Annotated in this window: 41 protein-coding genes, 2 tRNA genes and 4 pseudogenes; 21 read left to right on the plus strand and 26 right to left on the minus strand. The window is 68.5% G+C overall.

The features are described 5' to 3' along the window. Window positions 1-6,651, minus strand: a 6,651-nt coding sequence (locus tag GFD30_RS20385; RefSeq protein ID WP_194202037.1) for a SpvB/TcaC N-terminal domain-containing protein, incomplete at its 3' end; no start/stop codon positions are given. 508 nt (window positions 6,652-7,159) lie between these two features. On the opposite strand from GFD30_RS20385, the gene GFD30_RS20390 reads away from it, so the two are divergent. Then, window positions 7,160-7,501, plus strand: a complete 342-nt coding sequence (locus GFD30_RS20390; protein ID WP_153027026.1) for a VOC family protein — start codon at window positions 7,160-7,162, stop codon at window positions 7,499-7,501. A 355-nt stretch (window positions 7,502-7,856) separates the two neighbouring features. Beyond that, the gene (locus GFD30_RS20395) at window positions 7,857-8,081 is read left to right on the plus strand and encodes a hypothetical protein (RefSeq protein WP_153027027.1); all 225 of its coding nucleotides are present in this window, start codon (window positions 7,857-7,859) and stop codon (window positions 8,079-8,081) included. 43 nt (window positions 8,082-8,124) lie between these two features. Here the strand turns inward: GFD30_RS20395 and GFD30_RS20400 are convergent, their stop codons facing one another. From GFD30_RS20400 to GFD30_RS20430, 7 genes are all read right to left on the minus strand, one after another. After that, a complete protein-coding gene (locus tag GFD30_RS20400; RefSeq protein ID WP_153027028.1) occupies window positions 8,125-8,988 on the minus strand; it encodes an arylamine N-acetyltransferase family protein in 864 nt (287 codons plus the stop codon). A gap of 183 nt (window positions 8,989-9,171) precedes the next feature. Next, on the minus strand, window positions 9,172-9,618 hold the full coding sequence (locus GFD30_RS20405; RefSeq protein WP_153027029.1) for a hypothetical protein: 447 nt from the start codon (window positions 9,616-9,618) through the stop codon (window positions 9,172-9,174). A 34-nt stretch (window positions 9,619-9,652) separates the two neighbouring features. After that, window positions 9,653-10,552 carry a hypothetical protein gene (locus GFD30_RS20410; protein ID WP_153027030.1) on the minus strand — a complete coding sequence of 300 codons (900 nt, stop codon included), beginning with the start codon at window positions 10,550-10,552 and terminating at the stop codon, window positions 9,653-9,655. Between the two features lie 132 nt (window positions 10,553-10,684). Beyond that, the gene (locus tag GFD30_RS20415) at window positions 10,685-13,171 is read right to left on the minus strand and encodes a glycoside hydrolase family 2 protein (RefSeq protein WP_153027031.1); all 2,487 of its coding nucleotides are present in this window, start codon (window positions 13,169-13,171) and stop codon (window positions 10,685-10,687) included. Next, window positions 13,132-13,992 carry a carbohydrate ABC transporter permease gene (locus tag GFD30_RS20420; RefSeq protein WP_153027032.1) on the minus strand — a complete coding sequence of 287 codons (861 nt, stop codon included), beginning with the start codon at window positions 13,990-13,992 and terminating at the stop codon, window positions 13,132-13,134. Before GFD30_RS20420 ends, GFD30_RS20415 begins: the two co-directional genes overlap by 40 nt. After that, entirely contained in the window at window positions 13,989-14,939 is a 951-nt protein-coding gene (locus tag GFD30_RS20425; protein WP_153027033.1) for a carbohydrate ABC transporter permease, read from the minus strand. Before GFD30_RS20425 ends, GFD30_RS20420 begins: the two co-directional genes overlap by 4 nt. Before the next feature lie 18 nt (window positions 14,940-14,957). Next, window positions 14,958-16,274 (minus strand): ABC transporter substrate-binding protein, encoded by a 1,317-nt coding sequence (locus tag GFD30_RS20430; protein WP_153027034.1) that lies wholly within the window; start codon window positions 16,272-16,274, stop codon window positions 14,958-14,960. A 314-nt stretch (window positions 16,275-16,588) separates the two neighbouring features. Between GFD30_RS20430 and GFD30_RS20435 the strand changes: the two genes are divergently transcribed. From GFD30_RS20435 to GFD30_RS20445, 3 genes are all read left to right on the plus strand, one after another. Further along, the gene (locus tag GFD30_RS20435; protein WP_153027035.1) at window positions 16,589-17,785 is read left to right on the plus strand and encodes an ROK family transcriptional regulator; all 1,197 of its coding nucleotides are present in this window, start codon (window positions 16,589-16,591) and stop codon (window positions 17,783-17,785) included. 334 nt (window positions 17,786-18,119) lie between these two features. After that, window positions 18,120-19,535, plus strand: a complete 1,416-nt coding sequence (locus tag GFD30_RS20440; RefSeq protein ID WP_194202038.1) for a cellulase family glycosylhydrolase — start codon at window positions 18,120-18,122, stop codon at window positions 19,533-19,535. Between the two features lie 646 nt (window positions 19,536-20,181). After that, window positions 20,182-20,257: transfer RNA gene (locus GFD30_RS20445), tRNA-Leu, on the plus strand. Between the two features lie 17 nt (window positions 20,258-20,274). On the opposite strand, the gene GFD30_RS20450 is transcribed toward GFD30_RS20445, so the two are convergent. Next, window positions 20,275-21,771 (minus strand): hypothetical protein, encoded by a 1,497-nt coding sequence (locus GFD30_RS20450; protein ID WP_153027036.1) that lies wholly within the window; start codon window positions 21,769-21,771, stop codon window positions 20,275-20,277. A 462-nt stretch (window positions 21,772-22,233) separates the two neighbouring features. Between GFD30_RS20450 and GFD30_RS20455 the strand changes: the two genes are divergently transcribed. Beyond that, window positions 22,234-23,496, plus strand: coding sequence for a hypothetical protein (locus tag GFD30_RS20455; protein ID WP_153027037.1), 1,263 nt, complete (start codon window positions 22,234-22,236; stop codon window positions 23,494-23,496). Window positions 23,497-23,661: 165 nt separating this feature from the next. Here GFD30_RS20455 and GFD30_RS20460 read toward each other — a convergent pair. Beyond that, window positions 23,662-24,174, minus strand: a pseudogene (locus GFD30_RS20460) (winged helix-turn-helix domain-containing protein); the annotation flags it as partial. 560 nt (window positions 24,175-24,734) lie between these two features. On the opposite strand from GFD30_RS20460, the gene GFD30_RS20465 reads away from it, so the two are divergent. Together GFD30_RS20465 and GFD30_RS20470 are read left to right on the plus strand one after the other, a co-directional pair. Continuing rightward, complete coding sequence (locus tag GFD30_RS20465; RefSeq protein ID WP_153027039.1) at window positions 24,735-26,060, plus strand: hypothetical protein; 1,326 nt, start codon at window positions 24,735-24,737, stop codon at window positions 26,058-26,060. A 188-nt stretch (window positions 26,061-26,248) separates the two neighbouring features. Further along, window positions 26,249-26,791, plus strand: a pseudogene (locus GFD30_RS20470) (transposase family protein); the annotation flags it as partial. A gap of 232 nt (window positions 26,792-27,023) precedes the next feature. On the opposite strand, the gene GFD30_RS20475 reads toward GFD30_RS20470, so the two are convergent. The 3 genes from GFD30_RS20475 to sigJ form a co-directional block, all read right to left on the minus strand. Further along, window positions 27,024-27,100: transfer RNA gene (locus tag GFD30_RS20475), tRNA-Leu, on the minus strand. Window positions 27,101-27,332: 232 nt separating this feature from the next. Then, on the minus strand, window positions 27,333-28,793 hold the full coding sequence (locus GFD30_RS20480; RefSeq protein WP_194202039.1) for a DUF3732 domain-containing protein: 1,461 nt from the start codon (window positions 28,791-28,793) through the stop codon (window positions 27,333-27,335). 177 nt (window positions 28,794-28,970) lie between these two features. Further along, window positions 28,971-29,876: an RNA polymerase sigma factor SigJ gene (gene sigJ, locus GFD30_RS20485; protein WP_153027041.1), complete on the minus strand. Its 906-nt coding sequence runs from the start codon at window positions 29,874-29,876 to the stop codon at window positions 28,971-28,973. A 171-nt stretch (window positions 29,877-30,047) separates the two neighbouring features. Here sigJ and GFD30_RS20490 point away from each other — a divergent pair, with 171 nt between their 5' ends. The 3 genes and pseudogenes from GFD30_RS20490 to GFD30_RS20500 all read left to right on the plus strand — a co-directional run bounded on the left by GFD30_RS20490 (window position 30,048) and on the right by GFD30_RS20500 (window position 32,749). Beyond that, a complete protein-coding gene (locus GFD30_RS20490) occupies window positions 30,048-31,193 on the plus strand; it encodes an amidohydrolase family protein (RefSeq protein ID WP_153027042.1) in 1,146 nt (381 codons plus the stop codon). A 27-nt stretch (window positions 31,194-31,220) separates the two neighbouring features. Next, a complete protein-coding gene (locus GFD30_RS20495) occupies window positions 31,221-31,730 on the plus strand; it encodes a cupin domain-containing protein (RefSeq protein WP_153027043.1) in 510 nt (169 codons plus the stop codon). A 234-nt stretch (window positions 31,731-31,964) separates the two neighbouring features. Continuing rightward, window positions 31,965-32,749: pseudogene (locus GFD30_RS20500) on the plus strand (IS5 family transposase). Between the two features lie 9 nt (window positions 32,750-32,758). Here GFD30_RS20500 and GFD30_RS20505 read toward each other — a convergent pair. Both GFD30_RS20505 and GFD30_RS20510 read right to left on the minus strand, forming a co-directional pair. Then, the gene (locus GFD30_RS20505) at window positions 32,759-33,385 is read right to left on the minus strand and encodes a hypothetical protein (protein ID WP_153027044.1); all 627 of its coding nucleotides are present in this window, start codon (window positions 33,383-33,385) and stop codon (window positions 32,759-32,761) included. Window positions 33,386-33,767: 382 nt separating this feature from the next. Further along, the gene (locus GFD30_RS20510) at window positions 33,768-34,484 is read right to left on the minus strand and encodes a hypothetical protein (RefSeq protein ID WP_153027045.1); all 717 of its coding nucleotides are present in this window, start codon (window positions 34,482-34,484) and stop codon (window positions 33,768-33,770) included. Window positions 34,485-34,688: 204 nt separating this feature from the next. On the opposite strand from GFD30_RS20510, the gene GFD30_RS20515 reads away from it, so the two are divergent. Both GFD30_RS20515 and GFD30_RS20520 read left to right on the plus strand, forming a co-directional pair. Continuing rightward, a complete protein-coding gene (locus tag GFD30_RS20515) occupies window positions 34,689-35,882 on the plus strand; it encodes a sensor histidine kinase (protein ID WP_153027046.1) in 1,194 nt (397 codons plus the stop codon). After that, complete coding sequence (locus tag GFD30_RS20520) at window positions 35,879-36,523, plus strand: response regulator (RefSeq protein WP_153027047.1); 645 nt, start codon at window positions 35,879-35,881, stop codon at window positions 36,521-36,523. The genes GFD30_RS20515 and GFD30_RS20520 overlap by 4 nt, the downstream gene beginning before the upstream one ends. A gap of 372 nt (window positions 36,524-36,895) precedes the next feature. Here the strand turns inward: GFD30_RS20520 and GFD30_RS20525 are convergent, their stop codons facing one another. After that, window positions 36,896-37,375: a hypothetical protein gene (locus GFD30_RS20525; RefSeq protein ID WP_153027048.1), complete on the minus strand. Its 480-nt coding sequence runs from the start codon at window positions 37,373-37,375 to the stop codon at window positions 36,896-36,898. Window positions 37,376-37,472: 97 nt separating this feature from the next. Between GFD30_RS20525 and GFD30_RS20530 the strand changes: the two are divergent. Continuing rightward, window positions 37,473-38,262: pseudogene (locus GFD30_RS20530) on the plus strand (IS5 family transposase). 32 nt (window positions 38,263-38,294) lie between these two features. On the opposite strand, the gene GFD30_RS20535 reads toward GFD30_RS20530, so the two are convergent. Together GFD30_RS20535 and GFD30_RS20540 are read right to left on the minus strand one after the other, a co-directional pair. Continuing rightward, the gene (locus GFD30_RS20535) at window positions 38,295-38,807 is read right to left on the minus strand and encodes a hypothetical protein (protein WP_153027049.1); all 513 of its coding nucleotides are present in this window, start codon (window positions 38,805-38,807) and stop codon (window positions 38,295-38,297) included. Window positions 38,808-38,984: 177 nt separating this feature from the next. Beyond that, the gene (locus GFD30_RS20540; RefSeq protein WP_153027050.1) at window positions 38,985-40,007 is read right to left on the minus strand and encodes an NAD(P)/FAD-dependent oxidoreductase; all 1,023 of its coding nucleotides are present in this window, start codon (window positions 40,005-40,007) and stop codon (window positions 38,985-38,987) included. Window positions 40,008-40,134: 127 nt separating this feature from the next. Here GFD30_RS20540 and GFD30_RS28310 point away from each other — a divergent pair, with 127 nt between their 5' ends. Both GFD30_RS28310 and GFD30_RS20550 read left to right on the plus strand, forming a co-directional pair. Further along, window positions 40,135-40,548 (plus strand): transposase, encoded by a 414-nt coding sequence (locus tag GFD30_RS28310; RefSeq protein ID WP_153027051.1) that lies wholly within the window; start codon window positions 40,135-40,137, stop codon window positions 40,546-40,548. 284 nt (window positions 40,549-40,832) lie between these two features. Then, window positions 40,833-41,141, plus strand: coding sequence for an SHOCT domain-containing protein (locus GFD30_RS20550; RefSeq protein ID WP_153027052.1), 309 nt, complete (start codon window positions 40,833-40,835; stop codon window positions 41,139-41,141). 77 nt (window positions 41,142-41,218) lie between these two features. Here the strand turns inward: GFD30_RS20550 and GFD30_RS20555 are convergent, their stop codons facing one another. After that, on the minus strand, window positions 41,219-41,659 hold the full coding sequence (locus tag GFD30_RS20555; protein ID WP_153027053.1) for a universal stress protein: 441 nt from the start codon (window positions 41,657-41,659) through the stop codon (window positions 41,219-41,221). 261 nt (window positions 41,660-41,920) lie between these two features. Here GFD30_RS20555 and GFD30_RS20560 point away from each other — a divergent pair, with 261 nt between their 5' ends. Then, window positions 41,921-42,361 carry a universal stress protein gene (locus tag GFD30_RS20560; protein ID WP_153027054.1) on the plus strand — a complete coding sequence of 147 codons (441 nt, stop codon included), beginning with the start codon at window positions 41,921-41,923 and terminating at the stop codon, window positions 42,359-42,361. 160 nt (window positions 42,362-42,521) lie between these two features. Here GFD30_RS20560 and GFD30_RS26385 read toward each other — a convergent pair whose 3' ends face one another. The 6 genes from GFD30_RS26385 to GFD30_RS20585 form a co-directional block, all read right to left on the minus strand. Beyond that, window positions 42,522-42,686 (minus strand): hypothetical protein, encoded by a 165-nt coding sequence (locus GFD30_RS26385; protein WP_194202040.1) that lies wholly within the window; start codon window positions 42,684-42,686, stop codon window positions 42,522-42,524. A 73-nt stretch (window positions 42,687-42,759) separates the two neighbouring features. Then, complete coding sequence (locus tag GFD30_RS20565; protein WP_153027055.1) at window positions 42,760-45,063, minus strand: heavy metal translocating P-type ATPase; 2,304 nt, start codon at window positions 45,061-45,063, stop codon at window positions 42,760-42,762. A gap of 1 nt (window position 45,064) precedes the next feature. Beyond that, window positions 45,065-46,288 carry a galactose-1-phosphate uridylyltransferase gene (gene galT, locus GFD30_RS20570; RefSeq protein WP_153027056.1) on the minus strand — a complete coding sequence of 408 codons (1,224 nt, stop codon included), beginning with the start codon at window positions 46,286-46,288 and terminating at the stop codon, window positions 45,065-45,067. Further along, a complete protein-coding gene (locus tag GFD30_RS20575; RefSeq protein ID WP_153027057.1) occupies window positions 46,285-47,727 on the minus strand; it encodes a glycosyltransferase in 1,443 nt (480 codons plus the stop codon). Before GFD30_RS20575 ends, galT begins: the two co-directional genes overlap by 4 nt. A 130-nt stretch (window positions 47,728-47,857) precedes the next feature. Next, window positions 47,858-50,455, minus strand: a complete 2,598-nt coding sequence (locus GFD30_RS20580) for a cation-translocating P-type ATPase (RefSeq protein WP_407649122.1) — start codon at window positions 50,453-50,455, stop codon at window positions 47,858-47,860. A 51-nt stretch (window positions 50,456-50,506) separates the two neighbouring features. Then, window positions 50,507-50,875: a VOC family protein gene (locus tag GFD30_RS20585; RefSeq protein WP_153027059.1), complete on the minus strand. Its 369-nt coding sequence runs from the start codon at window positions 50,873-50,875 to the stop codon at window positions 50,507-50,509. A gap of 215 nt (window positions 50,876-51,090) precedes the next feature. Between GFD30_RS20585 and GFD30_RS20590 the strand changes: the two genes are divergently transcribed. The 3 genes from GFD30_RS20590 to GFD30_RS20600 all read left to right on the plus strand — a co-directional run bounded on the left by GFD30_RS20590 (window position 51,091) and on the right by GFD30_RS20600 (window position 53,051). Beyond that, complete coding sequence (locus tag GFD30_RS20590) at window positions 51,091-51,555, plus strand: universal stress protein (RefSeq protein ID WP_153027060.1); 465 nt, start codon at window positions 51,091-51,093, stop codon at window positions 51,553-51,555. 160 nt (window positions 51,556-51,715) lie between these two features. Then, window positions 51,716-52,162: a universal stress protein gene (locus GFD30_RS20595; protein ID WP_322633456.1), complete on the plus strand. Its 447-nt coding sequence runs from the start codon at window positions 51,716-51,718 to the stop codon at window positions 52,160-52,162. A gap of 136 nt (window positions 52,163-52,298) precedes the next feature. Next, entirely contained in the window at window positions 52,299-53,051 is a 753-nt protein-coding gene (locus tag GFD30_RS20600; RefSeq protein ID WP_153027061.1) for an SDR family NAD(P)-dependent oxidoreductase, read from the plus strand. A 47-nt stretch (window positions 53,052-53,098) separates the two neighbouring features. On the opposite strand, the gene GFD30_RS20605 is transcribed toward GFD30_RS20600, so the two are convergent. Next, on the minus strand, window positions 53,099-53,551 hold the full coding sequence (locus GFD30_RS20605; RefSeq protein ID WP_153027062.1) for a universal stress protein: 453 nt from the start codon (window positions 53,549-53,551) through the stop codon (window positions 53,099-53,101). A gap of 360 nt (window positions 53,552-53,911) precedes the next feature. Between GFD30_RS20605 and GFD30_RS20610 the strand changes: the two genes are divergently transcribed. Next, window positions 53,912-54,736, plus strand: a complete 825-nt coding sequence (locus GFD30_RS20610) for a hypothetical protein (RefSeq protein ID WP_153027063.1) — start codon at window positions 53,912-53,914, stop codon at window positions 54,734-54,736. Window positions 54,737-54,953 lie beyond the last annotated feature (217 nt).

Genomic DNA, 54,953 nt, shown 5'->3' on the forward strand with positions numbered 1-54,953 from the left:
CGTGCCGCCTCCGGCGTCCGCGCCGGACCCGGAGCCCGCGCCCGGACCGGTTCCCGCGCCCGTGCCCGTGCCGCCGCCGGCGTCCCCGCCGGCGCCGCCCGAGCCTTCGCCCTCCCCCTCGGCCTCGGCGGGCGCGTGCTCGTTGAAGAACCACCGGCCGTCCACCCATTGGGGCAGGGTCGTCAACCCCATGCCGCGGGAGTTGAAGAAGTCCCTGACACGGGCGCGGAACGCGGGGTCCACCTGCTGGGCGGGCGTGGGGTGCGCGATGTCGCCGTAGCGCCGCACCTCTGCGGGGGTCGGCCCCCGCACCGTCCGGGTCGTGACCCGCTCCTGGGTGCCGTTCGGGTCGACCTTCCCGACCGGGTCGTTGGCGCAGTAGGCGTACTGGTTCGGTCCGGCGGCGGTGCCGATCGGGTCGGCGCTGATCCAGCGGCCGAGCCAGGACGCGTAGGAGCGGGCGCCGTAGTGGTAGAGCCCGGTCTCCTCGTCGCGCTCCTTGCCGTGGAAGCGGAAGCGCTTGAGGCTCAGGTCGGTGCCGGGCCGGGAGGAGCGGTAGGCGGAGGAGCCGTACGGGTGGTACTCCTCGTAGGTGATGACCGCGCCGTCCTCGTCGGTCTCCAGCGCGGCCGAACCGAGGTGGTCGCCGTACTGGTACCGGATCACGGGCACGCCGAGCGGGGCCCCGTCGATGCCGCCGGGGTCGGCGGTGAGCGTGTCGGCCTGTGCGAAGCGGCCCGCGCCGTCACCGATGTGGACGGTGCGCCGTTCCAGGCGCAGGACGCCGTTCATCCACTCGCGGTACACCTCGACGGCGCCGAGGTAGCGGCGCTCGGTGCGCAGGCCCCCTTGGCGCTGCACCACTTTGCGGGCGCGGGCCCCGTCGCCGGTGTAGCAGAACCAGGCGGTCCCGCCGCCGCCCAGATCGGCCGACCGCAGCTGCTCGCTGCGGTTCCAGGACACCGCGGCCAGGTGCGGGGCCGAGGTGAGGTTCCCGTAGGCGTCGTACGTGTACTGGTGGCTGTAGGGCCCGTCGGGGTCGTCGGAGGGGACGCTGGTGGCGGCGAGCCGGTTGCGGCGGTCGGCCGGGTCGGCCTCGTGGGCGTAGCGGTAGCGGCGGGTCCAGCCGCCGCCGTTCGCCATGTGCCGCATGAGGGTGAGGTTCCCGAGGTCGTCGTACTCGTACTGCTCGGTGTAGAGGCGGACGGCGGCGGAGTCGTTGGGGTGCGGCAGCGGCGCGCCGACGAGGTCGCCGGACCCGGTCTGCTGGTCGGGCGCGATCCCCGCGTGTTCGCGCCCCGAGGCCTGCACGAGCTGGCCGATGGCGTCGTGGCGGAAGCGCATGCGGGCGGGCACGAACGCGCCCGCGAAGAAGTGCGACTGCTGCGCGGTGTCGTCGGTCTCGACCAGTCGGCCGGCGGCGTCGTAGACGTAGTGCAGGTCCTGCACCGCGTCCGCCGCGCCTTCGGCGGCCGTGCGGACCCCGGCGACCCTGCGGCTCAACGGGTCGTAGTCGTATCGGGTGGCGAGGCCGTTGCCGTGGCGGGCGATCGAGCGCCGCCCCATCGCGTCGTACTCCTGCCCGAGGAGGAACTGGCGGAACGGGCCGGCGCCGCCGATCCGGGCGCGCAGCGAGGCGAGCTGGTTGCCTTCGTCGTAGGCGGGGTCCATGACGGTGCCGTCGGGGAGCACCGCGGCGGTCATGCGGCCGAGCGCGTCGAACGCGGCGGTCGACTCGGTCTGCTCCGAGACCGGTTCGAGCAGCGGCCCGGCGGTCGCCAGGGCGAGCGCGGGGTCGTCGACGCCGTCCAGGACGGACCAGTCGGGTTCGGTCTCGGGGTCGGCGGTGAAGCGCCGCAGCGTCCTGACCGGGCGGCCGCGGTGGTCGAGCCGGTCGAAGACCGCGACCCCGCTCCCGTCGAACATGAGGTGCGCCTGGCCGATGAGGTTCCGCTCGGCCGCTTCGGGATGCGTCTCGCCGTAGACGATCCGGGTCGTCATGGTCTCGGGTTCGTCCGCGTCGGCCGCGAAGGCGGCGACGGGGCGGTGGACCGCGTCGTACGCGATCCGGTGGGTGCGGCCGTGCTCGTCCCAGGAGCGGACGAGCCGCCCCACGACGTCCGAGAAGGACCAGCGCACACCGCGTTCGGCCGCGTCGGCGCGCATCGGGACGCCGGCGAGGTTGCGGACCGAGGCGCTCACCAGGCGGTCGCGCGTGTCGAACTCGCGGGCGAAGCCGCCGGTGACGTCCGCTTCGCTGCGGCCGGTGCGAAGGTCGCCGCCGCCGTTGTCGGCCACGGTCATCACGGTGCGGCCCAGCACGTCCAGGTAGGCGACGGCGGGCGTGTCCGCGTGCCGGGCGGCGAGCCAGGCGGCCCGCTGCTCGGCGTCGGCCGGTTCCGGCCCGAGCGGGTCGGGGCTGCCGCGCTCGGCGTACCAGGCGCTGTCGAGGACGGTGTCGCCCGCGTCGTAGGACGCCGACCGCCACGGGCCGATCTCGGTGCGGGCGTGCGTGCCGTCGGGGTAGTCGGTGCGGAAGACCCGCCCCAGCGGGTCGTAGCTCGGGACCGCGGTGACCCCGAGTTCGACCAGGGCGGCCTCCGACTCGTAGCCGCTCGTCGTGGAGAAGTACGGCTCGTACTGCTTGACCGGCAGGCCCTTGTTGTTGACGATGGTGCGGCCGTTGCCGACCCATCGCGGGTCGGCGTCCACTTCGGTCGCGGTCTCGGTGTCCGGGTCCCAGGCGAGGGCGGGGCCGGGGGCGACCCGGCCCTTGACCATGACCGCGGCACCGGAGCCGTCGAAGTAGGCGTAGGACTCCTGCCAGGCGGTGTCGGCCGCGCCGTGGCGCTCGCGCCGGCGGGTGCGCGTCCATGCGGGCCTGCGCTCGTTCACCCACGCGAACGGGTCGTACTCCATGGTCGCGGTCGGGTCGGCGAGGCTGTCCATGCCGGGCTCGCCGGGTCTGCCGAGCAGCGCGGCGGCGACGATCGCGCCGCGCGCGTCGAAGGCGACCTCGGCGCGGTTCCCGGCGGCGTCGGTGACCGCGCGGGCCGCGAGCACGCGGTAGTCGTGTTCGAAGTGCGTCTGGAACCCGAGCGGGTCGGTGACGGTGACGACGGCCAGGTCGTAGTCGTCGCGCTCGATGGTGGAGGCGACCCCGAAGGGGTCCGCGCCGCCGGCCGGCAGGTGGAAGTGCTGCGCGGCGTCGGGGGCGTACAGGTCGGTTCCCGAAGGGGCCCACCAGCCGCCGTCGAAGTGCGCGTATCCGGCGGCGGTGAGGTCGGCCGCGGTGACCGTGCCGTCGTAGTGCGCGGCCACGAGGCCGTCGGTGAACGCGAGCGACCGCGAGTGGTGGGCCAGCCCGAGTGCGCCGTGGACGCCGAGCGGCAGCGGCCCGGCGAGGTCGTCGGAGCGGAAGAACATCTGGGAGCGGGCGGTCAGCCGCAGCACCGGGCCGTCCGGGGCCGGGACGGTGCCGTCGTCGTCGACATGCTCGTAGGGCACCCGTTCGGCGGCGGCCACCGCGGCGTCCACCTCCGCGGTGGTGAGGCGGCCCGCGGGGAGCCCGGCGAGCTCGAAGCTGCGGGTCTCCCAGACCTGGCGGAGGCTGCGGGTGTCGGGCGCGTCGATGTCGGCGGTCTGGTCGACCTCTTCGTAGCCGGCGCGGAGGCGGGCCTGCGCGTCCCGGACCGCCTGGGGCAGTGCGGGGTCGGGCTCGGCGCGCGGGTAGGCGACGGTGGCGGTGCGGACGGGCTGCCCGAGGTCGTCGGCCTCCAGCACGAAGCTGTGGGAGACGCGCGGGTCGGCGGGGACGCGGTCGTACCCGTAGGAGACGGCCTCGGTGGGCAGGACCTGGAAGACCGCGTGGCGCCGCCCGCCCTGGCTCTGGCGCAGGGCGACCGCGTAGGCGGCCTCGGTGACCGCGTACGGCACCGCGGACTCGGGGGCGGCGTCGAGGCCGTAGGTCTCGGTCCGGAGCGTGACGCCCTTGAGGGCCCGGCAGGCCTGCCGGTACTCGTCGTCGGTGAGGCCCGGCGGCAGGTCCGGTTCGGGCAGCGGGGGTTCGGGCAGGACCGGGTTCTGCCAGTACTGGCCGCGGCGGGTGTGGAGCATCCGCTCCCCGGCGCCCGCGGCCGCTCCGGTGTGGAACCAGGTGCGGGTGCGCACGGGCGGCTGGCGCAGGTCGGGGTCGGGGTCGATCCCCGCGGGCGGCACCTCATAGGCCTCGCTGTCGATGCTCTCGACGAGGCCGAAGCCGCGGAACTCGCGCTCGACCGGGTCGAAGTGGCCGTCGTGGTAGCTGGTGGTGCTGGTGAACACCGTCTCGCGGACGTGGTCGACGCGGGTCACCTTGTGGGCGCATGCGACCGGGAACGGGAGCTTCCCCGGCCACGGCCGCCCGTCCCGCTCGTCGGCCTGCGCGAAGGAGGTGGAGGAGCGGTACTCGATGCGCACCTCGCCGCCGCCGCCGTTCTCGTAGCGGCTGAGGAGGTGCGGGACGCCGGCGCTGTGGAGGTCGATGTAGCGCAGGGGCGCGGCCCCGGAGGGCAGGCCCGTGGACCACACCAGGCAGGCGGTGCCGTTGCCGCGCAGGTCCACTGCGGAGACGACGCGCCGGTTGTCGGCGGCGGGGAGGCCGGGGAGGGTGCGCGGCGGGGACCAGGCCGCTCCGGCGCGGTTGGCGTAGAGGCGGACGCCGTCGGCGGCAAGGTAGACGAGGTCGCTGCGGCCGTTGCCGTCGATGTCGGTGAGGATCGCGCGGCGGGGGTCGAAGCGGTCGGGGTGGTCGAACCAGGGCGCGTCGTCCATGGCGACCGCGGGTCCGAAGCGGCCGTGGCCGAGGTTGGGCCGGTAGGTGACGGCGCCGTTGGCGAGGCGCACGAGGTCGGGGAGGCCGTCGCCGGTGAGGTCGGCGAGCCGGACCGCGACCGCGGCGGCGTGCTCGCCGAGACTGGGCGGCCGGTCGTCGGGGAGGTCGAGCGGCCGGGGGGCGGCGAAGGCGCCGCCGCGGTTCGGACACCAGCGGACCCCGGCCGGGTCGTCGAGCACGAGGTCGGGAAGGCCGTCGCCGGTCAGGTCCGCGAGGTGGAGGTCGCCCGCGGCGAGGTCGATCTCGGGGAGGCCGTCGAAGGGCGCGAAGGGCTTCCAGCCGCCGTCGTCGTCGCGGCCGGCGTACGCGGCGTTCCCCGGCGCGAATCGCACCAGGTCGGGCGTACCGCCGCCGTCGAGGTCGAGTAGCAGGTCGGCGCCGAGGCCCGGGAGGCCGGTCTCGGGGTGGGCCGCGACCGGAGCGGCGGCCGCGAAGCCGACCTCGCCGGGTTCGCGGAGGGGGCTGGTGTTGCGCAGGTAGTACCAGGCGCCGCGGCGGGCGGCGAGGACCCCCGCCACGCCGTCGCCGTCGAGGTCGACCCAGGTGTGGTCGGCGAGGTCGAGCCCGGCGGGCAGCCGCTCGGCGTCGACGTCGCGGACGGTGGGGTCGATGGTGGACGGCTGATAGTGGAAGGTGAGCGGCGGGCTGGGGGCGCGCAGGTACCCGTCTCCGTCGCGCTCGTATCCGGCGGAGGCGGCGGCGGTGAGGTGCGAGTCCCCGCTGTGCTCGTCGGCGGCGTAGGAGAAGTCGACGGAGCGGACGAGCGTCGGTTCCGGGCCGAGTTCGGGGATGTCGTGGAACATCAGGGCGCGGGCGCAGCGGCGGTAGGTGCGGACCTCGAAGCCCGGCCGGCAGTCCGAGTACGGGTCGGGGCGGGCGGGCCAGGGCAGGTCCGGTTCGATCGCGGGCGCGTCGGGATCGTGGTCGCCGTAGTCGAGCACGAGGGTGAACAGCCACGACGCGGGACGCGGCACCGGCGGTCCGACCGGGTCGAGGACCGGATGGTGGGGGCTCGCGTTGCCGTAGCGGATGCGCTTGAGGTGCCTTGCGGCCGAACGGGAGAGGTCGGTCCGGTGCGCTTCGCTCGCGGCGCCCGGGTCGATGCCCGCGGCGTCCTCGGCGGCGTACTCGTAGGCGACCGCGCCGCCCTTGTCGTCGTGGCTGAAGCTGATGAGCCAGGCGAAGATCCGGGCCGGATCCTCCGGGTCGGCGATGCGGCTCCCGGGATCCTCGCCGAACCAGGCGGTGTGGTTGTCGCCGGACAGCGTGCGCCACTTGCAGTCGGCGCGGTCGGCGAGGCTGGTCCAGCGCTCGATGCGGGTGAGCCCCGAGTCGATGCGGGGGCGGTAGCGGTCGATCCGGTACGCGGTGCCCGCGACGGTCCGCACGGCGGGGCTCTCGTCGACCGGGACGAGGTCCTCGCCGCCGTCGGCGAGGAACACGTCTGATGCCTCGCCGTCGCGGTAGCGCGGGACGCCGCGGTCGGTGCGGCGGCTGATCTGCGGCACGGGGAGGTCCCAGCCGTAGCCGAACAGGCCGGCGCGGCGGGAGGAGTCGTAGCCGACGGCCATCGACGGCGCGCCGCGCCCGGCGCTGAAGGGCAGCGGGATCGAGAGGGATGCGGAGCCGGTGACGGGGCTGGTCTGGAAGGTCTCGCCGAGCCGCGCGGGCGGGCTGCCGATCGCGGGGAGCGACGGCGCCGCCGCGGCCCCGGGCGCCGGAACCGGCGCCCGCCCCGCCCGTTCGGGACCGGCTGCACCACCCCAGTGTGCGTCCACGATCGCGGCTCCTTTGCGGCAGAACGGCGCTCGGGCCGGCGCCTGATTACGGAGCGTAGACCTGCCGCGACACCGTCGCAATTGACCATTAGGACTAATTCCAGTGCAGCGCTTGACAAATGATCTTGATATAATCCACTGCCACTCCGGATGCCGCCAAACTCGCCATTCACCTAAATGCGACATGAGTGGATTCGCCCGATCGCCTGCTACTACGGGGTGGGAATTACCGATACAGATCCCGGATCGGCAACGGCCGATCGGACTCGATGCCTGTCGGGACACGTTTGCCTCGTCGCCCGTCACAGTCTCCAGTGGAATTGAGGAAGGGCTACGGGTCTATTGAGGGATCGATGTCGGCGCCGAAGGTTCGCGAGAGGCGGCCGACGTTGAATCGTCCGCCACCGGCCGGACGAAGCACGACGTCGCCTGCGAAATCGGCGCCGAGCAGTGATTCGACGGGCCGCCACGCATTCGGGCATCGGGTCTGCTGCCTTACCATGACCGGATGGCCGTAGATCTTTACGCCGGCATCCCGGTGAGCGACTATCCGGCTGCGCTCATTTGGTATCAGCGCTTGTTCGGGTCCCCGCCGACGTTCATCGCAAGCGACACCGAGGCCGTGTGGGAACTCGCGGAGCACCGATCGGTGGTCCTCGAGCACCGACCCGAGCGCGCCGGGAACGCCGTACTCACCATCTTCGTCGACGATTTCGACACTCGCCTCGACCGGATCGCCGACCGCGGCATCGAACCCTCGGTGCGCGAAACCTATCCCAACGGGGTGCGCCACGCCACCTATCACGACAGTGAGGGGAACGAGATCTCGTTCGGCGGCGCGCCCCGATGAGCCTGCGGCGCGGGCACGCCGGCTCGTAGTCGACGGACAGGCGCAGACGCCCTGGCCGTGGACCGCGATGCGTCGATCACCAGGGCGCGGTCGCTGTCACGGTTCGTCCACGAGGCGCATCGCGGTGATGAAGCGGCAGCGTGGTCGTCGACCGCGTCCTCCGCGTCGATCGGCCGCCGCCGTTCCCGGAGCGCGGTGCCCCTCATGGGCCGGTCCCGCGGCCGGCCGGTCCGAGGCGGCGATGACCGGACGGTGACGGATGAGGGACCGGCGCGGCTTCGATGGGCCGATCAATCGCGATCAGGCCGCCGCATTCGCCGGCGGCCTGATGCGACTTCGACCGGAAGGAGTTGGCATGGCGCTGTCGACGTGCCCGAAATGCGGACGGACCATGGAGGACGACTGGTGCGGCTACTGCTGGGGCCTCGAGGCGGGCACGAAGTTCATGATCGAGCAGGGAGAGGCCGAAGCCCGGGCCGCGCGCCGGGCGTCGTCCGGCGGGTGCGCGGTCCTGGCGCTCGCCTCGGCGGCGGTCCCCGTCGCGATCCTCGTGCTCCTGGCGGCGGTGCCGTTCGCCTAGCGCGGTCCGCCCCCGCGGTTTCGCGGCACCGGCCTCGCCCGCCTCAGCCGAGGGCCGCGTCGGACGGGTGCGGAATCGCCGCCGTCACCAGCTTCGCCTCGTCCTCGGTGAGCTCGAGGTCGAACGCCTCGGCCAGGGTCGCCGCGTAGTCGACGTCGGCGATCTCCTTCGCGGTCTCCGAGCCGTCGGGGCGGACCTCGGTGAGCGTGCGGCCCAGGAGCCGGCGCTCCGACGCCGGCCCGCGCTTGACGACGATGGGGCGCTTGACGAACGGCGACCCCGGGCTCGTCGAGGTGCTCTCGTTGGCGAGGGCGACGTCGACCGGGAACGTGGCGTCGGGGATGAGCGTGTACATCGTCTCCCAGCGCCCTCCGCGCAGTTCCTGGACGCGGCGGTCGCCGTCGCCGAACGGCTCGGTCACGCGGTAGGTCCATCCGCCTTGGGGAGAGCGCGCCTCCCGGTCGACCGGGATCGGCTCCGACGGTCCCGAGCCGAACCCGACGTCGCCGAGCCAGGTCCTTCCGTCGAGTTCGGCGAGGACGACCAGGTGCGAGCGGGGACGCGCGTGGACGAGCGGGTCGCCGGTGCGGATGAGGCTGCGGCGCACCGGGACGCCGATCCGGTCGAGTACGGCGGCGAAGAGGAGGTTCATCTCGTAGCAGTAGCCGCCGCGCCTGCGGCGGACGATCTTGTCGACGACGGTGGGGAGTCCGATGTCCGGCCCCCTGCCGAGCATCACGTCGAGGTTCTCGAACGGCACTGCGGCGACGTGGGCGCGGTGCAGGGCCGTGAACGTCTCGAGGTCCGGACGCAGCGGGCCGCGGTGCCCGATGCGCTCGGCGTACTCGTCCGGATCGACCGCGGCGACGTCCCATTCGGGCGAGGGCTCGGCGGGGGTGGTGACCATGGTGGTGCCTCCTGGATGCTGGGCGTCCCGACGCCGGGATCGGCGACGGTTCGACCGTATGGCGGTCGGACGCGGGCCGCATCGGTCCGGCGTCGGAGCGGTCCTCGTCCGCTGGTCTTAAGACCGGACCTCGGACGCCCGCACCGGTGGCAACTCCCCTATGCCTTGACGACTGACATGTTCTCAGGGCCTCTGCCGCTTCGCGGAACGGGAGACCCGTGTAGCTGCGGTCCCGTCGTCACCGGGTTCAGGTCGAAAGCCTGCATCTTCGACTTCATGCCGTATACGGGCGGTGGCGATGGCTTGGCGCACAGCGAGACCGAGGAACAGCAGGATCGTCAAGCCCGCCGCGACGACGCCGACGATCTTGGTCGGTGAATCCGGCAATGCGGCGACCACGGCCAGCAAACCGACGATGAAGCTCACCATCGCCACCGACAGGGCGATGATGGAGAGGTTCGCACTCATCCGGTCCGAACCGTCCGCCGATCGGTGCTGACGCTCGAACTCGCGCCGCTGCTGCTCGATGAGTTCAGCGAGCAGTCTATTGGTCTGCCGCTGTTCGCTCGCCAGGTCTCTGAGGTCGTCTTGCAGTGACCGGACCTGATCGCGTGTGATGAACGGGTTCAAGACTGGACTCCGAATCGACCGGGGGTCGGACTGCTCAATCGAGGTATTCGCATTTGATCGCCATCGGCAGCTCGACGTACCCCGGGTCTCCCTGCCCCACGATCTCGCCGCTCGGCTGCCCGAAGAACCGGTCTTGATCGCACGACAGCCCGCTCATGCGAAACGGTGTGCCGGCGTGGTCGATGGTGACCGATCCCAAGGTGCCGTCCACCTCGTAATCGACGACCAATCGGTATTCGTATGCGCCCCCGCCGGTTTCCGGGTCCAGGTAGACCTTGACCATGACGCTCTGCTTGTCTCCGGGCGCGACATTGATGACCTGCCCCTCGAAGAACTCGTGGTCGGTCCGGTCCCCGGTCTCCTCTTCGACCGTGTACGGTCCGGGATTCGGGGCGTCGAGCAGCAAATGCATCTGGTCGATCGGAGTGGCTCCGCACCGCATCGGCTCGATGAACGTGCCGCCGTCGATCGCCTCGACCTCGGTGACGATCTCGGCCCGGACGCCGGTGACGGTCACCTGCTGCGGGAGATCGGTTTGGAGAGTGAAGTACACGCTCATGGAGCCGACGAGATACGCGCCCGCCGACAGCATGCCCGAGACGAATTCCGGCTCGCTGCCGTAGTAGGAGAGGTCCTCCAGGATCGCGTCGGCGGCGTCGGCGGAGCCCGCGTCGAATACGAAGTCTCGGCAATCGTCGCCGTCCCCGAGTTGGGTGACCGTCGCGAGCAGGACGTCCGCTTCGGCGGCCGGGGATTCGGTCGAGGTGTCGGCGAGGTCGGGACCAGACGCTTCGGGGCGGTCGTCCTTGTGTCCGATCGCGCCGATGACGGCGGTGATCACGACGATGAGCACGAGCACGGCTGCGATCACTAAGAACAGGGTGGTTCTGCGTGAACGCCGCAGGCGTGACTGGGTGAGGTCTGGGGTGCGCATCCTGCTCACTTTCGAGGCGAAGGGAGCACCTATCGTATTATGCGCCACCCAGACCGAAGTCCAAGCGCTGTCATTGGTTCTGCTGCGGCGCTTGCGTTCTCGTGGGACGTGGGGTGGGGTCGATCCGGTCGGTCACTCTGCGACGAGTTCGTTCGCGCTGCGCACGACGCCGGGGGCCGTCAGCGCCTCGAGGTCGAGTCCGCCGCGGTGGCGCACGAGGAACCGCGCGCTCTCGTCGGGCAGCAGCGTCACCAGGCCTTGCTCGGTGACGGCGTCGGGGTCGGCCTTGTCGATGAGCAGGGTCAGGTCGCGAACGAGGTTCGCGGCCGTGAACAGCAGCTCCGTGCCGCCCTCGACCGGCTCGGACCGGACCGTCAGCTCTGGCTTCTCGAGCCGCGAGTCCCGGGGTTCGGTGTAGAACCACAGGCCGCGCTCACCGCCGAAGGACGCGGTGAGGACCTCGTCCGCGGGGCTGCCGCCGGCGGCGACGGCGGGATCGATCGGGACTTCGAGCGTGCAGCGGGCGGCGACGAACGCCGGCGCGATCCGCTCGGCGAGCGGCGTGCCGTCGAAGGCGGTGCGGCGCAGCACGAGGTCGCCGTCCCAGTCATCGCCGGTGTCGTTGCAGAGCACGGCTGCGAGCCGCTCGCCGCGCTGCTGCACGGTCACCAGTCGCGGCGCGAAGGCCGAGCGCACGCCGTGCCAGAGCGGCTTGAGCCGTTCTTCCCCGTCGATGGCGGACCATGAGGTGACCGGCCAGCAGTCGTTGAGTTGCCACACGACGGCGCCCATCGTGCGGGGCGCCCAGGAGCGGAAGTGCTCGAGCGCGAAGCGGACCGCCATCGCCTGGTTGAGCTGCATCGCCCAGTGCCAGTTCTCCATGTCGTCGGGCACGCGGAAGTGCGGGACGAGGCCCCGGGTGAGCTTCGTGTTCCCCTCGGCAGCCTTCTGGTGCGCGATCATCCCCGGCGACTCGGGGGTGAGGGGCTCGTCGGAGACGGCGCGCACGAGCGTGGACCACGCGGGCGGCCCCTGCCAGCCGAATTCGGCGGCGAACCGGGGCCGGTGCTCGGCGTAGGTGGTCCAGTCGCGCCGGTTCCACTGCTCCCACAGGTGCATCGAGCCGTGCGCTTCGGTGTTCGGGTGCATGCCAGGCGGGCTGTAGGGGCTCCCGGGGATGTACGGAGTGCGCGGCGCGAGCTCCTCCACGAGGCGCGGGAACAGCTCGTAGTAGTAGTCGGCGCCCCAGGTCCGGCCGTCGAGGATCGTCTTCCAGCCCCAGTCCTCGTAGCCCCACAGGTTCTCGTTGTTCCCGCACAGGAGCACCAGTGACGGGTGCGAGGCGAGGCGCGGGATCTGTTCGCGCACTTCGGCTTCGACCTCGCTGCGCAGCGGCTCCTCCTCGGGGTAGGCGGCGCAGGCGAAGAGCAGGTCCTGCCAGGTGAGCAGCCCGAGCTCGTCGCAGAGCTCGAAGAAGTCCTCGGATTCGTAGAGGCCGCCGCCCCAGACGCGGATGAGGTTGAGGTTGGCGGCGAGCGCCTGGCGCAGGCGGCGTTCGTATCGGGCCCGGTCGATGCGGACCGGGAGCGCGTCGTCGGGGATCCAGTTGGCGCCCTTGACGAAGACGGGCCGGTCGTTGACGACGAGCGTGAACGGGGTGCCCTCGTCGTCGGGTTCGGTGTCCCACCGGACCGTGCGGAAGCCGATGCGGCGTTCGACCGCGTCCAGCGGCCCGTCCGGGGTGTCGAGCGTCAACTCGGCGTCGTAGAGGGGCTGGTCGCCGTAGCCGACGGGCCACCAGCGGCGGACACCGGGGGCCTCGACGGCGACGCGGACCGTGTCGGCCCCGGCGGGGATCTCGACGGCGGCCTCGCTTCCGCGGAGGGAGGCGCGGGCGGTGAGCGCCGCGTCGGGGTCGTGGCGCTCGATCACGATCTCGGCCTCGAGGCGCCCGCCGCCGGGGAGCGGGACGGCGTCGAGGCGGACCTCGGCGATCCGGGCGACCGACCAGGACTCCAGCCGGACCGGCCGCCAGATGCCCGAGGTGTACGTCGCGATGCCCCAGTCCCAGCCGAAGTTGCTGGCGGACTTTCGGATCGCCTCGTACGGCATCGGATAGGGCCGCGGCCGCGCGCCGAGCGCGCGGCTCTGCTCGTTCGCGTAGCGCACCGGCGAGCGGAAGCGGACTTCGAGCTCGTTCCGCCCTTCGACGAGCGCCTCGCGCACGTCGACGCGGTAGGAGCGGTGCTGGTTCGCGGCGTCGAGGACCACCCGGCCGTTGAGCGAGACGGCGGCGACGGTGTCGAGTCCGTCGAAGACCAGGTCGTGCCGGTCGTGGCCTCCCGGCTCCCACGTGAACGCCGTCCGGTACGTCCAGTCCACGAGGCCGATCCACGACGTCAGCGACTCGTTGCCGTCGAGGTACGGGTCGGGGATGAGCCCTGCGGCGAGCAGGTCGGTGTGGACGCATCCGGGCACGGCGGCCGGGATCGCGGCGCCGAGGACCGCCTCCGGCGCGGGCCCGGCCGACGCGCGGAGCGTCCAGCCGGAGTGGAGTTCGGTGCGGAGGGGAGGCGGGGTCACTTGACTGCTCCGGTAGTGAGTCCCTTGTAGATCCATCGCTGGAGGAACAGGAAGGCGACCAGAGTCGGGATGATGACGATCAGGGTGCCGGCCGAGATGACCTCCCATTGCGCACCGAACGGTCCCTTGAAGCGGAACAGCGACGTCGAGATCAGGCCCTCGGAGGGCAGGTAGAGGAAGGGCGCGTAGAACTCGTTGTAGATCGCGATCCCCTTGATGATCACGACGGTGGCGATCGCGGGCCTCAGCAGCGGCAGCACGATCATCCAGTAGATCGTCCAGCGGTTGGCGCCGTCGAGCATCGCCGCTTCGTCGAGTGAGGCGGGAATCGACTGCATGAACTGGATGAACAGGTAGATCGCGATGATGTCGGTGCCCATGAACAGGAGGATGAGCGCGGTCCTGGTGTCGTACAGGCCCATGCCGTTGATGAGCTGGAAGGTGGCGACCTGGCTCGTGACTCCCGGGACGAGGGTAGCGACGAGGAACAGTCCGAACACGAGTCGCTTGCCGCGGAACTCGAAGCGGTCCAGGCCGTAGGCCGCCATCGTGCCGATGAAGACCGTGCCGGCGAGCGAGACGGCGAGGACGATGCCGGTGTTGAGGAATCCCTCGAGCATCCCGCCGCTGTCGAAGGCGGTGGCGAAGTTCGCGAAGTTGAACCAGTTCGCCGGCGGTGTCATGGGGCCGGTCGAGCCGTACTCGGCAGGGGTCTTGAAGCTGGCGAACACGACGGTCACGAGCGGCACGAGGGTGACGGCGGCGGCGATCACCAGGCTCAGGTACTTGGCCCCGCCGGCGGTGATCCGGCGGGCGCGCAGGAGTCCGGACTCGGGGGCGTGGTGCGCGGTGGTCATGTGAGATCGACCTTCTCGTCGGGGAAGAGCTTGCGCTGCGCCCAGGTCACCAGCAGGACGATCGCGAGCAGCACTACGGCCATCGCCGAGGCCGTGCCGACCTGCCGGTGTGTGAACGCGGTCTGGATCGTCTGGATGACGAACGTCGAGGTGCCGTTCGCGCCGCCGGTCATGATGAACGGGATCTCGAAGACGCTGAGCGAGCCCGCGATCGAGAGGATGAACATCAGCCCGATGATGCGGCGGATGCCGGGCAGGATGATCGCCCGGAACTGCTGCCACTTGTTCGCGCCGTCCAGCTCGGCCGCCTCGTACAGCTCGCTCGGGATCGACTGGATCGCCCCGAGGAACAGCACGAAGTTCATGCCCATGTAGCGCCAGACGCTCGTCCCGGCGAGCGACCAGTTGGCGACCTCGGGATCGCCGAGCCACTGCGGCGGATCGCCGACGCCCGCCCAGGACAGCACCGTGTCGATGGTGCCGCCGGGCTGGAAGAGGTAGAGGAACACGAACCCGATCGCGACGCCGTTGATGAGGTAGGGGAAGAACAGCACGCCGCGGAAGAAGTTCCGGAATCGCGTGCTCTGACTCAGGATGGTCGCGAAGTACAGCGCGATCGCGATCTGGACGAACGAGGCGCCGAAGTAGTAGAGGCTGACGAAGAAGACCTCGAAGATGCGGGGGTCGGTGAAGACCCGCACGTAGTTGTCGGCGCCGACGAAGTGCTTCGTCTGGTCCAGCCCGTCCCAGTCGGTGACGCTGTAGTAGAAGAGGTTGGCCGCGGGCCAGTACGTGAACAGGAGCAGCAGCGAGACCGCGGCCGCGATGAACAGGTACGGGGTGAGCCGCCGCGGGTACCGCCGCCGGGTGGTCCCGGAGGGCCGCCTGGTGCGGCCCTCCGGGCGGTCGGCCACGGCTTCCGCGGGCGCGGAGTCCTTGATCGCCATGAGTCGCTTCCGCTTCCCTCAGCCCGCGAGACGTTCGACCGATGCGCCCCAGCGCTCGTTCAGGTCGGCGAAGAAGCTCTCCTTGTCGCCGTCGGCCGCGCCGCGCGCCACGTCGACGAGCTCCTGCCGGTAGATGTTGCCGAACAGGTCGACCTGCGAGTCGCTGGCCACCTCGTTGAGCAGGCCCTCCTCGCCGGCCGGGGCGGCGTTCATCTCCATGAGCTGCACGCCGGCCTCTTCGAGCCCGCTGAGGTTCTCGGGGAGGGGCGCGTCCGCGACAGTGGAGATCATGGCCTCGTTCTCGGCGAAGCCCGACTCCTCCACGAACCACTTGATCCAGGCCCACGCGGCGGCCTTGGACTCGGAGTGGCGGCTGACGGCGAGGTTGTAGTCGCCGCCGATCACGGTGTACTGGGTGCCGTCCACGTTCGCAGGGAACGCCATGAAGCCGATGTCGTCGGCGGAGGCGCCGTTGGCCTCGGCGGCGTCCTGCATCTGCGAGATCGCCCACGAGCCGAGGGTCATCGCACCGATCTTGCCGGTCGCGATGTCCACCTTGGACTGCTCCCAGTTGGTGGTGAGCGGGTCCTCCTCGGTCAGGCCCGCCGCCACGGCGTCGTAGAGCAGCGAGTCGATGGTGTACATGTCCTTGCCCTCGGTCCAGGGCGCCGGGTCCTTCGCCATCTCGCTGGAGGCGTCGGGGTTCGCGGTGATCCCGCCGAGATTCCCGAAGGACTGGCCGAGGGGCCAGCCGTCCTTGTAGTTGGTGTACAGCGGGATCGCGTCGGTGTTGTCCTTGATCTGCTGGAGCGCGGCGAGGAACGCCTCGGGGGTGCTCGGCAGTTCGGTGATGCCGGCCGCCTCGAAGACCCGCTTGTTGTAGAGGACGCCGTTGGCGTTGCCGCCGATGGCGAGCCCGTACTGCACGCCCTCGTAGGCGGCGCCGTTCAGGAAGCGGTAGGTGTCCTCGAAGTCCGCCTTGTCGCCGAGCGGCTCGAGGAACTGCTCGAACTGGTTCGGCTGGATCGCGGCCGGGATGCCGATGACGTCGCCGTAGTTGTTCGTGCTCAGGCGGGTGGTCATCTCGCCCGCGTAGTCGGTGATGCCCTCGACCTCCACCGAGACGTCCGGGTACTGCTCTTCGAACGCCGCGATGTACTCGTCGAACTGGCCGTTCTCGACGAGGTCGGTGCGCCAGGTGATGATCTTGAGATCACCCTTCACCTCGCCGTCGATCGTGTTTGAGGGGTCGTCGGCGCCGCTGCCGCTGCAACCGCTGAGTGCGATCGCGGCCGCGGCGAAGGTCGCGACACCGGCCAATGCCTGCTTGCTCATTTCGGGGCTCCTTGTCGGGTTCATCGTTGAACGCGCTCCGCTCGGCCGTTACAGCGAAGCACTCGCACAGGGTAAGTTATGAACCGGTTAAGCACAAGTAAGCGAGTGTCGATCCCTCGATGGATCGGCGACTCGAGCCGATGCAGAAGAGCGGCTGAGTACAAACGATCCAGCGAGTTCAGTAATTCGTTCAGGAGCCTTACTCGGTTCAGTAACAGTTCAATACCGAACGCGTCCTCTTGGGGCGCAAGTCTCGGCGGAGTAGCCTATATCGATACATCGTGACTGTCCCTCACCCTCAGAACGGCGGCACCATGTCCCCTCACCGCACTCACGGCGGTACCGCCGCGAAGATCCTCGATCTGCTGCGGCGCGACGGTCCCTTGAGCCACTTCGACCTGGTCGCCCGCACCGGGCTCGCCCCCGGCACGATCTCCGAGGCGGTGCGCGCCCTGCTGGTGGACCACCTGCTCGCCCAGGGCGAGGCCGTTCCCAAGGCGGGGCCCGGCAGGTCCAGGCGCCTCCTGCGTGTCGCGGAGGACGCCTGGGGAGCGGTCGGCGTGCACGCCGGTGCGACCGCGACCGTGATCGCGCTCCTCGACTTCGCCGGGCGCCGCATCGCCTGGTCGGCGGTTCCGGGCATCTGCGGCTCCGACCCGGATGCGTCCCTGAGCCGCATCGCCGAGCACGTGGAATCGCTCCTGCACAGCGCCGACCTGCCGCGCGATCGGCTGCTCGGTGCGGCGTTCGTCGCTCCCGGCCCGCACGACCTGGAGCGCGGCGCGCTGCTCACCGCCGACTTCGGCCCTGCTTGGAGCGGGTATCCGGTGGCCGGCTCGCTCGCCGACGCGGTCGGCGCGCCGGTCCGCATCGAGCACGAGGCCGACGCGGCGGCCCTGGTGGAACTGCGGTCGAGCTGCCGTCCGGCCGACGGCTTCGCGGTGGTCTACATGGGAACGTCGATCGGATGCAGCGTGATCGCCGACGGCGAGGTCTACCGGGGCGGCGGAAACGCCGCCGCGATCGGGCATGTGCCGCTTCCCGGCGCGCGGACGCCGTGCACCTGCGGCAGGCGCGGGTGTGTTGAAGCCGAAGCCGGCCCGGCAGCGGTGGTGGCGCAGGCCGAGCAGAACCCCGCACTCGCCGAGCGCCTCGAGCTGAGCGGCTCCACCGCGGCGGTGCTCGCCGACTTCGACCGGATCGCCCGGGCCTGCCGCGCGGGCGACCGCGCCGCAGCAGCCGTCCTGGAGGCGTCGGCAAGGAACTTGGGCAGAGCAGTCGCCGTCGTCGCCGAACTGTTCGGGATCGACGCGATCGTCCTGGCCGGTCCGGCGTTCAAGGCCGCCGCCCCGATGTATCGCGAGCACGTCGCGGTCGCACTCAAGTCACGTGCGCGGCCCTCCCGGGCACCCGACGTGCGCCTCTCGCACCAGACCGACGCCGCCGCGATCGGCGGCGCGCTGCGGGTCTTGCACGCGACGCCGGTCCCGACCCGGCCCCGCGACGACTGACCTCCCGCTCGGACAGCGCCTTCGTCATCCGCGGCGGCACTCCGTCTCGGGAGAGCGCCGCCCGGCCCGCACAAGCCGGAACCGACTCGGAGCACCCCTGAACATGCCGCGGTTCGAACGGTCGGGCAGAGCACGCCCGCACGCTGCTCTTACTGAACCGGGTTTGCACGCTAGAGCTACCGGGCCACGGAGCACACCAGGGCGGACCTCTTGCAATATCGATACATTGATGATTCACTATCGATTCTACTGAAGCGTTTCAGTAGCACCCCGGGCTCACCGCCTCGAGCCCGGTCCGGCGACCGCCGCCACCTCAACACCGAAGGGTTCGATCATGTCCGTAGTCGACGCCGCGCACCGCGGCCGATCATCGAAGGGGCGAACGCGCCTCCTCATCGCCGCCGCTGCGGCAGCGATGGCGATGCTCGCCTCCCTGCTCGTCTTCCTCGCACCGGCCCAGGCCCAGCAGACCGGTTTTCACGTCCAGGGCCGGAATCTCGTGGACGCCAACGGCAACACCTTCGTCATGCGCGGCTCCACCCACCCCGAGGTCTGGTACGAGTCCCAGAACAACGCGATCCGCGACATGGCCGCCTTGGGCGCCAACACCGTCCGAGTCGTGCTCGGCTCCGGCCACCGGGGCTGGGGCACCTCCACGCAGGCCGAGGTCGCCGCTGTCATCGCCGAGTGCAAGCAGTACAAGGTCGTGTGCGTCCTGGAACTCCACGACACCACCGGCTACGGCGACCAGGCGGGCGCCGCCACGCTCGCCCAGGCGGTCCAGTACTGGAACGGCATCAAGGGCGCGCTCATCGGCCAAGAGAAGTACGTCCTGATCAACATCGGCAACGAGCCGCTCGGCAACAGCACCGCGAGCCAGTGGACCTCGGCGACCACCAGCGCGATTCAAGGGATGCGGAACAACGGCTTCACGCACACGCTCGTCGTCGACGCCCCGAACTGGGGCCAGGACTGGTCCAACACCATGCGCAGCAACGCCCCGCAGGTGTTCAACGCCGACCCGCAGCGCAATACGGTGTTCTCGGTCCACATGTACGAGGTCTACACCTCGGCCTCGACGGTGACCGCCTACTTCAACGCGTTCCAGCAGATGAACCTGCCGCTCATCGTCGGGGAATACGGCAACGTGCACGCCGGCCAGTCCGTGGCCTGGGCGACCATCCAGTCCGAGGCGCAGGCCCGCGGCATCGGCTGGATCGCCTGGTCCTGGTCCGGAGACGGCGTCGGACTCGACCAGGTGTCGAACTTCAACCCCTCGCAGATGACGACCTGGGGCCAGCAGGTGTTCAACAGCCAGTACGGCATCAGGAACACTTCGAAGCCCGCGTCGATCTACGGCACCACTCCGACCAGCGGCCGGATCGTCGGGACGGCCTCCAACCGCTGCGTCGATCTCCCGAGCTCCACCAGCGGCACCCAGGCCCAGCTCTGGGACTGCAGCACCTCTCGCACCGGCCAGGCCTGGACCAGGAGCAGCACCGGTGAACTGCGCGTCAACGGCAAATGCCTCGACGCCGAGGGCAGAGGCACCGCCAACGGCACCAGGGCGATCCTCTGGGACTGCAACGGCGCCGCCAATCAGCGCTGGAACGTCAACTCGAACGGCACCATCACGAACGTCCACAACGGCCTGTGCCTCGACGCCGCCAACGCCGCCACCGCCAACGGCACCCCGATCATCCTCTGGACCTGCAACGGCGGCGCCAACCAGCGCTGGACGCTCACGTAGCCCGACTCGGTCTCCACCGATTCCGTCGGCCTCGCTCAAGGAGGGCACTGCGTCGGCGCGATCCGGTCGCTCCGGAGACACCGCCACGAAGGCGCCCGGATGAGACGCCACCGAGCCCTGCGAACAGCTGTGATACCCGCCGCGGGAATGGCAAAAGGCCCTGTTTCCAGGGCCTTTTGTTCTGTGCGCGAGGGGGGACTTGAACCCCCACGTCCGTTAAAGGACACTAGCACCTCAAGTCTATTTTATGGCCTTCAGAGTCCGATTTCCTGATCATCCTCGCAGGTAGATCATACCGCGCGTTAGTCGTCAATAGTCATTGTCCGGCAACGTTGAGCATCGTTTTCCGCAGCGAATGGCTCGTAAATTGGCTCCGCAAAGCCGTCCATAATCGACTAACCTCTACGGCTGTGGGGTATGGGACACGCCCGGGTCATGTCACAGACCCATACGCCCCCGAGTTGGCCGAACAGCACTCCTCCCCCAGTTTCCTCCTCCAGACGACGTACGACCGGGACGGCAACAAGCTCAACGCCGCGGTGACTGCCGCGTGAACACCCGGCTCCTCCCCCGGCCACGACCGCCACCTGACCTCCCGAACACCCGTGGACTGCAGGTAGATCGCTCCCGGCCAGCACCGGTACCGGCCCTACTACTCCACTGGCAGAGAGAGCGGACTCAAAACCCGCACAGTCTGGGTTCGAATCCCAGGTAGGGCACCAAGTCGATCATGTTGCGATCAGGCGTCATCGTCGTCGATCGTGAATTGAACATTCGGAGGCGCGGTGAAGCTGCCTCGTCGTCTGAAGAGTCGGGGTAGCCGGAGCGTGGTCGCTTTCAGAGCGATCGGAGCGAGCCACACGAGGGCCGCCACCGCGAACGCGAGTCCAATAATGGCCCAAGGACCCCAAGAGCCCAGGCCTGCCGCCCACTGAATCGGCGCATAAAGGACACCAGCAATGCCTCCGGAAACCTCGCCCTGCGCGTCGTCCAGCAAGTCCCTGAGAACTGGAACAGCGACAAGTGCAGCGATGATTGCGCCGAGGAGGGCTATGCCGAGGCTGCGGCGTGCGTCAGTGGCGGCCTTCTTGGCCGCGTATGCCTGCGATCCGAGGCTCAAGCTCGTCTCAATCACGGCTCGCATGTCGTCACCGCCGAGATGTCGGATCAGACTGCGTGAAATGTCCCTGGCTGACCCGTACCGAATACTTCCCTGCCGCAGCTCTGCGAACAGCTGGATGATGTCCCGGTAGAGCACTGTCAAGTTTCGGTCGCCGGTACTCAATCGGGGTGCTCGTCGTTCGATATCTGCTAACCGCCAGTAGAGGAGCAGGCCGTACTCGATGACAAGGACGGTGTATAGCTCTCTCATGGGGTTAGGCGGTTTGCCTCGCCAAGTGACATGCACGGCAGAGGCAAGGTTCAGGTGGAGCGAGGAGTTACGCGTACTCGAGTAGTCCCGTCCTTCGTCAACGTTGTCAGAGAGCTCATCCTCGCGGGACCATCGGACAGCTATGGTACGCAGTTCACCTCGGTGGGCCTTCTTCCACTCCTGATGCGAGTTGCAGCATCGCCCAGCAGCGGTCATGACCGTCGCGTAGATGTTGAAACCCTGCGGCAGGCGATGGCCGATGGTCTTTCCGATGGCTTCAAGGTGGCGACCCAGCACGTCCTCAATCGTGTATGGCTGGTCGAAAGACATCTCTCTGAGCCGGGCACCTGCGTCCAGATCCTCCAACCAGGTGCCGAGCGGTGGTCGGCGTCGTGTGGTTCGGAGGCCGGCGAGGAGCGGTTCTGGGAAGGTGGACCTGGTGATGCACGGGGTCTTGGCGATCGACATTGTCGACAATTCACGGGCGGTGAGTGCCGCTTTGATCGGCAGAGCAATCGTCAGTTGAACAACACCGGATTCGTGGAGCAGTAGCCGTGGCTCGAAGGCAACGTCAAACGGCCGGTGGCCCTTGAACGGGGGCTTCACCTGGTGATAGGAGGATCGGAGGCATAGCCTGACGTATCGGTCCTCATCCTGGTCCCTTCCGCCAAAGAGATCAGCTGAGATCTCGCGCTCGACGAGGGAGACCTTCTGCGCGTCAATGCTGACGGCTCTGGCGGTGTCGAGCACCTCGTTGTCCACACGGTTGTGCTCAGGTCCAGACGGTTCTTCCTCATTAGATTCGGGCTCGCTTGTCCAGGTAATCTTCAGGGAACGGGCCGCGACCACCGGATGCTTGACCATGAATCCAGCCCATTGCGAAGTAGCTTCAGCGCGGGCAATATCGTCGTAAAGCCGTTGCACCCGTTCTGCACGCCGATCGAGCCGTGCAAGTACTGGGGTAAGTCTGATGCCGGTCTCGGAAGGCCAGGCCGCTGCTATCGCTATGTCGGACTGCAACAGTCGTCGTGACGCACGCTCGAGATTCAGCGGACGGCCGATGCTGGTTGTGAAGGTGAAGTGAACCGTGGCGCCTGGCAGAACTGCATCGTGTCCCGACGACCTCCCGAACAACCAATCAAGCATGCACCACACTAGCTCTTGGTCTCTGCCACCCCACGGCTGCAGACCTGAAGTACACACAGATCGCCGCTGCTTCCCAGGCAACCTGAGATCGCGACCTTGCTTGGGTTCTCAAGGCGCCCGTTCAGAACTGCTCGCTCCAATAGCTCGTGGGCGACCTCTCGCCGCCAATGCTCGTTCATCGTGGTTGAAGCAGATGCCACGCCGCTGGGGCATCATAATGAGGTGACTGCCATACCCTTCTTCTCGGCTGACCGGTTCCAGTACTGGGTGATCGATTTCGAGCGCCATGAGTTCGAAGTGGTCATGACCGACGGAACGCGCCACACCGAGGCGCTGCCGCCGACGACCTTGCGCGACAACCAGGTCGCACGGTCGGTATTCGACTGGAAGTCATGGTGGGTGTGGAGCACGACGGTGCGGGGCGACATCTTCCCCTCCGAGGCGTACAGCCGCGTCAGCACCGACAAGGGCCGACCGGCCATCTACCTCGACCAGAACCACTGGAGCACGCTCGCATGGGCCCGGGTCGATCCCAGCAAGGTCAAGGACCAGGACGAGCTCGCAGCGGCACAGCGGATCATCGCGCTCGCCCTTGATGCCGGCATCGTCTTGCCACTCTCCTCGGCGCACCTCACCGAGACCTCCCCGCTGTACGGCGATCGCCGCTACCACCTAGGGCTCGCGATGGCGCAGCTGTCGGGCGGATGGCAGCTCCGATCGCCGCTGACCGTCTGGGTCAACGAACTCGCCGCCATGCTCGCAGCGTACGAGCACGTCCCGGTGCCGCCGTCGACGCAACTGCCGGTTGTCACCCTCGAGCCCCAGGCGTGGTCCGCAAACGACGTACACGCGCACGAGATCGACAATGACCTGGAGTTGCTCCAGCTCGTCCTGACCGAGCCGTCGGTCATCTTGTCGACGCTGATCGACACGACCCCCCTAGAGAAGGGCGACGCGTCCGCGTGGGTGAAGCGCAACCGCGAGATCACCGAGCTTTTCGCCACCGAGTGCCTCACCGATGCCGAGCGCACTCGACGTGCAGAGGGGCTGTTCTGGTGCGAGAACATTCAGGAACTTGAGCGGGCCGCTGCACTGGTCGGCGTCGATGCGAGCCGGTTCGCTCAAGATGCCAGTGCACTGGTCCAGCAGCTCAGGGCGACGCCCTACCTCTCGATACTGTCGGCGCTGTTCCAACGCCGCCACCTCGACCGCAATGCCCGCTGGAAGGAAAGCGACTTCTTCGACATGATGTACCTGTCGTGCGGCACGGCCTACTGCGATTACGTTGCCGCCGAGACGTACACCGGGACGCAACTCCAGCAGATCCTCCGCCAGCAGGGCAAGCAGGGCAACACGTTCCTGTCCCTCACTGAGCTGGTCACGGCCCTCAATCGGGACGGAGTCAAGACGGCAAGCGAGAAAGCAGCGCTTGACGATCTCTGAGACTGAGCCATGCCACGGCAGCGGCTCCTGGGCCCGCCCCACTCGGTTCTTCGGCGCACGCACTCTTTCACCTCGTCCGTTCTTTGGACCAGGTACTGGTCGTAAGTCGCAGGTAAGCGAGCGGGGAGGTGACCCAGCGGTCGTAGGAACACTTCAGGCTTGTAGCTATGGTCGGAAGCGGTAGCCCATCCCTGGTTCGGTGAGCAGATGGACGGGCCTGGAGGGATCGACTTCGAGTTTGCGGCGCAGCTGGACCATGTACTGGCGCAGGTAGTGGGTCTCGGTGTCGTAGCCGGGACCCCAGACGCGGTGGAGTAGGTCGCGCTGGCTCACGAGCTTCCCGGGATGGCGCAGGAGCATCTCCATGATCTGCCATTCCCGGGGAGTGAGGCGGATCTGCGCGCCGTCGCGGGTGACCTCTTTCGCGACCAAGTCGATGTGCACGGGGCCCATTTCCGCGATCGCTATTTCCGTGCCCGGATTGGATCTGCGGGCGGCAGCGCGGGCCCTGGCGAGGAGTTCACCGATGTCGAAGGGCTTGGTGACGTAGTCGTCGGCGCCGGCGTCGAGGGCGGCGATCTTCTCGGCGCTGCCGGCCCGGCCTGAGAGCACCAAGATCGGTGCGGTCGACCAGCCGCGCATGCCTTCGATCACTTGGAGGCCGTCCATGTCAGGCAGACATGTCACAGACCCGTACGCCTCCGAACTGGCGATCCGTTGAAGTGGTATTCGCTGTTCTACCAGGAGCTTCCTGCAGCCACCGAAGACTGCGCCCACCAAATCCGCTGTGCCCCAATGGCCTCCGATCAGGACGCAACGATCTCACTGTGCGCCGGTCCACCAAGTTCCCGTTGATCGCGTCCAAACGGTCGCGGATCACCTCCTCATGCACGTACACCCATACGTCGACCTCGAGGAGAGTGGGTTCAGCAAGCACCCATTCGACGATCACGTCAGCGACCCGGTCGTACGCCATCCGGATGAGTGCCGCGAAGCCGCGCAAGCCCCTGCTCACGAGTAGGATTCATACGCTCATTGAACCTGATGGCGTGCTGGCGCACTATCAGACGTGAAGGCAGCGACGTTGCATCCGAGTGCCGGGGGTGTTCAGTCTCGAGAACCGGGAACCGACGCATAGACATGAGTGTCGTCGCCCGGCTCGGGTCGGGACCCCTCCCGCCGCTGCCGTGCGAGCATCGTGTCGAGGCGGGACGCTGATCGGTAGAGGAGAGGTCCACATGGCGGCAGACTTGGAAGGGCTCATCAACGACCTGGAGCGCCCGCAGTCCGGGTACAGCGAGGTGAGCCCGCGGGATCGCGCGATCGTCGCGCTGCAGGAGCACGGCTCAGAAGCCGCGCCCGTGCTGATCTCGAGGCTGGACGGGCTACTGACAGAATGGGCCGAGTACTTCGCTCGAGTCGACTCGGTGCTCAAGGTGTGGCGGCAGTGGTACGACGAGAGCGAGCAACTCTCGGACGTGCATGGCGTCGGCGCCGACGTCGAGCGGTATCGCCTTATCCCGACATCGTCGCTTCCCGACCGACCGGCGCGCCCCGTAGACAACAGCCTGCTGGTTGACGGCCTGATCACGGCCTTGCACCGCATCGGGGATGTGAGAGCGGGAGCCGTCCTCTGCAAGGCGTTGGCCGACCCGGTCGGCATCGATTCAGCAACATTGGCATTGCGTGACATCCGGGTCGAAGGCGCGAAGCGGCACCTGCTCGATGCGGCTGCCCGGGTCAAACTCGACGACAGGCAGTTTCGAGCACTCGTCGAGACCGTCCGCGACTATGGTGTCTCCGTGTCCCATGCCAGGACGCGCCTCGCTGCGGAGACGAACCCTGAGGGCCGGGTGCGCCTGTGGCGCTTGGTGAACGAGCTCGCGACCAGCAACGCTGACCGCCTCGCGCTCGCGGATATCCGAGATCCGCTGGTGTACATGGCGATGGACTCGCCGCCGGACCGGTGGGAGGCGATGCTCCAGTTGAGCGAGTCCGGTCTCCTCGGCGACGCTAGGGACCAGGAACCCTGGAACCGCGAGTATGAGGCGCCGCCGTCGCCGGGGATCGTGAGCGCGGCGATCGTGTTGGCCGGACGGGACGAACCTAAAGGGTTCGGGTACGAACTGCGGCGCCGGGTCCGGCAGGTGGTCCAGAGCGACAACAGCGAGTCGGCCGCGCCGGGCGTCCTCGCGGCGTTGCACGAGCAAATACCCGGGGCATCAGCCGCGGAACTCGTCTTCACGTTGGAACTAGCGAAGTTTCTCGCGGCCAGGAACGACTTGATGGATGATCCCATGGACCTGGTCAGGCCGCTCTATCGGCTGAGTCTCCGCTCCGAACCGCAGATCAAGGACCGCGCACTTGGCGCCCTGTACCACGGCTGGATGCTTTTCGAGCAGATGGCGCAGCGAGACCAGGCCCGCAGCGAGGAGGCGACCATGATCTTCGAGGAGACGGCCCGGCCCGAAGACCGGGATCGCTACCAGGACTTCCTGTCCGTCAACCGTCCCTGGTGGAAGAAGCTCCTTCGTCTCACAGGCGCGGCGCCTCGTCATCGGTGAGCGCGTCGACCGGGACCCGCCAGGCGACGCTATTGAGATTGTTTCGTCCTGATCGGAGGCCGTTGGGGCGCAGCGGATTTGGTGGGCGCAGTCTTCGGTGGCTGCAGGAAGCTCCTGGTAGAACAGCGAATACCACTTCAACGGATCGAACCCAGGAGCTTCCCCTTGCTGTTCTACCCTGCCGCCCTCCCGCTGTCCACCTCGACCTCCAGCAAGTCGCCGTCCTCAACCGCGGCCACCGCCGAGCCATCGGCTCCAGATGGCGGGCCCTCGACCCAGTTGCCCAGGCCATGCTCACCCTGGCCTGCCTGTGCGAAGGCGAGCGACTCCGCGACCTCGCCGCTGGCTTCGGGATCTCGCCGGCCACCGCCTGGCGGCGCGCCCGCGAGACCATCGCCCTCCTCGCCGCCGACGATCCACGACACCAAAGCCGCCCGGATATGGCAGACCCCCGACTCCTCACCGAGCAAGGCCTGTTCGCTTTGGGCGACAAGGGCTACGACGGGCTCGACCACGACCTGGTGGCCACCCCGTTCAACGGAAGGAACGAGCCCGCATGGCAGAAGGAGTACAACCGGCTCCACGCCCGCCTGCGAAGCCCCGGCGAACGCGTGTTCGCCCAACTCAAAATCTGGCCAATCCTCGACCAGGTCCGATGCTCCCCCCACCAGGTCACCCAACTCGCCAAAGCCGTCCAAGTCCTCAACGACTACGAACACCAATCGCGGTGAAACAGGCTCAATGGGCGGTAGGCCAGGGACTCTGGGGCCCGTGGGTCGTTATCGGACTCGCCCTCGCGATGGGGGTCCTCGTGTGGTTCGCTCCGATCGCTCTGAAAGCCACCAGGCTCCGGCCACTCCGGTTCCTCAGACGTTGAGGCAGCTTCACCGCGCCTCCGAACGTTCAGTTCACGATCGACGATGACGACTCCTGATTGCGGCGTGGAACATGTCATGATCGTCTTGGTGCCCTACCTGTGATTCGAATCCAGACTGTGCGGGTTTTGAGTCCGCTCTCTGTGCCAATTGGAGTAGTAGGGCCGGTGGGCTGAGGAGAATCACCTGCCGATCTAGGCTCGAGGGAAGATCTCCGACGTGGTAGTCGCGAAGTAAGACGCCGCCCACGCCTCGAGGGCTAGTTTGCAAGGGTGCCCGCATCTCCTCAATCCTTCGGATCGTACGGTTCGAAACGGTCCCGACAGTCGCGGATTCGAATTCCGGTTGTTCCGTTTACGAACCGCAAACGACACGCTCGTCCTCTACTCCTGCAGCGCTAATTGATCCAGTCTCGAGGGATGAGCGCCTGCTCACCTCCCCGCCAGCGCTCGATGACCGAGTCTTGGAAGAGTTCGTCGTCGAGATCGGCGTGTTCCATGACGATCACCTGGAAGTCTCCTTCCAGGCTGTTCACTGTTTCGGCGACGGCTTGGTAGATGCGTAGGAGTGAGGTGCAGTCCTCGTCGACGAGGTCTCCTTGCATTCTGGTGTAGTCGCTGGGGAAGTACGCTTGGGAGGGTTGGTCGAGGATGAGGACTCGGGGCAGCGGGCGTCTTTGTTCGGCAAACCATTCGTGCAGGCTGAGCATGACCGCTACGTGGTAGCCGAGCCAGTTTTCACCACTGCCCATTTCGTTCAGGGGCACCGGTCCGTTCGGGGTTTCGGCGCAGACGTTGAGCCGCCGCAGGTCCAGGCTGATCAGATGCTCCGAATGCTCCAGATGGAGATTCCGTGCCTTGGCCATGATCTTCGCGTTGATGAGAGCGAGGTTGCTCGCGACTCGCTCGCTCTGGAGGTCGGGGCCGAGGGCTGCTTCAAGGTCTGCGATCTCGCCTCGTATCGCCGGTCTGGAATCCCTGGCGGGCAGGGGCATTTCGGCACGTTCGGCGTTCTCGAGAAAGAGGCTGATACGCCCCTTGACGAGTGCGGCTTGCAGTGCCTGATCGTGGACCCGCTCGGCGAGGCGCGCCCCCGCATCGAGTGCGGCTCGATCTTCTCGATTGCGTGCCAGTTCACTTCCGATTCCCTGGAGTCGTTCCTCTTCCGCCGCTATCATGCGCTGGAGTATTGGCGTGTCGTCGTTGACGAGGACCACGTCGGCGTCAAGGTGTTCCAACTCCTCGCGTACGTGCTCTGCGGTCGACGAGGCCTCAGTGATGGCGTTGTCGCACAAGAGGCAACGGTTGGCGGTGTTGTCGGCGATTTTCTCGAGCAGTCCGAGTGAGATGAGGCGGGCACGGTGCTCGCTTGCTTCGCGGCGGTACTCGTCCTCTCCACGGAGCTGGTTGCGAAGGTCTTGCAGACGGGCTTTTGCTTGGGCGTGGCGGGATCGCAGGTCACCCCGTTCACGGGCGAGTGCTTCGGCATGGTCGGCGTCTACGGGGACGACTAGATTCCTGTCCAGCGCCGTACGCAGTGTTCCAATTGCTGTCTCAAGGTCGACGTCCAGATCGGTCTCGCCCGAGAGGAGGCCTGCTCGCTGGGCTTCGGTGATCAAGGCGCGGGCCTGGCCGGGGGCGGGCGATGTTTGTACGGCTTGTGCTGCGAGTCGGTCTGCTGCCCGCAGTTTGGCGCGCACTTGGCGGAGGCGGGTCTGCAGCGACGCTTGCTCGGGTTCGACGGCGCCGAGGAAGTATGGGAGGGTGTCGCGGATCGCCTGTGGCCGCCATTCTTGTCCTTGCGAATGGAAGAGGTTCTCAGAACTTGTTTCAAGTTCGGAGATTGAACGGGACTTCAACGACCGTCTGGTCCAACTGGGGTACCAGATGCAGTGTCTCGCTGGCTCGTAGTCGGAGAGCAGCTTGCGGGCCGGGCCACGCCTACATGCACGCGCTTGATCTGGACCGCTAAGAAGGCCGGGAACCATACCGACCCATCTCCAGTCGACCTCGCAGTACTGGGTTCGAACGCGTTCTTACCCGTCTCTTCGGCTTGATTCGGGGATCCGGGTGAGCTTGTCGGGGTTGGTGACCGAGTAGACGCCTTGCACGTGGTGCGTGGTTGGGGTGATGTCGAGGACCAGGACGGCGAAGGGTGCGTCGGCGGCGAAGAGCAGTGCGGACGGGTCGCCGTTGACTGAGCGGTACTGGACCTCGAAGCCGTCCGCGGCGTTCGCTCCGACCGATACCAGCAAATCTGCGACAGCATCGCGGCCGTGGACCGGTTGCAGGCTCGTGGCCGGGCCCTTGCCGCCGCCGTCGGTCCAGAGGGTCACCTCGGGCGCGAGCAGGTCCAGGAGCGCTTCGAGGTCGCCGCCGAGGGCGGCGGTGACGAATCGCTCGGTCACCTCCTGCTGGAGCCGGGCATCGACCCGGTAGCGGGACCGCCGGGCGTGGACGTGTTCACGGGCGCGGTGCGCGAGCTGGCGCACCGCTTCGGGGGTGCGGTCGAGCATGTCGGCGATCTCGGTGTGCGGGTAGCCGAATGCCTCGTGCAGTACGAACACGGCGCGCTCGGCGGGGCTGAGGGTCTCCAGCACGACCAGGAGTGCCACCGAGGCGGCGTCCGCCCGGGCCAGCGGGTCCGACTCACCGGTGACCACCGGTTCGGGCAGCCACTGGCCGACGTACGTCTCACGGCGGCGCTTGCTCACGGCCTGCTGTGCGAGCGCCTTGTTCACCGCGATCCGCACCAGGTAGGCGCGCGGCTGCTCGAGCCGGTCCCGGTCGACGCCGGCCCAGGACAGCCAGGTCTCCTGGAGCACGTCCTCGGTGTCGGCGACGCTGCCGAGCATGTTGTAGACGACGGCGAACAGCAGCTCGCGGTGCTGGACGAAGCCTGCCGCGGCCGCGTCTTGGGCGGCGGTGTCGTGGTCGGTCATGGCGTCCCTCTCCGGTCGGTTCACCAATGGAGATCTTCCCCGGTCCGCGGAACGTGACATCGCCGCGCCAAATGTGTCCATCGCCTCAAGGAGTCACGTTCGCGGCCGCGCCGCGCCTCTTGTCAGTGCGAGTCGGGAAGTCCCCGGCTCAGAGAAAGCAGAGGAGATGCGATGCGCACCTTGATCCGCGACGTCAACGTGTTCGACGGCGAGCGCGCACAATCCGCGAAAGACGTGCTCATCGACGGCGGCGTGATCGCCGAACCCGACGGGCGGGCCGTCGACGCGGTGGTCGAGGGCGCCGGGAAGACGCTGCTGCCGGGCCTGATCGACGCGCACACCCACGCGTTCGACGGCAATCTCGCCCAGGCGCTCGAATGGGGTGTAACCACCGAACTGGACATGTTCAGCCTGCCGCCGAACCTTGCCCGGCAGCGCGCTCTGGCCGCCGAGCGCGACGATGTGGCCGACATTCGCAGCTCAGGCACCCTCGCGACCGCGCCCGGCGGGCACCCGAGCCAGCTCATGGCCGCGCTCGGCGATGCGGCGGCGTTCGGTGATGCGGCGGCGTTCGGTGATGCGGTTGGACCGTTCCCGACGGTCGCCGGGGCGGGCGACGCCGAAGCGTTCGTCGCGCAGCGGCTGGCCGACGGCGTCGACTTTCTGAAGATCGTCATCGACGACGGCGCGGTGCACGGCACCAAACTGCCGGCGCTGGGGGTCGAAGCCGTCGCCGCGCTGACCGATGCCGCGCACGCGGCTGGGCTGCAGGTGATCGCGCACGCGATCACGGCCGCCGAGGTCGCGATCGCGCTCGACGCCGGGGTGGACGGGCTCGCGCACGTCTGGACCGATGCCGGTTCCGACACCGCCGCGCTGGCCAGGCGCGTCGCGGCGCAGGGCATGTTCGTGGCATCCACACTGGTGTACTTCGAGGTGATCAGCCGGCAGGGGTCGGCCGCGGCCGACCATGCGGTCCACGGGATCGGGGACGGAGCCGCGCAAGTGGCTCGGGCACTGCACGAGGCGGGAGTGCCACTGCTGGCGGGAACGGACGCCACTCCGTTCGCGCCGGTCCACGGCGAGAGCCTGCATCGCGAGCTCGAACTGCTCACACTGGCCGGTCTGACCGATGAGGAGGCCCTGGCTGCCGCGACGAGCGTTCCCGCCCGTCACTTCGGGCTGGCCGACCGCGGCCGGATCGCGGCGGGCCTTCGCGCGGACCTGCTCCTGGTCGACGGCGATCCCATGCACGACATCACGGCAACACGCGCGATCGCCGCGGTCTGGCGCGGCGGCATCCGCCTGGACCGCTGAATTCATCCTGATTGAAAGGACTCCCCCATGTCACTGTTCAACACCGACGGCAGCCGTGCGCTGCATACCAAAGCAGGCGACGCCGAAACGCTCGCCGTCGGCGCCACCGAGATTCGGTTGCTGGCCGACGCCGACGACACCGGTGGTGTCGTCAACGCGAACCGGACCCTCATCGCACCCGGCGGCACGGGCGCGCCGCCGCACTTTCACACCAGTTCGGCAGAGCTCTTTTTCGTGCTCGGCGGGTCGCTGCGCACCCTGGCGGGCGAGCAGGTGCTCACCCTTGACGAAGGGGACTTCCTCATGGTGCCACGCGGCATGCCGCACGCATTCGAAGCCGTGGACGGGGTCGCTGCCGACGTCCTCATCCTGTTCACCCCTGCCATCCCCCAGCGGTTCGAATACTTCCGCCTAGGTGAGCGGGTGGTCAAGGGGCAGGCGAGTCCACAGGAGATCCTCGCTTCGCAGGACCGGTTCGACAACCATTTCATCGACAGCCCGCACTGGCTGAATACGGCCGGCCGTGGTCGGTCGTGACGGATGCGCCGGAGGAGTTGACCGCCGATCTCGTCGGCCACAAACCCGCCACCGCCGACGCCTCTGACCTCCAATCGGCAGGTCAGCCCGTCAGCGCCATCCTGATCCAACTCCCGGTACCTGTGCGGCACGACCGAGGTCGACCGTGGACCCCGGAGACCGGGCAGGCCAGCCGGTCGATAAACCGGAGGTCGAAGACTGTCCGCTGAACCGAGCGCGGTCAAGCCATGGGAAATCGACGACGCGCTGTGGGACCGGATTGAGGCCCTGCTACCACGACACCGGCCGTGCAAGGTGGACCGGTCCCACTCGATGACCGCAAATGTCTCCAAGGCGTCCTATTCGTGCTGTATACCGGCATCGCGTGGCGGCACCTGCCGCCCGAGCTCGGCTTCGGATCTGGCGTGACCTGCTGGCGCAGGTTCCGGCGTTGGACCGAAGCCGGAGTCTGGAACCAACTGCACCGGATCATGCTCGCCGAACTACACCGGGCCGGACGGATCGACTGGTCCACCGCATGTCTGGACGCCTCCCATCTCAAGGCGAAGAAGGGCGGCGATCACACCGGGCCCTCCCCGGTCGACCGCGGAAAGACCGGCACAAAGCATCACATCGCCTGTGACAGTTCCGGAATCCCACTGGCGGTGATCATCACCGGCGGGAACGTGCCCGACATCAGCACGGCAGTTGACCTGGTCGAGTCCATCCCCCCAGTAGCGGGAAGGGTAGGCCATCCACGCCGCAGGCCCGAGACCATCCTGACCGACGGCGGCTATGACTCCCGATCGTTTCGAGACTGGTTGCGTTCCAAACAGATCGAGCCTGTCATTCCGCAGCGGGGCCGCAAGCGCATCATCGGGCTCGGCCGCATTCGTTGGGTGGTCGAGCAAACCATCGCCCACTTCCATCAGTTCAGAAGACTCGCGACCCGCTGGGAACGACTCGCCCACCTGCATCACGGCTTCACCAAACTTGCCGCCGCCCTCATCTGCTGGAGACGCCTAATCCACACGACTTGAAACGAGCTCTTAGGGTTCGAGGTCGTATCGGGAGTCATGATCCGTCTGGTCTTCGTCGACCGCTTCGCGCATCGCTTCGATCTTGGCTTCGAGGGCCTTGCGCTCGGCGCCGTCAAGCGCCCCGGCCCTGGCGGTGGACTGGTCGATGATGTCCGGGTACTTCGGTGCGAGAAACCAGAGCAGGTCAAGCAGCGCAGGGCTTGCCAACGGGGTTGTTTGCTGGAGGTCGCGGAGGTAGAGATCCTTGTGTTCGTACAGCTCACGGAACACCGCTTGCCACATGGTCACCCGTTCGCCGGTCTCGGGATCGGTCATCTCGAGTTCAGTCCGCGATGAAGTGAGCACCTCGAGTAGTTCATAAAGCAGGTCGGGCTTGACCGCCAAGTCCATCGCAAGGAGGCGGTTGACGGTGCGGACCGTCGGCAGGGTTAGCTCGCTCATGGTGCCCTGCAGGCAGATGTGATTGACGAGTCCAGAGCAGTAGTACCGCTCTTCCTGAGGGAGCCGCCGGTCCAACGCGATCCGCAGCAAGGGCTCGCTCAGATCGACGGCGGCGCCAAGTGGGTCAGGGAATTTCTTCCAGGGCACCGAGTCGACGACGCTGCGAATCCTCGCGATTCGCGTCTGCTGGTCCATAGGCTGTCATGCTAGTGCCGCGAGACGACGCCTTCGATAGTGGCTTTCTCTGGCCTGGTGCTGTTTTCGTCGCCTCCACCGTGACCAGGCAAGCATTCGCTCGTTATCCGGTTGGGGCGCAAGGACAAGCGCGTAGAACAGTCGCCGGAGTTCGGGGACGGTCAACGGAATGCCCTCCTCTCCCGAATCCGAGACACCCCCTAAGCCCGCAGCCGCAACTGCTGAGTCCTCAAGTCAAGTGTCGCAGCAGTATTAGAGCGCGTCTCAGTTGGTGCCGTCGAGTTCAGCGAAGATGCTGCTGTGCGGGGGCACCTGGTCGGCTTCCGGAATGGTTTCGTGGCCGTTCAGGTGGGCGTTTACACGGTGTGGCTGGAACTACGGGTCACCACCACCGGATGCCGGTCAAGTCGGCGAGTGCGGTCTCAGGGTCGGTCTGTGATCGATGGTGCCGTATGAGGCGGATGCCGATGGGGGCGAGCACGGCGCAGACGGCGGCCGCGGCGGTCACGTCGAGCAGGTGTGATTCCTTCAGCACACCCACCCAGAGCCAGCCGCCCCAGATCAATACGGCGCAGCGTGCGGCACCGAGGACGCGCGACCGGTAGGCGGCGAGGGCCAACAGCACGATTCCGAGGTACTGCCCGGCCGCGCACCACACCGGAATCCTCCACGGCCCGTATGCGAGCGTCTGGTAGGACTCCATCGCGAAGTCCGTGGCCGTCTCCGGTCCATACATGTCCACCATCGCGAACACGGCGGTCTCCGCCCCGGCGTGGAAGAACCGGCCGAGCAGCGAGGCGATCAGCAGCGCCGCTCCCCAGCCCGCCAACCGCGGCGACGCGACCGCCGCGATCCGACCGAGGACCGCATAGGTTCCGAACAGGGCGACGGCGCCCAGGAGAAAGACCGCGTACCCGTTTGCGACCAGCTCCGGGTCCGCCGCGTACATCGCCAGCTCTCTCGGCGCCGCGAACGGTTGCGTCTCGAGCGCCTCGGCGCGGCCGGCCGGGGGCAGCCCCATCTGGCCCGGCAGGTACCGCAACAGCAAACCGAGACACCACAGCAGCGGGCCGATGATCAGGATCGCCCCGGTGATCAAAGGCCCGGGGAACCATATGTCAGTGCGAGCGGGACCGGGGTTGAGCCAGGCGCGAACGGCCTCATGTTTTCTCATAGCACCAGCGTTGTCACCCTGCGGCGCTGCGGCATCGGGCGATCGATCCGGTGAGTGGTCTCTTTCGTAGAGGGTCGGCCCGTCCTCGAGAAGGAGGGCGCCAGGGGCGCGCGGGGCTACGATCGCCGCATGGGGATGATCAGGACACCGCAGGACCTGTCCGTCCAGGCGGGGTCAGCGGTGCTGGCCGGGCTGGTCGTCCTCGGTGCGGGCCTGCTCGAGGGCGCCCCGGGACCGAGCGGGTACCTGTCGGCGCTGACCGGACTGGCCGACCGGCCCACTGCCGCGGCGCTGCTGGCCGCGGCCGCAGGAGTCGCCTTCTGGCGCGCACCGGTCTCCCGCGCCCCCCTGACGACATTGACGCTGATCGCGCCCCTGTTCGACGCTCTCGCAGCCGGGGCCTGCCTGGCACTGGCCGCGTTCGCATTCGCGCGCTACGACGACCGCGTCCGGCCGCGGGCCTGGTTCCTGATCGCGGCCACAGTCTGGGCGCTCGCACCCGCCGCCGCAGGCCTGGTCGCCGGGACGGGCACGCTCCGCGGTTCCGGCCCCAGCATTATCGGCGGCGTCGCGTACGTGTGGGCGCCTTTCGCGTTGGGACTGTGGCTCGCGGCGCGGCAACAGGTGTTGGATCAGATGCGCGACCGGGCCGAGCAGCTCAAGCGGGAGCGGAAGATCGTCGCCGATCAGGCGCGAGCGCGCGAGAGGACTCGGATCGCGCACGACATGCACGATGTCGTCGCGCACCGCGTCTCGCTGATGGTGCTGCACGCCGGCGCGCTCGAGGTGAACACTCACGATGCGGCCGCGGCCGAATCCGCCGAGCTGATCCGCACCGTCGGCGTCGAGGCGCTGGCGGAACTGCGCACCGTCCTCGGCCTGCTGCATGGGGACCGCACCGAGTCGCGGCCCCCGGAAACGCCGACGCTCGACAACCTTGTCCAGGACTCGGTCCACGCTGGCCTGCCGGTGCGGCTGCACCGCACCGGACTGCCGCTCCACGACCTGCCGCCGCACCTCGAGCGGACGGTGTATCGGGCGGTGCGCGAAGCGCTGACCAACATCCACAAGCACGCGGGGCCGGTGCCGTGCAGCATCGAACTCCACACCGACCCGCACCGCATCCTGCTGCGCGTACGCAACGCCCCGCCTCGCGACCGGCCGGACCTGCCCGGAACCGGGACCGGGCTCATCGCCCTCCGAGAAGCGGTGACGCTCTTCGGCGGCAAGATGACCGCCGGTCCCTGCGACGACGGCGGCTACGAGCTTCACGTCGACCTCCCCCTCGCGAGCCGGGGGCGCTCAGCGGCGGGAGCAGCATGATCCGGGTGGTGGTGGCCGATGACGAAGCACTAGTACGCGCAGGCATCAAAATGGTCCTACAACCGGCTTCCGACATCGAAGTGGTCGCCGAGGCCGCCAACGGCCGCGAAGCGGTCGCCGCGGCAACCGCGCACCGCCCGGACGTGGTGCTCATGGACGTCCGCATGCCCGCCATGGACGGCCTGGCCGCCCTCCGCGAACTCAAACGCAGAACCTCACCGTCGAAAGTGGTCATGCTGACGACCTTCGACATCGACGACTACGTCCACAGCGCCCTCGTCGAAGGCGCAGCCGGTTTCCTGCTCAAGGACACTCCGCCCCGCCAACTGACCGACGCCGTGCGGCGTGTGGCAGCCGGAGACGCCATGCTGAGCCCCGAGGTAACGCAGCGGCTCGTCGAGGCGTACATCCGGCGGACACCGCGCACCGCCCTGGCCGCGAGGCACCGCCTGGCGGTCCTGACCGACCGAGAGCGAGCCGTAGCCTTCGAAGTGGCAGAAGGGAAATCGAACGCGCAGATCGGCCGCGCGCTCGGGATGACCGAGACGACCGTGAAAGCGCATGTCAGCCGCACCCTGACCAAACTCGGACTGGAGAACCGAGTGCAGATAGCACTGCTCGTCCGCGACACCGACCTGTAAACCGGAGACCCTCGCCAGCCGGCACCGTCGGTGCCAATCCACCCCACCGACCTGGTAGAGGTCGCGTGTGAACAAATACGCCAAGCGCCTAAAAGCTGTCCCGTTATTGAGGTCAGGAAACCCCGTAGTGGTGCCGACCGGGTGCTGGGCGCGCTCGCGGCATGGAATAGCAGCGACTCGACCGGCCGGGCAACCCTGGAACGGCGGAGTGTATTGAAGTGAGGCTGTCGCTTGCGAACGGGACCTGTCCCGGGACGATCTGTCCGAGGGCGGTGGTCGGGTGGTTGCTCGCATCTGCGGGTGGTGACCGGTGAAGTGGTGTGGGCTGAGGCCGGCCCGATCGACTATCTCGCGATCTGCGTTCCATCGTGCTCAGGCGCCGCTGAGGCGCGGGCTGCCCGCCCGCCAGTGGCCCTTTCTCCGCTTCCCGGTGGGGTCGGTCAGTCGGATGCCGTCCTCGATCCGCCACAGCCACCATGCGATCGGGGTGACCGGAAGGCTGAGCAGGAACGCGATGAGCACGACCGCCTCCACCGTGCCGGGCAGCGGCAAATGGACAAACCCGCCGAGCGCCACGGTCGCGGCGACGACGGCCGATCCGGTCAACGCGGTGGTCAAATACCGTTTCCTGATCTGCTTCGTCCGCTCGACGCTGTCGAGCCGCAGCATGAGGTCCTTGCCGCATGCGGGGCACCGCAGATCGAAGCGCCTCTGCCCCCTGGCCGGGCGCGTGAAGTGGAAGTCGAACAGGTAGTAATGGCTGGTGTAGCGCCAGTACACGAACAGGTCGAGCGTGTGCTCGTGGATCTGGTGCCCGAGCTTGATCGCGATTTTCCTGCGCAACGGCTGCATCCGGCCCTCCTTGCCCTCCCGCCGGCCCTAAAGCCTGTCCCGTCCAGGCTAAGAGCTTGTCTCAGTTGATGTGCAGGGGGTCTGGTATAGATCTGGTGTGGACGAGTTCGCCAAACGCCTTGTACCCGATGGTCTCTGGGAGATCGTCGAGCCGTTGAGACCGCCCACGGCCAGACGGGCTCAGGGTGGTGGGATCCCGCGAGCCGATGACCGGGCCGTGTTCTGCGCGATCGTGTTCGCGCTGACTACCGGCTGCGCCTGGCGGCATCTGCCGCCGACGTTCGGCGTCTCGCATCAGACCGCGCACCGGCGCTTCACCGAATGGTCCGAGGCCGCACTGTGGGCGAGGCTCCACCGGCCCGTCCTGGACCGGCTCGGTGCCGCCGCGAGATCGACTGGTCCGGCGCGATTGTCGACGGCGCGAGTCTGCGGGCCAAAAAGGGGGATCGCTGACCGGCCCGAACCCGGTCGATCGCGGCAAGTCCGGCTCGAAGATCCACGTCCTGTCCGACCGGAACGGGTTGCCGCTCGCGTTCGGTGTCTCAGCGGCGAACTTGCACGACTCCCAGGCATTCGAGCCACTCATCCAGGGCATCCCCAAGATCCGCTCCCGACGCGGCCCGCGTCGCAGGAGACCCGCGAAAGTCCACGCCGAGAAGGCCTACGACATCCCCGACTGTCACCGGGCGCTGCGCGAGTGGGGCATCGGCGACCGCATCGCCCGCCGCGGGATCGAGTCTTCGACTCGGCTCGGCCGCCACCGGTGGGTCATCGAGCGCACCATCGCTTGGCTCGGCGGCTAACGCCGCCTGACCTTGCGATACGAGCGACACGGCTATCTCTTCGCCGCGTTCCTTGCCCTCGCCGCCGCCCTCACCTGCTACTAGAAACTTGCCAGGTGACGGCGCTCCGACCGCGCCTAGGAGGACAGGTGCTCAATACACCACTCGGCGTCCAGGTCACGGCAGGAAATGAGGATGGAGCCGATGGTCAACCGGATCTCATGAGTACAACCCGATTCGGCTGGAAGGATCTCATCGAGGAGTACCTCCAGGTTCGCTTGTGTTTCAGAATCTAGCCTTACCGAGAAGGCGGTAACTCCGATATAGCGGATGACCAGGACTGGCTCGCTGGGGCCCGCGAACGCTCGAAAGGCCAGTCGGGCTTGGGTGCCGCCATCGCGAGGATCAAGGCTTACCGAGTACAAGACCAGGGATTTGAGGCATCGGTCGCCGAACCCGAAGTGCCCCGGATCGGTCGCAAGCGCTGCCGCCCCACGCGGGAGCTGATCCCCAAACCGCTCAAGCCAATCCAGGTACCGCGTCGGGTCGAGGGAGAATCCGTGGTCATGCTTCTGAATGTCGATGAACTGCAAGGATCCTCCACCCGGATGTTCGATCGAGCCCGCGGCTTCGCCCTTCGCGGAGGTCATCCTACTGCGGGCTCTTCATCATTCACAGGCCCCACTTGTGCCAACCAAAGCCCACGCTTGGCCTGAACCCGTCAGAACCAACTGAGACAAGCTCTTAGAACTGGTTTCAAGTTCGATGATTATTGGATTGGCTGCGGTGCGCGGTTTTGGGCATGACGGCCGGGTGCTGGCAGAGATTCAGCGGAATCGGTCCGGTCGGCAGCCGGCGAGCTCGGGGGTTGGGCGGCCGGTGAGTATCTCTGTAGCCGCAAGGCGGCCGCATGCGGCGGCCAGGGTGATCGCTGAGTGCATTACTGCGATGTACAGGCCCTGAGCGCCAGCAGGGCGGCCGATGACCGGTTCCTCGTCGGCGGGCATCGGGCGCCAGCCGATCTCGGCGGAAACGATCTCAGTGCCTTCGGCGCCAGCGAAGGAGGCGGCGAACCGGTCGCGGACACCTCGGGCGGTCTCGTCCAGCGCGGCCCGGTTCGTCTCGCCGCGGTATGCCACGGGGGCCAAAACCGTGCCGTCGGGAAGCTGTCGGACCTCCAGCGACGGGGTCGCCACGATCGTTCGGACGAGGTTCGGCGCAGCGCGCAACCGAACCATGACAGCGGGTGAGGGCGCGACGGGCACGGTGAGGCCGATTCCGGCGCAGAGCGCGGTCGTGCCGGTTCCGGCGGCTAGGACGACGGTCTCAGCGGGAACTGTTCCGGCGATCGTCCTCACGCCGGTGACCGTGCCTCCCTGGTGGTCCAGCGCGGTCACCGGTGTACCTGTCAACAGCCGAGCGCCCTGGTCGCACGCGGCGGCCACCAGGAGTTCGGTCGCCGCGACCGGATCGAACGCGGCGTCTTCCGGGCGGTGGGCGGCCACCGCCGGGGGATCGAGCAGATGCGGCTCGAGCGCACTGACATCGTCTCTGCGCGGCCCTGGGGACTCATCGAAGCCGTCCCAACTGATAGAGCCCGACCACTGGATCGAGAGTCCCGGAAGCTCGGTCTCAAGCCGCCGATACTCCTCAAGTGCGATGTAACGCAGTGGCGCCGAGGGCAGGTTGCTCACTACCGGTCGCCCGATCCACGCGAACGACGCGCAGGTAGCGCCCGAACCGGGCAGGCCCGCATCGATCAGCGTGACGGCCCGGCCGTGCCCGGACAGGTGATACGCCAGCGACGCCCCGACGATGCCGGCGCCGACCACGACAATCCCGTCAGCCATACCAGAGTTCTACCAAGGGCGGCATCCCCGCGAAACCGAATTTCCGACAGCATCGCACTGTGGCAAGGTCGCTGGTTTTTGGACAGTTTGTGTGATGCGCGGTCGCGGGAGCGCTCGTTGAACGGGCATGGCGAACCCCCGGGAGAATGATGAGCACCTGTGGTCCCGAGTCGGGGTGCTACTCCCGGCCCATCGGCCCGGTGGGCGCGGCCCCGTTCCTCTCGATGACCGCAAGTGCCTGCAAGGCATCCTGTTCGTCCTCCACACCGGGATCGCCTGGCGCCACCTGCCCCTCTACCTCGGCTTCGGTTCGGGGGGGTCACCTGCTGGCGGCGCCATCGCCGCTGGACCAAGCCGGAGTCTGGGACTTCCTGCAGTCCGAACTGCACGCGCAGGACGAATCGACTGGTTCGCAGTATGCCTCGACGGTTGCCACCTCCGCGCGAAGAAGGGCGGCGAGGGCACCGGCCCATCGCCCGTCGACCGCGACCGTCCCGGCTCGAAGCACACCTCGCCTGCGACGCCAGCCCACTCGCGGTGATCACGACCGCTGGGACATCCCTGTCCAGGCCCTCTTCGACGAGCAGGAGCGTCACATCGTGGTCGGCACACTCGGTCCACCCGACGACCAGCGCATCGATCGCCGTCCGGTGCCGCATCTTGACCCAGTCGCGGTCACGGGTCAGCCCGGTCGAATGTTGATCACCCGCAGTGTGACGATTCGGGCCGTAGGGCCCCGTTCATCCTGACCATGTTCCCTGTTCGAACGGGCAGTTCGAGAGCAGCATGGAATCAGCGACGAGAGCTGAACAGGAGGTGGGCCTGATGAGATATCAGATGTGGCGGCACAGCTGGGACGGTCCATCAGATCACATGTCCGGCGGCGACTGGGGGTGGATGGCTTTCATGATGCTGTCCTGGGTTGCCATCCTGGTGTTGCTGGTCTGGGCGGTGGCTCGACTGAGCCGTGCGATCGAATCGCGCCATGACGCGATCGGCTCCGATCGATCGGCCGAGCGCCGCGAATCACCGCGCGAGGTGCTCGATCGACGGTACGCCGCAGGTGAGATCGACGCGGCGACCTACAGCGAGATGCGGACGCGTTTGGAAGGCGGCGGGCTCGACTCGACGTAATGCCAGCATCGTGGCCGGCAAGCAGGACCCAGGTGCAGCGCGCGCACCGTTGCCCGGCGCGGGTCCATGCGGCGTGCTCACTCCTCGGCTTTCACCACCGTGACCGGGCATTCGACATGACGAATGCAGTGCTGAGTCACCGAACCGAGCAGCGCACCCGTGAACCCGCCGTGGCCCCTGTTTCCCATGACCAGTAGGTCGGCGCCCTCAGCGGCTTCGATGAGAATCTTGGCGGGGTGCCCGCGGGACACCTGTTGCGACACCTCCACCGCGGTACGTCCGGCCATGGCCTCTCCGACGGATTGAGCCAGCTTCACTTCGGCCTCCTCGACCATCTCGCGGCCCGGGTACACGGGCACCGGCGCACCCCAGTTGCTCGGCGGTTCCCAGGCGTAGACCGCTTGGACTGTCGCGCCGGTCAATTCGGCTTGGTCCAGGGCCCATTCAAGGGCTCGAATCGAGGACGGGGAGCCGTCCACACCCGCGACGATGCGCGGGTGTCGTCCTTCGTGCGGCATCTCGGCGCTCCTGTCGAATCGTCGTCGACTTCAGTCTCTCTCCAAAGCGGCGCCATAGCCGAGGATCGGCGTCATTCATGGTGACGGCGTGCCGGGTCTTCGGCTGATGCCGCTGCAAGCCCGAGGTTCGTGTGCGAGGGCCGACGCCGTCTCACCTCGCACCGACCGTCCATGACCGCAGCCCTTGAGATCAGGGACTTTCGACCCTGATCCAATACCCCGGCACCGGCGAGACTGGAGAGCGAGAGGAAGGAGCGGGTCATGTCGAACCGCCAACAGGAGCACGGGATCGTCGTAGGCGTCGACGGATCGGAGCCCTCCAAGAAGGCGCTCGAATGGGCGCTGGCCCAGGGCGCGGCGACAGGCTCGTCGGTGCTGGCCGTGCTCGTCTGGCACATCCCCGCCAACTACGGCACCGCGGCGATGGTCCTCCCTGCGGCCGCGTTCGCCGACCAGGCGCGTTGGGAGCTGGAGAAGACCGTGGACGAGATCGCGGCCGAGTGGCCGCAGGTGCACGTCGTGCGCCGCGTCGTCGAGGGGCACCCTGCGAAGATGCTGCTCAAGGTGGCCGAGCACGCCGATCTGCTGGTGGTAGGTTCCCGGGGGCACGGCGGCTTCGTGGGTGCGATGATCGGCTCGGTGAGCCAGTACTGCGTCACACATGCGCGCTGTCCGGTAGTAATCGTTCGCCCGGGTGAATGAACCCGGTGGTGGCGGGACGGCACCTGCCGTCCCGCTTTTCCTCGTGTGCTGCGATCGGACCGAGAGACCGTCGGAATCGTGCCGGGCCGGGGGCGATCAGACATGCGCCAAGGCGATGCGGAGTCTCGCCCCGCCGACAGACCGCTGATCCTCCGCCTGTTCAGTCGCGCCGTTTCGCGGTGTTCCGGGCGTGCGCCGCGGAGAGGTCAAGGGCGACGGCCAGGATCAACGTGCCGGCCCAGACGTTCACCGGATCGAACAGCAGCGGCTCGCGGGTGCCCACGAGGTTCGCGATGAACCAGACGATGAACCAGATGAATGTCATGGCCAGTCTTCCTTTCGGGCTGATCCGGTATGCGGTTCCCCGTGTCCGCACACCGTTCGATTTCCTACTGTGTTCAAATCAGGCTGAAGGCGTTCTCTTCTTCCTGGGCGTTGTGGAGCCGCATGATCGCGTGCAAGCCGTACAGGCCGGCGCGGATATCGGTGAGTTCGTCGGGTTCGGGCTCGTCGCCGATGTCCTCGAAGCAGCGCCGCAGGCGGCGTACCTGGTGCTCGATCTCGGTGTGGGTGCGGCTCAGCGCGCCCGTCGGGTCGGGCCCGCCGAGGGCCCGGGCGACGATCGGCAGGAGCTGCTCCTCTTCGGCTCGTTCGTGCGGCAGCAGGTCGGCTTCGAGCCGGTCGAGCAGCTCTCCCAGTCGTTTCAGGTCGGCACTCGAGCCCGTCAGCCCGTCAGCGACCGTGCGGACCTGTTCGATCAGCGGACCGAGAGCGGTGTGCTGGACGTACAGCCGCCGGGCGGCGGCCAGGTCCGCGGCCGGCAGTACGACCGTATGGGTCCGACCGGGCAGGAGGACCGTCAGCGCCATCGCGATCGCGGCGACGTCGATGCCTTCCTGAAGGACGGCGCCGAGCGTCGGCGTCAGCAGCCCGAACGCCGCCAGCGCCATCGCGGCGGCGGACAGCGCCATGCCGGTTGCGGCGGCACGGCGCGCGATCCGGTGGCTGCGGCGGGCGATGAAGATGGCGTCGGCCAAGCCGTCGATGCGGTCGGAGGTGAGCACGATGTCGGCGGCTTCGGCGGAGGCGGTCGCACCGCGCGCGGCGAGCGCCACTCCGACCGCGGCGGCCGCCAGCGCTGGTGCGTCGTTGACGCCGTCGCCGACCATGATGGTCGGCGCGGTGGCCTGCTCGTCCTCCACGATGGCGAGCTTCTCGGCAGGGTCCCGGTCGGCGTAGACGGCGTCGGTCCCCACGATCCGCCCGACCGACTCGGCGATGTCGGCGCGATCGCCGGTGATGAGCACGGTGCGCTGGATTCCGGCATACCGGAGCGCCCGCATCATCCGCGGCGCGTCGGCGCGGAGCGGGTCGGTGAGCAGGAAGACCCCCGCCGGCCGCCCGTCGACGGCTGCGAACACCGTCAGGGAGCCCTCGACGGCGGCTCGACGCCGCGCGCGGCGGACCCATGCGGGGGGAGGGTCTGCGAGGATCCAGACCGCTTTGCCGAGGCGCACCTCGCGTCCGTCCACGCGGCCCTGCAGACCGTATCCGGGCCGTTCCGCGACTTCGGACGCCGGCGCGAGAGCGATGCCGCGGTCCCGGGCGGCGGTGACGATGGCGGCGGCGAGCACATGCGCCGACGTCTGGTCCAGAGAGGCGGCAAGGCGCAGCAACTCGTCGGCATCCATGCCGTCCGCGGTGACGACTTCGCTGATGGAGGGACGCCCGCGGGTGAGCGTCCCGGTCTTGTCGAAGAGCAGGACCCGTGCCGCGGCGAGCTGTTCGAGGGCGGCCCCGCCTTTGATGATGACGCCGTGCCTCGAGGCGCGTGAGAGGCCGGACATGATCGCGATGGGAGCGGCGAGGAGCAGGGGACAGGGCGTCGCGACTACGAGTACGGCGACGGCGCGGACCGGGTCGCCGGACAGCGCCCACGCGAGGCCGGCGACCGCGAGCGTCAGCGGCACGAACGCCACGGCGAAGCGGTCGGCGAGGCGCACGAACGGCGCAGTGGAAGCCTGCGCCTGTTCGACCAGCCGCACGATCCCCGAGTAGGCGGACCGGTCGGCGGTCTCGGTGGCGATCATCCGCGCAGGGCGGCCCGCATTGACGACGCCGCTGCGGACGTTATCGCCGGCGGGACGCTCGACCGGCATGGGCTCACCGGACAGGGCGGACTCGTCGAACGAGGTGGATTCGAGGAGACGACCGTCGACCGGCACGATCTCGCCCGCGCCGACCAGGAGGCGATCGCCGACCGCGACTTCGGAGACCGGGATCTCGTGCAGGCCGCCGTCGCCTTCACGGCGTGCGATCCGCGGCGCTCGCGCCGCGAGGGCGCCCAGCTCCCTCGCGGCGCGAGCCGAAGCACGGGCTTCCAGGACGCCGCCGGTGAAGAGCATGACCGCGATGATCGCTCCTGCGAGAGGCTCGCGCACCAGCAGGGCGCCGACCAGGGCCAGCCAGGCGATCACATCCACCGAGGGCCGGCGGCGGCGAAGCGCCACCGCGATGGTGACCGTCGAGTAGGACAGGCCGAGCACGGTCGCGGCGATCCATAGGGCCGTCGCGAGTCCGTCGCCGCCGGAGAGCGAGCTCGCTGCACCGACCAGGAGCAGGGCGGTCGCCGTGATGAACAGGATCGTGTCGCGCCCGGTCGTCGGCTCGCTGAGGCCCGGACCCGGTTTCGAGGCTGTCATGTCACCGGTCGTCTCCCCTCTGCTCCATGGTCCCACTCGAGGGCCCCGGGTGCCGCCCTTCCTGCGGCTGCTGCACCGCGCCTTCCTCGACCGCCCCCGTGCTCCCAGTCGGGGTCGTGCTCGTTTCGCCGAGCGCCTGGGCTGCGTCGCGAAGCGCGGGCCGTCGCGACCGCGACGCCGCGGGCGAGGCCATGGCGTCCCTGAGCCGGGCCGCGGCCTGCTCCGGGAACACCGGATTCACCGCCATCCCTGAGCCCAGTTCGAATCCGCCGGCGACGGCGAGGCGGGGCATCACATCCAGGTGCCAAGAGCAGAACGAGGTGCGTTCCTCGCCGTTGGGTGCGCTGATGATCATGTAGCTGTAAGGGACGTCGCCGAGCATCCGGCGAAGCGCGGTCAGTAGCCGGCGCACCATGTTCGCCGTGTCGGCCACCGTTTCCCCGGACTCGTCCGCGAACGACGCCCGCTGCTCTCGCGGTGTGATCCGAATCTGGTACGGCGCCGAGGAGGCGAAGGGTGCATGCGCCACCACGTGCTCGGAAACGGCGATGACGCGTGTGCCCTCGCCGAGTTCGGCGGCGGTGACGTCGGCATCGAGGGGGTTGCCGCGGTCCTCGTAGTAGGCGCGGGCGATGTCCAAGCGCCGTCGGAACCGATCCGGCACGACCCGGACCGCGACGATCTGCGAGTGCGGATGGGGCAGTGAGGCTCCCGAAGCGGTGCCGTGGTTGCGAAACGGGAGTACCAGACTTGCCCGGCCGTCGCGCAGTGCGCGGGACCGGGCGCGGTACGCCTCGAAGACGGCGGCCACCGCTTGTTCGTCGAGGTCCGGCAGGTCCAGGTCGTGGCGACGCCCCTCGATGACGACCTCGTGGGAGCCGAACCCATCGGTCGTCACGAACGGGCCGTCGCGGCGGTGGCGGGCCGGGACAGGCCGGTCGGCCAGGAGAGGGAAGCGGTTGGGGACCACTCGGACCGTCCAGCCGCCGTCCGCATCGTGCCGCCGCCAGAGCTCCGGCGGCGTGCGGTCCTCATTGCCAGGGCAGAAGGGGCAGTCCGGCTCGGTACTGACGGGCGGGGGCGGTGCCGTCACCGGTTGCGACAGTCGGTTCGGGCGGTGGGCACGTCCTGGAGCGAGGACGACCCAGTCGCGGGTGAGGGGATCCCGCCGGAGCTCCGGCACCGTCTGCTCCGGTTCGACTTCCCTTCGCCCCGACGGCCTCATGATCCTCCTCGCGAGGCCGTGCGCAGGAACAACTCCGGGTTCTCCGCGAATTCTCGGGCGCAGGAGGCCGAGCAGAACCGGTAGGTCCTTCCTCCGTAGCCGTACCGGTGCTCGTTCTCTTGGTGCAGCAGCATGCCGCACACGGGGTCGCGGTCCTCACCTGCGACCGCTGCCGCCGCCGGCGACCGCGGGGGCGGGGGGTTCTGCTTGAGCAGATCGGCATAGAGCTGGAGTTCGTCGCCGATGAGACGCGGCAGCAGGAACCGGCGTCGGACCAGTTCGCGGCCCGCGAGCGCCAGGCGGCGACCCTCGGCGGGGTCCAGGAGCAGATCGAGGACGCGCTCGGCGCACTCTTCGACGCTGCCGACCAGGTGGCCGCCGACTCCGTCGGCGAGTTGCAGCGGAATGCCGCCGGCCCGGCCGGCGACGACCGGAGTTCCCTTCCAGGTCGCCTCGGTGACCACGAGGCCGAACCCTTCCCGGAGGGACTTCTGGATGACCACGTCGGCATGGCGCTGGAAGGCGTTGACCTCGATGTTGCCGACGCCGGTGAGGTTGGTGAACAGGTAGATGTCGGGGTCGTCCGCCGCGTCGGCACTGATCTCGCGGTAGACCTGCCAGCCTTCGGGGTCGTCGAGCGCCATCGAGCCGACCAGCGCCAGTTGGACCTGCGGTATGCGGCGTTTGACGAGCCGGTAGGCGGCGATCACCCCGAGGGGGTCCTTCCAGTGGTCGAACCTGGAGACCTGCACCAGCAGCGGCCGCGCGACGTCGACTCCGATCCAGTCCAGCACCTCGGTCGCCAGGTCCGCATCCAGGTCGAGGTTCTTGGGGCTGAGCGGGTCTATCGCGGGAGGGATGATCTCCACGCGGCCGGGCGGTGCGTCCGGCGGAGCGAACGAGCCGAGGGTGTACACCGCGGCGTCGTAGTCGCCGAGCAGCGGCGCCAGCCGGGCCAGCACCGCCGGGTCGGGCTCGGAGCTGTCGATGTGGCACCTCCAGATCCAGACGGCGTCCCGGCGGCCGACCAGGCTCCGCAGCATCAGCGGTTGCGGATCGTGGACGACCACGATGTCGTAGGACCCCTCGACCTGCTCGGCCGCCTGGGCGGATGTCTGCTCGTAGATTTCCCATTCCCGCTCCGTCACCCCTCGCGTACCGCCCTGGAGCGCATTGTGGATGGCCTTGGTCACCGCGAAGAACTCATTGGAACCGGGGATGGTCTTCCACCTGGCGACGATGCCGAGGTCGCGCAGCAGCGGCACCTCTGATCGCAGGATCTCGGCCACCCCGCCGCCGTACGGGGTGGCGTTCACGTGCAGCACGCGCAGACCCTGCAGGGTCTGCGCCAATCGCCGCAATTCGTCGACCGCCGCATCACCTGCGGTGGATCGGTACTTGTCCAGGCTGCTTCGGCCGACCTCGACGTTCTGGAGCATTGTCATCGCCTCCGGCGGCCGGCCGTGGAACCCGCTGCGCTGCGAGCACTTGACGCGACCATTCCTGATTCTTACTCCCATCGCCGGCTCTCGACGCGGGTTCGCCGGGTTGGCCGCCGCGGGGCCGGAGTCATCGCGGGCGCCGGTGTGCACGCAGGTGCTTGTCGAGTGCGTCGACGACGAGCACGGCGGCCGCACCCGCGAGCGCCACGGTCCAGCCGGCCACCGGGGGAGCGCGGTGTCCGAGGGCCTCGGCCACGGGCGGTACGTAGAGGAGGGCCAGCCCCATGGCGATGTCCGCGCCTACGGCACCGAGGAGCAGCGGATTGCCGGTCCAGCCCAGGGCCGCGGGTGTCGAAGCGGAGCTGCGGCAGGCGAACGCGTTCGCCGCCTGAGCCATGATGACTGCTATGAAGGCGGCGCCGGAGGCGGCCGCGAGGACGTCACCGGTCGGGAACGGTTCGCCGGGCCGCCAGCCGGCCGAAGTGAACGAGGCAACGAAGGCCGCGAGGGTGAACACCGCGACGGTCGGGCCGAGGACGCCGAAGGCCCGGCGGGTGACGGTGCGGTTGAGCAGCCTGCCGCAGACCGGCGGGCGCTCCAGCGTGTGCCGTCCGGGAGGCTCGGCGCCGAGTGCGACGGCCGAGAGGGTGTCGGTCGCGATGTCGATGGCGAGGATCTGGAGCACGCCGAGCGCCAGGGGGAACTGACCGCCGGTGAGCGCCCAGACGATGAAGGGGGCGACTTCGGCGACATTGTCGGTGAGGTGGTAGGTGAGGAACCGCCGGATGTTCAAGAACGTGGCCCGGCCCTGTTCCACTCCGGCGACGATCGTGGCGAAGTGGTCGTCGAGCAAGACCAGGTCGGCCGCCTCGCGGGCCACGTCGGTTCCCGACAAACCCATGGCGACGCCGATGTCGGCTTCGCGGAGCGCGGGCCCGTCGTTCACGCCGTCGCCGGTCATGGCCACCACGTGCCCGCGCTGCCGGAGCGCTCGTGCGATCCGCAGTTTGTCCTCGGGGGAGACGCGGGCGATGACGATGCCGTCGTGGTCGATGCCGGCGCCGAGCGCGTCGTCGGCAGGCAGATCGGCGCCGACGACGACGAGGCCGCCTGGACTGCGCAGCCCCACCTGGTCGGCGATCGCCGACGCGGTCATCGGATGGTCGCCGGTCATCATCGCAATCTTGATGCCGGCGCGTCGACAGGCGGCGATCGACGACTGGACGTCCGGCCGTGGTGGATCTTCAAGCCCCACCAGCCCGTACAGTTCGAGCCCCCGCTCGGCCTCGGCCGCTGTGGCGGGAGGCCGGTCGCCGACCGGGCGGCCCGCGACGGCCAGGACCCGCATCCCCCGGGAGGTGAGCTCCTCTACCACCGCGGATGCGCCCCGATCCTCCCCACACAGCGGGAGCACAGCATCAGGTGCGCCCTTCACCAGGACGGTGCCACCGGTGACCACGGCCATGCGCCGGCGTCTGGGATCGAACGGAAAGCGTGAATCGGGCTCCGGCGCGTCCCGCAGACCGGGCCATCTCGCCGAGACGCGGTGCGCGAAAGCGTCAAGGGCGGCCTCCATCGGATCGCCGTGCGCACGCCAGGACCCCTCTGCCGCGAAGACGTACCCGCTCCCGCAGCGCGCACCGGCCACTGCAAGCCTGACGACGGCATCGTGGGTGTCAGGGCTCGAGTAGGTGACCGGGGCCCTGGGGGCGTATCCCGGCGCCCCGATTCCCGCGCGACCGGTCGGCGTCCACGCCTCGATCACGGTCATCTGGTTCAGTGTCAGGGTGCCGGTCTTGTCCGTGCAGACGAACGTCGTCGAACCGAGCGTCTCCACCGCCTCGAGGTGCCGGACGAGCGCCCGCCGGTGCGCCATCTGCTCGGCACCCCACGCCAGCGCCAGCGTAACTGTCGGCAGCAGCGCCTCCGGAATGAGCGCGACGGTGACGCCGATACTGAAGACGAGCCGGTCGACCAAGGGAACGCCGAGCAATGCCTCGACGGCGAAGAAGACGAAGCCGACTCCGAGGGCGATGGCGCTGATCGTGCGCACGACTCGGCGCAGCTCGCGAGACAGGGGCCCCGTCGACCCAGCGGCGCCGCTCGACAGCCGCGCGATTCCCGCGAGCCGAGTGTCACCGCCGGTGGCGGTGACGAGCGCCTCCCCTTCGCCTTCAACCGCGAACGTCCCGGCGTAGAGCCGGACACCGGCCCCGACCGCGGTCGGTTCGCTCTCACCCGTCAGCATCGACGTGTCGATGCGAAGGTCCGCATGCGGCCCCGAAACGGCGTCGGCTGGAATCCGGTCTCCGGATTCGAGCAGGAGAAGGTCGCCTCTGACGATGTCGGCCGCGTCGACGGTCGTCCTGCGGCCGTCGCGCCGGACCGTCACTCTGGTCGGCATGAGTGCTTTGAGGCGATCCGCGGATCGGTCGGCTCGGTGCTCTTGGACGAATGCGAACGTGCCGTTCAAGATGATGACCGCCGCGATCGCCGTGCCCAGTTGGGGCATGCCGGCGACGAAGGCGAGCCCGGCCGCGACCCACAGGACCAAGGCGAAGAAGTGGAACATCTGCCGGACGAACCGCCATATCGCCGGGCGCCGCCGCTCGGTCGGCAGGACGTTCGGTCCGTCGCGGGCGAGCGCGGCCGCGGCCGCGGCGGAGGTGAGGCCGACCGAGGCAACGTCGGCAGGGCCGGACGGTCCCGGCGCCGGTGAGGTCACACTGTCCCCCGGTCGGCGGCTCCCGCACAGCGGCGCGCGAGCCGTCCTGCGTCAGGCGGGGTCATGGCAGACCGCCTCCACGTTGTTCCCGTCGGGGTCTCGGACGTATGCGGCGTAGTAGTGCTCGTGGTACTCCGGGTGGAGTGCCGGTTCGTGCAGCGACTCGGCGCCCGCCCGCACGGCCGTGGCGTGGAAGGCGTCCACGGCGGATCGGTTCGGTGCCGTGAACGCGAGGTGCACCTCTCGGGCCGCTCCTGCGGTCTCGACGGGACCGATCCAGAAGTCGGGTCCCTCCTTGCCGTAGCCGACTACCGGCCCGAAGTCGAGGATGCGGTGGCCGCCCACCGTTTCGAGTACGGCGTCGTAGAAGGCCGCCGAGCGTTCGGGGTTCTCGCATTGGATTGAGACGTGGTCGATCATCTCTTCACTGTCTCACCGGACTTCCGGCGAACGGAGCGGAATTCGTCGCAGCCGGCCGGTCTCGCGCCTGGTGCGCGGGGCCCGCCCCAGCCGCCGCAGGGTTGCATGCAAGTTCCCGGTCACCACCCTCCGAAAGGGCGCGGATCATGCCTATCTTCGCCGCAGCGGGGCACCGATCCGCCAGTCGGGTTAGGGTCCGAGAGAGGAGGATCGGTATGTCCGATCGTGAAAGTGAACGTGACGTCGTGGTCGTGGGCGTGGACGGGTCGCCGTCGTCGCGGGAGGCCTTGGAGTGGGCGATGCGGCAGGCCGAGACCACTGGAGCGAAGGTCGTCGCCGTGCAGGCGTGGCTGGCACCGACCGATTACGCGACCGGTGGACTGCTGATCCCCGAGGAGCAGTGGGTCGCGGAGGCGAGCGGGTCGCTGAACGCGATCGTCTCGCAGGTCGCCGCCGCGCGGCCGCAGGTGCCGATCGAGCAGCGGGTCGTCAAGGGGCACCCGGTCACGGTCCTGGTGGATCAGGCCAGAGGCGCTGATCTCCTGGTCGTGGGCAGTCGCGGACGAGGCGGATTCGCGGGGGCACTGCTCGGTTCGGTGAGCCACCATGTCCTCCACCGCGCTCCGTGCCCCGTCGCCGTCGTCCGCGGCAAGGCGGACGGCAGGAAGCGAACGCCGTGAATCAAGGCGGGCGTTTCCTGCTGAGCCCTGTCGGAGCGTGGGTCGCCGGTCGGGTCGAACCGCTGCACCGGCCTTGCGTCCTCGCGCGACGCGTCGTTTCCAACCCTGACGGCGGCATGCCGTGAAGACCGAGATCAAAATCTCTTAAGGAGGCCGGCCAGTGTCGAGGAAGACGCGTCATGGGCGCATCATCGTGGGCGTCGACGGCTCCCCTGCTTCGGTCCAGGCGCTGCGATGGGCGTTGGACCAAGCTGAGCTCACGGGGGCCCGGGTCGAGGCGGTCTGCGCCTGGGAAGGCGCGCGAAGTCGAGGAGCATCGGGCCAGGTTTATCCCGATGACGATCCGGCCGAGTCGGCTGCGGTCGCACTGTCCGAGGCCATCGGTGAGGCGGTGACCGGACGCGACGCCGTGGAGGTCGCGCACCGCCTCATTGAAGGGCGAGCCGCTGACGTGCTCGTCGAAGCGGCCGAGTCTGCGGACTTGCTGGTCATGGGCAACAGGGGCCGTGGTCGCTTCACCGGCGCACTGCTCGGGTCGGTCACCCAGGACTGCGTGCACCGCGCGCCCTGCCCGGTCGTGGTGATCCGGAACGAGAACACCGCATGAGGCGCCCCTCGTCGGTCCGCACGGCCGGTAGCGGCGGGGATCTGTAATCTGTGTTCGCGCGATTCTGGGTTTTCATGGCGCCGGCCACCCGCTCGGGAGACCCTGAATTGGGGTGTGCAAGCGAAAGGGGGCGTCAATGGACAGGCTTGAGGGCAGGGTCGCGCTGGTGACCGGGGCGGCCAGTGGTATCGGGCACGCCGCGGTCGTGCGTCTCGCCGCCGAGGGTGCGGCGGTCGTCGTGGCCGACATACAGGACGGCCCGGGGGAAGCGGTGGCGGAGGAGGTGCGGGGCCAAGGCGGGCGGGCGGTCTTCCAGCACCACGACGTCGCCGACGAGTCCTCGTGGCAGGGCTGCCTCCAGCGGACGCTGGACGAGTTCGGGCGCCTCGACATTCTGGTGAACAATGCCGGCATCGGCGACGTCGCCACGATCGAGGAGACCTCCAGAGACGACTACGAGCGAACGATCGCAGTGGACCAGACCGGCGTGTTCCTCGGCATGAAGACTGCGGCCCCAGCGTTGAAGGAGTCGGGGCACGGCTCGATCGTGAACATCAGTTCGATCTTCGGCGCATCGGGCGGCTTCGGGACCTCTCCCGCCTACCACGCGGCCAAGGGAGCGGTGCGGATCCTGACCAAGAACGCGGCGCTGCACTGGGCACGGGAAGGGGTGCGGGTGAACTCGGTCCACCCGGGGTTCATCGACACCCCGATGCTCGCTGCGGTCAAGGGGACCGAGTACGAGACGGCGATGATCGACCTCACGCCGGTGGGGAGGCTCGGCAGTCCCGATGAGGTCGCGGCGTGCGTGGCATTCCTCGCCGGTGACGACGCCTCGTTCATCACCGGCTCGGAGCTGTACGTCGACGGCGGCTTTCTCGCGCGGTGATGATCGCCGGAATGGTGCCGCACCCGAGTGCGCGCGAAACCGGGATGTCATCCCTCGGCGCTGCGGACGACCACGACCGGGCATGCGGCGTGCTGCGCGCACCTCTGGCTGACGGAGCCCAACAGGGATCGGGCGAAGGCGCCGTACCCGCGGCTACCCACGACCAGGAGGTCGGCATCCTTGGCCTTGCTCAGTAGCACGCCCGCCGGATCGCCCATCACCACTCGGCGGTGCACCGTCACTCCGGAGTCGCCGGCGGTCACCTTTCCGATCGCGGCCGCGAGCGCCGTACTCGCTTCAGCGGCGATGTCCTCACCGGGCAGCAGGGCGACCGGCGTCCCGAAGCTGATCGGAAACTCCCAGGCGTGGACCGCCTCCACCTCGGCCCCGGTGGCCTCCGCCTGCTTCAGGGCCCAACGCAGCGCGAGAATCGACGACGGCGAGCCGTCGACTCCCACGACAATCCGTCCCCGGTGCTGTTCCTCGTCCGATGCGTCCATCGCTACCTCCTGGCACCTAGCCTGCCCCAGACTCGCGGGCGACGTGTCTGCAAACGCCGATTCCGTACCGGCCTCGGGGGTTGACGATGGCGCGCGCTGGGTCGAATCGGCCTTTCACCGTCCTTGTGCTGCCACGCCGTTCCGTGCGGCTGAGCGATACGACCGAACGCCCCTCCAGGGCCACCCGCGGAAGCGAGACTTGAAGGTGATCACTTTCGATCAGCACGCGGCGGGGAGCTGATGATCTTGAGACCGGACGGGATTCCGCACAGCGGGGGCGGCCGAGAGACCCCGGCACCCGAGCCGACGAGACCCCTGGCTGCGTCGCGTGAGCAGCGCGGAGCCGACACCGCCCGGTACTTGACCTACATACTCGTGGCATTGACAACGGCCTCTGCTGCGGCCGGGCTCTGGATCCCGGGGTTGTATCGGGACGCTCCGGCGGCCGAGGCCGTGTTCCGGGGGTACGACCTGGTGTCATTGGTGATCGTGTCGCCCGGTCTGTTGGTCGCGGCGCTGCTGGCGCGGCGGGGGTCGATGCGGGCGCAGCTCTCGTGGGCGGGCTTGCTGGCCTACTGCGTGTACGGCTACGCGTTCTACGTCTTCGGGACGGCGTTCAACGACGTGTTCCTGATCCACGTGGCGGTTTTCACGCTGTCGATCGCCACCCTCGTGCTCTTGCTGGCGAACCTCGACGTCGCCGGTATCGCCGCACGGTTCAGGGAGCGTACTCCGGTCCGAACGGTCAGCGTGCTGCTCATTCTCCTGGCGGTTCCAATCGGCGTGTTCTGGGTGTTCTTCTCGCTGCGGATGGCCGTCACGGGCGAGCCGCCCGCCGACACACTGCTCGTGCAGTCCCAGGCCCAACTCCACCTCGCGTACGCCCTGGACCTCGCTCTGCTGGTCGCGCCTTATGTACTGGTGGCGGTGCTGCTCTGGCGCCGGGCGGCCTGGGGCTTCGTTGGCGCGACGGTATTGCTGGTGTCCGGCCTGGTGCACCAGTTGAGCTACATAGCAGCGCTGTGGTTCCAGGCGCAGGCGGAGGTGCCCGGTGCAACCGCCTTCGACCCCCAGGAACCCATCGTCTTCGCCGTGTTCCTGGTTGCTCTCGTGCTGCTGCTGGCAAACCTGTCCGGCAGAGCGGGTGGAGCCCGGGCTCATGGTCGTCCGGCAGACACACGCTGAGCTACACCGTGGCCGGATTCCCGATGCGGACATGCCCGGTTTCGGCGGCACCTCTCCGAGGTCCATGCAGACCACTCCCCCAGCCCTAGATGTGATGTCCAGGGACGTTGTTCCGTGGTTGTAGCGGATTCGTCTGACAGGTGAAGGCCTCCGGTTGTGAAGTGGAGCTGCTGAATGCACTGCTTCACGACCTGGAGGCCTTCATGTCCCACGCTAA

Source organism: Glycomyces albidus (assembly GCF_009451885.1).
GTDB classification, from domain to species: domain Bacteria; phylum Actinomycetota; class Actinomycetes; order Mycobacteriales; family Micromonosporaceae; genus Glycomyces; species Glycomyces albidus.

What these genes read in the sequence shown, in the direction of transcription:
- GFD30_RS20590 (WP_153027060.1), top strand. Translation starts at nt 51,091, where the DNA reads ATGTCCGATCGTGAAAGTGAACGTGACGTCGTGGTCGTGGGCGTGGAC.
- GFD30_RS20420 (WP_153027032.1), bottom strand. Translation starts at nt 13,992, where the DNA reads ATGACCACCGCGCACCACGCCCCCGAGTCCGGACTCCTGCGCGCCCGC.
- GFD30_RS20565 (WP_153027055.1), bottom strand. Translation starts at nt 45,063, where the DNA reads ATGACAGCCTCGAAACCGGGTCCGGGCCTCAGCGAGCCGACGACCGGG.
- GFD30_RS20605 (WP_153027062.1), bottom strand. Translation starts at nt 53,551, where the DNA reads ATGGACGCATCGGACGAGGAACAGCACCGGGGACGGATTGTCGTGGGA.
- galT (WP_153027056.1), bottom strand. Translation starts at nt 46,288, where the DNA reads ATGAGGCCGTCGGGGCGAAGGGAAGTCGAACCGGAGCAGACGGTGCCG.
- GFD30_RS20425 (WP_153027033.1), bottom strand. Translation starts at nt 14,939, where the DNA reads ATGGCGATCAAGGACTCCGCGCCCGCGGAAGCCGTGGCCGACCGCCCG.
- GFD30_RS20435 (WP_153027035.1), top strand. Translation starts at nt 16,589, where the DNA reads ATGTCCCCTCACCGCACTCACGGCGGTACCGCCGCGAAGATCCTCGAT.
- GFD30_RS20555 (WP_153027053.1), bottom strand. Translation starts at nt 41,659, where the DNA reads ATGCCGCACGAAGGACGACACCCGCGCATCGTCGCGGGTGTGGACGGC.
- GFD30_RS20540 (WP_153027050.1), bottom strand. Translation starts at nt 40,007, where the DNA reads ATGGCTGACGGGATTGTCGTGGTCGGCGCCGGCATCGTCGGGGCGTCG.
- GFD30_RS20400 (WP_153027028.1), bottom strand. Translation starts at nt 8,988, where the DNA reads ATGGTCACCACCCCCGCCGAGCCCTCGCCCGAATGGGACGTCGCCGCG.
- sigJ (WP_153027041.1), bottom strand. Translation starts at nt 29,876, where the DNA reads ATGACCGACCACGACACCGCCGCCCAAGACGCGGCCGCGGCAGGCTTC.
- GFD30_RS20560 (WP_153027054.1), top strand. Translation starts at nt 41,921, where the DNA reads ATGTCGAACCGCCAACAGGAGCACGGGATCGTCGTAGGCGTCGACGGA.
- GFD30_RS20520 (WP_153027047.1), top strand. Translation starts at nt 35,879, where the DNA reads ATGATCCGGGTGGTGGTGGCCGATGACGAAGCACTAGTACGCGCAGGC.
- GFD30_RS20525 (WP_153027048.1), bottom strand. Translation starts at nt 37,375, where the DNA reads ATGCAGCCGTTGCGCAGGAAAATCGCGATCAAGCTCGGGCACCAGATC.
- GFD30_RS20550 (WP_153027052.1), top strand. Translation starts at nt 40,833, where the DNA reads ATGAGATATCAGATGTGGCGGCACAGCTGGGACGGTCCATCAGATCAC.
- GFD30_RS20450 (WP_153027036.1), bottom strand. Translation starts at nt 21,771, where the DNA reads ATGGTCAAGCATCCGGTGGTCGCGGCCCGTTCCCTGAAGATTACCTGG.
- GFD30_RS20585 (WP_153027059.1), bottom strand. Translation starts at nt 50,875, where the DNA reads ATGATCGACCACGTCTCAATCCAATGCGAGAACCCCGAACGCTCGGCG.
- GFD30_RS20495 (WP_153027043.1), top strand. Translation starts at nt 31,221, where the DNA reads ATGTCACTGTTCAACACCGACGGCAGCCGTGCGCTGCATACCAAAGCA.
- GFD30_RS20465 (WP_153027039.1), top strand. Translation starts at nt 24,735, where the DNA reads ATGGCGGCAGACTTGGAAGGGCTCATCAACGACCTGGAGCGCCCGCAG.
- GFD30_RS20600 (WP_153027061.1), top strand. Translation starts at nt 52,299, where the DNA reads ATGGACAGGCTTGAGGGCAGGGTCGCGCTGGTGACCGGGGCGGCCAGT.
- GFD30_RS20410 (WP_153027030.1), bottom strand. Translation starts at nt 10,552, where the DNA reads ATGCGCACCCCAGACCTCACCCAGTCACGCCTGCGGCGTTCACGCAGA.
- GFD30_RS20535 (WP_153027049.1), bottom strand. Translation starts at nt 38,807, where the DNA reads ATGACCTCCGCGAAGGGCGAAGCCGCGGGCTCGATCGAACATCCGGGT.
- GFD30_RS20430 (WP_153027034.1), bottom strand. Translation starts at nt 16,274, where the DNA reads ATGAGCAAGCAGGCATTGGCCGGTGTCGCGACCTTCGCCGCGGCCGCG.
- GFD30_RS26385 (WP_194202040.1), bottom strand. Translation starts at nt 42,686, where the DNA reads ATGACATTCATCTGGTTCATCGTCTGGTTCATCGCGAACCTCGTGGGC.
- GFD30_RS28310 (WP_153027051.1), top strand. Translation starts at nt 40,135, where the DNA reads ATGGCGAACCCCCGGGAGAATGATGAGCACCTGTGGTCCCGAGTCGGG.
- GFD30_RS20415 (WP_153027031.1), bottom strand. Translation starts at nt 13,171, where the DNA reads ATGGATCTACAAGGGACTCACTACCGGAGCAGTCAAGTGACCCCGCCT.
- GFD30_RS20515 (WP_153027046.1), top strand. Translation starts at nt 34,689, where the DNA reads ATGGGGATGATCAGGACACCGCAGGACCTGTCCGTCCAGGCGGGGTCA.
- GFD30_RS20575 (WP_153027057.1), bottom strand. Translation starts at nt 47,727, where the DNA reads ATGCTCCAGAACGTCGAGGTCGGCCGAAGCAGCCTGGACAAGTACCGA.
- GFD30_RS20390 (WP_153027026.1), top strand. Translation starts at nt 7,160, where the DNA reads ATGGCCGTAGATCTTTACGCCGGCATCCCGGTGAGCGACTATCCGGCT.
- GFD30_RS20440 (WP_194202038.1), top strand. Translation starts at nt 18,120, where the DNA reads ATGTCCGTAGTCGACGCCGCGCACCGCGGCCGATCATCGAAGGGGCGA.
- GFD30_RS20505 (WP_153027044.1), bottom strand. Translation starts at nt 33,385, where the DNA reads ATGGACCAGCAGACGCGAATCGCGAGGATTCGCAGCGTCGTCGACTCG.
- GFD30_RS20490 (WP_153027042.1), top strand. Translation starts at nt 30,048, where the DNA reads ATGCGCACCTTGATCCGCGACGTCAACGTGTTCGACGGCGAGCGCGCA.
- GFD30_RS20395 (WP_153027027.1), top strand. Translation starts at nt 7,857, where the DNA reads ATGGCGCTGTCGACGTGCCCGAAATGCGGACGGACCATGGAGGACGAC.